The 55,396-nt window shown below is 71.5% G+C and carries 54 protein-coding genes and 1 riboswitch (1 of these 55 cut by a window edge); of the genes, 28 read left to right on the top strand and 26 right to left on the bottom strand.

Features of this window, described 5'->3' with window-relative positions; genetic code table 11:
* The 3 genes from ABZ646_RS00625 to ABZ646_RS00635 form a co-directional block, all read right to left on the bottom strand.
* Positions 1-495: hypothetical protein (locus tag ABZ646_RS00625; protein WP_360511468.1), on the bottom strand; the 495-nt coding region annotated here is incomplete at its 3' end.
* A gap of 158 nt (positions 496-653) precedes the next feature.
* A complete protein-coding gene (locus ABZ646_RS00630; RefSeq protein ID WP_360511470.1) occupies positions 654-1,304 on the bottom strand; it encodes a response regulator transcription factor in 651 nt (216 codons plus the stop codon).
* Positions 1,292-2,533, bottom strand: coding sequence for a sensor histidine kinase (locus ABZ646_RS00635; RefSeq protein WP_360511472.1), 1,242 nt, complete (start codon positions 2,531-2,533; stop codon positions 1,292-1,294). Before ABZ646_RS00635 ends, ABZ646_RS00630 begins: the two co-directional genes overlap by 13 nt.
* 134 nt (positions 2,534-2,667) lie before the next feature.
* On the opposite strand from ABZ646_RS00635, the gene ABZ646_RS00640 reads away from it, so the two are divergent.
* The 3 genes from ABZ646_RS00640 to ABZ646_RS00650 all read left to right on the top strand — a co-directional run bounded on the left by ABZ646_RS00640 (position 2,668) and on the right by ABZ646_RS00650 (position 5,773).
* Complete coding sequence (locus ABZ646_RS00640) at positions 2,668-3,156, top strand: hypothetical protein (protein ID WP_360511474.1); 489 nt, start codon at positions 2,668-2,670, stop codon at positions 3,154-3,156.
* 73 nt (positions 3,157-3,229) lie between these two features.
* On the top strand, positions 3,230-3,892 hold the full coding sequence (locus tag ABZ646_RS00645) for a methyltransferase domain-containing protein (protein WP_360511476.1): 663 nt from the start codon (positions 3,230-3,232) through the stop codon (positions 3,890-3,892).
* A gap of 240 nt (positions 3,893-4,132) precedes the next feature.
* Positions 4,133-5,773: a DNA repair helicase XPB gene (locus ABZ646_RS00650; RefSeq protein WP_360511478.1), complete on the top strand. Its 1,641-nt coding sequence runs from the start codon at positions 4,133-4,135 to the stop codon at positions 5,771-5,773.
* On the opposite strand, the gene ABZ646_RS00655 is transcribed toward ABZ646_RS00650, so the two are convergent.
* A complete protein-coding gene (locus ABZ646_RS00655; protein ID WP_360511480.1) occupies positions 5,731-6,873 on the bottom strand; it encodes a glycosyltransferase 87 family protein in 1,143 nt (380 codons plus the stop codon). The two genes, ABZ646_RS00650 and ABZ646_RS00655, sit on opposite strands and share 43 nt — an antisense overlap.
* Positions 6,874-7,026: 153 nt before the next feature.
* Positions 7,027-7,206: a hypothetical protein gene (locus ABZ646_RS00660; RefSeq protein ID WP_360511482.1), complete on the bottom strand. Its 180-nt coding sequence runs from the start codon at positions 7,204-7,206 to the stop codon at positions 7,027-7,029.
* A gap of 443 nt (positions 7,207-7,649) precedes the next feature.
* Here ABZ646_RS00660 and ABZ646_RS00665 point away from each other — a divergent pair, with 443 nt between their 5' ends.
* From ABZ646_RS00665 to uppS, 4 genes are all read left to right on the top strand, one after another.
* Positions 7,650-9,617 (top strand): UvrD-helicase domain-containing protein, encoded by a 1,968-nt coding sequence (locus ABZ646_RS00665; protein WP_360511560.1) that lies wholly within the window; start codon positions 7,650-7,652, stop codon positions 9,615-9,617.
* Positions 9,618-9,832: 215 nt separating this feature from the next.
* A complete protein-coding gene (locus ABZ646_RS00670) occupies positions 9,833-10,441 on the top strand; it encodes an ABC transporter ATP-binding protein (RefSeq protein WP_360511484.1) in 609 nt (202 codons plus the stop codon).
* Positions 10,438-11,307 (top strand): ABC transporter permease, encoded by an 870-nt coding sequence (locus ABZ646_RS00675; protein ID WP_360511486.1) that lies wholly within the window; start codon positions 10,438-10,440, stop codon positions 11,305-11,307. Before ABZ646_RS00670 ends, ABZ646_RS00675 begins: the two co-directional genes overlap by 4 nt.
* 37 nt (positions 11,308-11,344) lie before the next feature.
* Positions 11,345-13,171: a polyprenyl diphosphate synthase gene (gene uppS / locus ABZ646_RS00680; RefSeq protein ID WP_360511488.1), complete on the top strand. Its 1,827-nt coding sequence runs from the start codon at positions 11,345-11,347 to the stop codon at positions 13,169-13,171.
* A gap of 61 nt (positions 13,172-13,232) precedes the next feature.
* Here uppS and ABZ646_RS00685 read toward each other — a convergent pair whose 3' ends face one another.
* Together ABZ646_RS00685 and ABZ646_RS00690 are read right to left on the bottom strand one after the other, a co-directional pair.
* The gene (locus ABZ646_RS00685) at positions 13,233-13,979 is read right to left on the bottom strand and encodes a copper homeostasis protein CutC (RefSeq protein WP_360511490.1); all 747 of its coding nucleotides are present in this window, start codon (positions 13,977-13,979) and stop codon (positions 13,233-13,235) included.
* Between the two features lie 154 nt (positions 13,980-14,133).
* Positions 14,134-14,802 carry a maleylpyruvate isomerase family mycothiol-dependent enzyme gene (locus tag ABZ646_RS00690; RefSeq protein WP_360511492.1) on the bottom strand — a complete coding sequence of 223 codons (669 nt, stop codon included), beginning with the start codon at positions 14,800-14,802 and terminating at the stop codon, positions 14,134-14,136.
* Positions 14,803-14,848: 46 nt separating this feature from the next.
* On the opposite strand from ABZ646_RS00690, the gene ABZ646_RS00695 reads away from it, so the two are divergent.
* The 4 genes from ABZ646_RS00695 to ABZ646_RS00710 all read left to right on the top strand — a co-directional run bounded on the left by ABZ646_RS00695 (position 14,849) and on the right by ABZ646_RS00710 (position 21,920).
* Positions 14,849-15,511: a hypothetical protein gene (locus tag ABZ646_RS00695; RefSeq protein ID WP_360511494.1), complete on the top strand. Its 663-nt coding sequence runs from the start codon at positions 14,849-14,851 to the stop codon at positions 15,509-15,511.
* Between the two features lie 19 nt (positions 15,512-15,530).
* Positions 15,531-16,589 carry a GNAT family N-acetyltransferase gene (locus ABZ646_RS00700; RefSeq protein WP_360511562.1) on the top strand — a complete coding sequence of 353 codons (1,059 nt, stop codon included), beginning with the start codon at positions 15,531-15,533 and terminating at the stop codon, positions 16,587-16,589.
* A 218-nt stretch (positions 16,590-16,807) separates the two neighbouring features.
* The gene (locus ABZ646_RS00705; protein WP_360511496.1) at positions 16,808-17,113 is read left to right on the top strand and encodes a hypothetical protein; all 306 of its coding nucleotides are present in this window, start codon (positions 16,808-16,810) and stop codon (positions 17,111-17,113) included.
* A gap of 13 nt (positions 17,114-17,126) precedes the next feature.
* Entirely contained in the window at positions 17,127-21,920 is a 4,794-nt protein-coding gene (locus tag ABZ646_RS00710; protein WP_360511497.1) for a caspase family protein, read from the top strand.
* On the opposite strand, the gene ABZ646_RS00715 is transcribed toward ABZ646_RS00710, so the two are convergent.
* A complete protein-coding gene (locus tag ABZ646_RS00715) occupies positions 21,862-22,143 on the bottom strand; it encodes a DUF4031 domain-containing protein (protein ID WP_360511499.1) in 282 nt (93 codons plus the stop codon). The genes ABZ646_RS00710 and ABZ646_RS00715 overlap by 59 nt on opposite strands.
* On the bottom strand, positions 22,140-22,523 hold the full coding sequence (locus ABZ646_RS00720) for a hypothetical protein (protein ID WP_360511501.1): 384 nt from the start codon (positions 22,521-22,523) through the stop codon (positions 22,140-22,142). The genes ABZ646_RS00715 and ABZ646_RS00720 overlap by 4 nt, the downstream gene beginning before the upstream one ends.
* A 19-nt stretch (positions 22,524-22,542) precedes the next feature.
* Here ABZ646_RS00720 and ABZ646_RS00725 point away from each other — a divergent pair, with 19 nt between their 5' ends.
* The 3 genes from ABZ646_RS00725 to ABZ646_RS00735 all read left to right on the top strand — a co-directional run bounded on the left by ABZ646_RS00725 (position 22,543) and on the right by ABZ646_RS00735 (position 26,060).
* Positions 22,543-23,535, top strand: coding sequence for a MurR/RpiR family transcriptional regulator (locus ABZ646_RS00725; protein ID WP_360511503.1), 993 nt, complete (start codon positions 22,543-22,545; stop codon positions 23,533-23,535).
* A gap of 82 nt (positions 23,536-23,617) precedes the next feature.
* Positions 23,618-24,547, top strand: a complete 930-nt coding sequence (murQ, locus tag ABZ646_RS00730; protein ID WP_360511505.1) for an N-acetylmuramic acid 6-phosphate etherase — start codon at positions 23,618-23,620, stop codon at positions 24,545-24,547.
* 16 nt (positions 24,548-24,563) lie between these two features.
* A complete protein-coding gene (locus ABZ646_RS00735; RefSeq protein ID WP_360511507.1) occupies positions 24,564-26,060 on the top strand; it encodes a PTS transporter subunit EIIC in 1,497 nt (498 codons plus the stop codon).
* A gap of 4 nt (positions 26,061-26,064) precedes the next feature.
* Here the strand turns inward: ABZ646_RS00735 and ABZ646_RS00740 are convergent, their stop codons facing one another.
* On the bottom strand, positions 26,065-26,973 hold the full coding sequence (locus ABZ646_RS00740) for an aminoglycoside phosphotransferase family protein (RefSeq protein ID WP_360511509.1): 909 nt from the start codon (positions 26,971-26,973) through the stop codon (positions 26,065-26,067).
* Positions 26,974-27,184: 211 nt separating this feature from the next.
* Between ABZ646_RS00740 and ABZ646_RS00745 the strand changes: the two genes are divergently transcribed.
* Positions 27,185-27,517 (top strand): helix-turn-helix domain-containing protein, encoded by a 333-nt coding sequence (locus tag ABZ646_RS00745; protein WP_360511511.1) that lies wholly within the window; start codon positions 27,185-27,187, stop codon positions 27,515-27,517.
* A gap of 88 nt (positions 27,518-27,605) precedes the next feature.
* Here ABZ646_RS00745 and ABZ646_RS00750 read toward each other — a convergent pair whose 3' ends face one another.
* Positions 27,606-27,998: a hypothetical protein gene (locus ABZ646_RS00750; RefSeq protein WP_360511564.1), complete on the bottom strand. Its 393-nt coding sequence runs from the start codon at positions 27,996-27,998 to the stop codon at positions 27,606-27,608.
* 116 nt (positions 27,999-28,114) lie between these two features.
* Here ABZ646_RS00750 and ABZ646_RS00755 point away from each other — a divergent pair, with 116 nt between their 5' ends.
* The 4 genes from ABZ646_RS00755 (at position 28,115) to ABZ646_RS00770 (ending at position 30,919) form a co-directional block, all read left to right on the top strand.
* Positions 28,115-28,954: a helix-turn-helix transcriptional regulator gene (locus ABZ646_RS00755; RefSeq protein ID WP_360511513.1), complete on the top strand. Its 840-nt coding sequence runs from the start codon at positions 28,115-28,117 to the stop codon at positions 28,952-28,954.
* Entirely contained in the window at positions 28,938-29,153 is a 216-nt protein-coding gene (locus ABZ646_RS00760) for a DUF397 domain-containing protein (RefSeq protein WP_360511515.1), read from the top strand. The genes ABZ646_RS00755 and ABZ646_RS00760 overlap by 17 nt, the downstream gene beginning before the upstream one ends.
* A 264-nt stretch (positions 29,154-29,417) precedes the next feature.
* Complete coding sequence (locus ABZ646_RS00765) at positions 29,418-30,248, top strand: hypothetical protein (protein ID WP_360511517.1); 831 nt, start codon at positions 29,418-29,420, stop codon at positions 30,246-30,248.
* Positions 30,249-30,340: 92 nt separating this feature from the next.
* Positions 30,341-30,919: a hypothetical protein gene (locus tag ABZ646_RS00770; RefSeq protein WP_360511519.1), complete on the top strand. Its 579-nt coding sequence runs from the start codon at positions 30,341-30,343 to the stop codon at positions 30,917-30,919.
* Positions 30,920-30,935: 16 nt separating this feature from the next.
* Here the strand turns inward: ABZ646_RS00770 and ABZ646_RS00775 are convergent, their stop codons facing one another.
* The gene (locus ABZ646_RS00775; RefSeq protein WP_360511520.1) at positions 30,936-32,489 is read right to left on the bottom strand and encodes a carboxylesterase family protein; all 1,554 of its coding nucleotides are present in this window, start codon (positions 32,487-32,489) and stop codon (positions 30,936-30,938) included.
* A 177-nt stretch (positions 32,490-32,666) separates the two neighbouring features.
* On the opposite strand from ABZ646_RS00775, the gene ABZ646_RS00780 reads away from it, so the two are divergent.
* Positions 32,667-33,002, top strand: a complete 336-nt coding sequence (locus tag ABZ646_RS00780; protein ID WP_360511522.1) for a hypothetical protein — start codon at positions 32,667-32,669, stop codon at positions 33,000-33,002.
* 51 nt (positions 33,003-33,053) lie between these two features.
* Here the strand turns inward: ABZ646_RS00780 and ABZ646_RS00785 are convergent, their stop codons facing one another.
* Positions 33,054-34,181 (bottom strand): NADH:flavin oxidoreductase, encoded by a 1,128-nt coding sequence (locus ABZ646_RS00785; RefSeq protein ID WP_360511524.1) that lies wholly within the window; start codon positions 34,179-34,181, stop codon positions 33,054-33,056.
* A gap of 240 nt (positions 34,182-34,421) precedes the next feature.
* Here ABZ646_RS00785 and ABZ646_RS00790 point away from each other — a divergent pair, with 240 nt between their 5' ends.
* Complete coding sequence (locus ABZ646_RS00790; protein ID WP_360511526.1) at positions 34,422-35,207, top strand: alpha/beta hydrolase; 786 nt, start codon at positions 34,422-34,424, stop codon at positions 35,205-35,207.
* A gap of 201 nt (positions 35,208-35,408) precedes the next feature.
* On the opposite strand, the gene groL is transcribed toward ABZ646_RS00790, so the two are convergent.
* From groL to thrC, 4 genes are all read right to left on the bottom strand, one after another.
* The gene (gene groL, locus ABZ646_RS00795; RefSeq protein WP_046730948.1) at positions 35,409-37,031 is read right to left on the bottom strand and encodes a chaperonin GroEL; all 1,623 of its coding nucleotides are present in this window, start codon (positions 37,029-37,031) and stop codon (positions 35,409-35,411) included.
* Between the two features lie 334 nt (positions 37,032-37,365).
* Entirely contained in the window at positions 37,366-37,569 is a 204-nt protein-coding gene (locus tag ABZ646_RS00800) for a cold-shock protein (protein ID WP_004986573.1), read from the bottom strand.
* Positions 37,570-38,038: 469 nt separating this feature from the next.
* Entirely contained in the window at positions 38,039-38,314 is a 276-nt protein-coding gene (locus ABZ646_RS00805; RefSeq protein WP_132892004.1) for a MoaD/ThiS family protein, read from the bottom strand.
* A 48-nt stretch (positions 38,315-38,362) separates the two neighbouring features.
* Complete coding sequence (thrC, locus tag ABZ646_RS00810) at positions 38,363-39,646, bottom strand: threonine synthase (RefSeq protein WP_360511528.1); 1,284 nt, start codon at positions 39,644-39,646, stop codon at positions 38,363-38,365.
* A gap of 18 nt (positions 39,647-39,664) precedes the next feature.
* Positions 39,665-39,811, bottom strand: a riboswitch (SAM riboswitch).
* A gap of 157 nt (positions 39,812-39,968) precedes the next feature.
* On the opposite strand from thrC, the gene ABZ646_RS00815 reads away from it, so the two are divergent.
* Positions 39,969-40,913 carry a glucosyl-3-phosphoglycerate synthase gene (locus ABZ646_RS00815; protein WP_360511530.1) on the top strand — a complete coding sequence of 315 codons (945 nt, stop codon included), beginning with the start codon at positions 39,969-39,971 and terminating at the stop codon, positions 40,911-40,913.
* Positions 40,914-40,996: 83 nt separating this feature from the next.
* The gene (locus tag ABZ646_RS00820; RefSeq protein WP_360511532.1) at positions 40,997-42,430 is read left to right on the top strand and encodes a trehalose-6-phosphate synthase; all 1,434 of its coding nucleotides are present in this window, start codon (positions 40,997-40,999) and stop codon (positions 42,428-42,430) included.
* A gap of 77 nt (positions 42,431-42,507) precedes the next feature.
* Here ABZ646_RS00820 and otsB read toward each other — a convergent pair whose 3' ends face one another.
* From otsB to ABZ646_RS00835, 3 genes are read right to left on the bottom strand one after another with little or no spacing between them, the layout of a single operon-like run.
* Positions 42,508-43,374 carry a trehalose-phosphatase gene (otsB, locus tag ABZ646_RS00825; protein WP_360511534.1) on the bottom strand — a complete coding sequence of 289 codons (867 nt, stop codon included), beginning with the start codon at positions 43,372-43,374 and terminating at the stop codon, positions 42,508-42,510.
* Between the two features lie 58 nt (positions 43,375-43,432).
* Positions 43,433-43,666 carry a DUF3263 domain-containing protein gene (locus tag ABZ646_RS00830; RefSeq protein ID WP_046730954.1) on the bottom strand — a complete coding sequence of 78 codons (234 nt, stop codon included), beginning with the start codon at positions 43,664-43,666 and terminating at the stop codon, positions 43,433-43,435.
* An 18-nt stretch (positions 43,667-43,684) separates the two neighbouring features.
* Entirely contained in the window at positions 43,685-44,953 is a 1,269-nt protein-coding gene (locus ABZ646_RS00835; protein WP_360511536.1) for an extracellular solute-binding protein, read from the bottom strand.
* A gap of 129 nt (positions 44,954-45,082) precedes the next feature.
* Here ABZ646_RS00835 and ABZ646_RS00840 point away from each other — a divergent pair, with 129 nt between their 5' ends.
* Both ABZ646_RS00840 and nagA read left to right on the top strand, forming a co-directional pair.
* On the top strand, positions 45,083-46,021 hold the full coding sequence (locus ABZ646_RS00840; RefSeq protein WP_360511538.1) for an ROK family protein: 939 nt from the start codon (positions 45,083-45,085) through the stop codon (positions 46,019-46,021).
* Positions 46,021-47,274 (top strand): N-acetylglucosamine-6-phosphate deacetylase, encoded by a 1,254-nt coding sequence (gene nagA, locus ABZ646_RS00845; RefSeq protein ID WP_360511540.1) that lies wholly within the window; start codon positions 46,021-46,023, stop codon positions 47,272-47,274. Before ABZ646_RS00840 ends, nagA begins: the two co-directional genes overlap by 1 nt.
* Positions 47,275-47,290: 16 nt before the next feature.
* On the opposite strand, the gene ABZ646_RS00850 is transcribed toward nagA, so the two are convergent.
* From ABZ646_RS00850 to ABZ646_RS00860, 3 genes are all read right to left on the bottom strand, one after another.
* Complete coding sequence (locus ABZ646_RS00850) at positions 47,291-47,956, bottom strand: response regulator transcription factor (RefSeq protein ID WP_360511542.1); 666 nt, start codon at positions 47,954-47,956, stop codon at positions 47,291-47,293.
* Complete coding sequence (locus ABZ646_RS00855; RefSeq protein ID WP_360511566.1) at positions 47,953-49,059, bottom strand: histidine kinase; 1,107 nt, start codon at positions 49,057-49,059, stop codon at positions 47,953-47,955. The genes ABZ646_RS00850 and ABZ646_RS00855 overlap by 4 nt, the downstream gene beginning before the upstream one ends.
* Positions 49,060-49,160: 101 nt before the next feature.
* Positions 49,161-49,691 (bottom strand): hypothetical protein, encoded by a 531-nt coding sequence (locus ABZ646_RS00860; protein WP_360511544.1) that lies wholly within the window; start codon positions 49,689-49,691, stop codon positions 49,161-49,163.
* Between the two features lie 171 nt (positions 49,692-49,862).
* Here ABZ646_RS00860 and ABZ646_RS00865 point away from each other — a divergent pair, with 171 nt between their 5' ends.
* Entirely contained in the window at positions 49,863-50,792 is a 930-nt protein-coding gene (locus tag ABZ646_RS00865; RefSeq protein ID WP_360511546.1) for a 1-phosphofructokinase family hexose kinase, read from the top strand.
* Here the strand turns inward: ABZ646_RS00865 and ABZ646_RS00870 are convergent.
* Together ABZ646_RS00870 and cdgB are read right to left on the bottom strand one after the other, a co-directional pair.
* Positions 50,789-51,736 (bottom strand): carbohydrate-binding protein, encoded by a 948-nt coding sequence (locus ABZ646_RS00870; RefSeq protein WP_360511548.1) that lies wholly within the window; start codon positions 51,734-51,736, stop codon positions 50,789-50,791. The genes ABZ646_RS00865 and ABZ646_RS00870 overlap by 4 nt on opposite strands.
* Before the next feature lie 118 nt (positions 51,737-51,854).
* Positions 51,855-53,510 (bottom strand): diguanylate cyclase CdgB, encoded by a 1,656-nt coding sequence (gene cdgB, locus ABZ646_RS00875; RefSeq protein WP_360511550.1) that lies wholly within the window; start codon positions 53,508-53,510, stop codon positions 51,855-51,857.
* Between the two features lie 333 nt (positions 53,511-53,843).
* Here cdgB and ABZ646_RS00880 point away from each other — a divergent pair, with 333 nt between their 5' ends.
* Positions 53,844-54,362: a flavin reductase family protein gene (locus tag ABZ646_RS00880; protein ID WP_360511552.1), complete on the top strand. Its 519-nt coding sequence runs from the start codon at positions 53,844-53,846 to the stop codon at positions 54,360-54,362.
* A 191-nt stretch (positions 54,363-54,553) separates the two neighbouring features.
* Here ABZ646_RS00880 and arfB read toward each other — a convergent pair whose 3' ends face one another.
* On the bottom strand, positions 54,554-54,988 hold the full coding sequence (gene arfB, locus ABZ646_RS00885; protein WP_360511568.1) for an alternative ribosome rescue aminoacyl-tRNA hydrolase ArfB: 435 nt from the start codon (positions 54,986-54,988) through the stop codon (positions 54,554-54,556).
* Positions 54,989-55,159: 171 nt separating this feature from the next.
* Between arfB and ABZ646_RS00890 the strand changes: the two genes are divergently transcribed.
* Positions 55,160-55,396, top strand: the start of a protein-coding gene (locus tag ABZ646_RS00890) for a TerD family protein (RefSeq protein ID WP_242765349.1). 339 nt of this gene lie beyond the right edge of the window; only the first 237 of its 576 coding nucleotides appear in the window; it begins with the start codon at positions 55,160-55,162; its stop codon lies beyond the right edge, outside the window.

Below are 55,396 nucleotides of genomic sequence, written 5' to 3' on the forward strand. Positions count from 1 at the left end.
TTCGAGTTTTACTGCTCTGTGTCTGGTTTTCAGACGTGTGGTCTTACGATCCTCGGCGTAGGGGCTGAAGTGCTCCTCGTACCACGCGGCGTCCGCGTCCTCCGGGGCCTCCTCGGTGGAGACGACCCGGTAGCCGCCGTGCACCGTGTCCCGCTCCAGCCGCATCACCTGCGGTATCTCGGCGCCGCCGAACAGCACCAGAGCGCCCTCGCGCACGCCGTACTCCTCGCAGAGGCTGTCGATACCGGCCCGCACGCGGTCCCCGCTCGCCTCCAGGTCCAGGGCCTCCGCCCGGCAGAACCAGCGCGCCCTCGCAGCGGTCCCGCTCTCCCCGGTGCCGGTCCCGGCGGACTGGGCCACCAGCCGGGCCTCGATCGCGGGACGCACCTCGGTCCACAGACCGGTGTCCACGGCGCTCGACCCGCGCGCCCACACCCCGGCGGCGATCAGCACCACCAGCGCCCCGGCGCCGGTCCCCCAGATGCGTACGGACATCACCCCGCCCCTCCTCCCCGAGCCGCACGCGCCGCGCGGCTCCCCCCGGACATGACATCCGAAACGGGCTCAAGGTTGCACAGGACGATCGGACAGCCGCAGACACCGGGCACGGGCGGAGCACATTGCGTACGACGGCGAAGGTGGTCGCTCGCGCTTCAGGTCGGGGAGGCGCCGAGGAATCTCAGGACGGCGAGAACGCGCCGGTGGTCGGCGTCGGCTGCGGGCAGGTCGAGTTTGGCGAGGATGCTGTTGATGTGCTTGGCCACTGCGCTGTCGCTGACGACCAGGGCCTCGGCGATCCCGGTGTTGGAGCGTCCCTCGGCCATCAGGGCGAGTACCTCCCGTTCGCGTGGCGTCAGCCGGTCGAGCGGGTCACTGCGGCGGCGCACGAGCAGCTGGGCGACCACCTGTGGATCCAGTGCCGTGCCCCCGGCCGCAACCCGCCGAACGGAAGCCACGAACTCCTCCACGTCGGCGACGCGCTGCTTGAGCAGGTAGCCGACGCCGCTGGTGTTGGCCGTCAGCAGGTCGGCCGCATACCGCTCCTCGACGTACTGCGAGAGCAGTACCACCGCGGTCTGCGGCCATTGCTCACGGATCACCAGCGCGGCGCGCACGCCTTCGTCGGTGAAGCCGGGTGGCATGCGGACGTCGACCAGGGCCAGCTCGGGCCGGTGTTCCCCGACGGCCGCAAGCAGGGCCTCGGCGTCGCCGACTTCGGCGGCGATCTCGAAGCCGGCCATTTCCAGGACCTTGACGAGCCCGACGCGCAGCAGCAGTGAGTCCTCGGCGATCACGGCTCGCACGGCAGCTCCACGGCGATGCTGGTCGGGCCCCCGACCGGGCTGCTGATGTGAAAGGTGCCGTCGACCGAACCGACCCGTTTGGCCAGCCCGCTCAGTCCGCTGCCGGTGGAGGTGTCGGCGCCGCCGATCCCGTCGTCGGTGATGTTCACGCGCAGCATTCTCCCGACCTGTTCGACAGTGACGTCCACGCGGGTGGCGCGGGCGTGCTTGGTGACGTTGGTGAGCGCCTCGGAGACCACGAAGTAGGCGATCGACTCCACGGTGGGCGCCGCTCGCTCCTCGAGGTCGACGCGCAGCCGCACCGGGATCGGTACCCGGGCGGCCGGCCCGGACAGCGCCGCGTCCAGCCCGCGGTCTTCGAGGACGGCCGGGTGCAGGCCGCGCACCAGGTCGTTGAGTTCGGCGATGGCCTCCTTCGCCTCGCGGTGCGCCTCGTCGATCACGGCGCGGACCTCGTCCGGCAGGTTGGTGAGGGTGGCCTTGGCCAGGCCCAGGTTGACCGCGAGGGAGACCAGGCGCTGCTGGGTGCCGTCGTGCAGGTCGCGTTCGATGCGGCGGCGTTCGGTGTCGACGGCGTCGATCAGGTCGGTGCGGCTCTCGGACAGGTGCTCGACACGCTGCTGAAGCTGCTGGGAGCGGCTGGTCCCGAGCAGCGCGAGCGCGATCCGGGTCTCGGCGCGGGTCACCGGCCCGGTCAGCCAGGACGCGGCGCACAGCAGCAGCACGCCGGCCGCGGTGTAGTACACCCCTTGGGTCGCGTAGTCGACATGGTCCAGGCGAACCTGGACCGGCAACATCCAGGCCCACCCGTCGACGGTGACGCCGGCCAGGCCCGCGACCCACGCAGCGAGCACCCCCAGTTCCACCACGGCCAGGAGCGGACCGACCAGCAGGTGGTATCCGGCCTGCCGCCAGGTCTGGGCCACGGACAGCCACCGCAGAGCGCGCCTCGGCCACCCTTGCTCGCGCGCGGCCGGCAGCCGGAGGATCTCCACCCCCAGCAGCACCCGGTAACGGCGTCGCTGCACAGCGGTGAGCGCAAGCACCCCGAGCAGGATCAGCACAGACGGGAGCGGGAGCCACGGCCACGCCCCCGGCTTCGCGCCACTCGTCGCCATCCAGCTCCACAACGGCACCAGCGCAAGGTGCAGCGGAATCCCGGCCGCCAAGAAACCGGTGTCCCGCCGGACCCGAACGACTCTGCGCCGCAGCGCCCGGGGAAACGTCATGGCTCGACGGTAAAACGCCAGGTGAGGGCTATGCCATACACCGTGCGTCCGGATCGATGGTGAAGCTGGCACCACCCTGGGAACGGAACCCGGCATTACTGACTGTGATCGCTGTGCGGCGCAGGCTGAAGGGCGTGCAGGAAATCATCGAACTGTTCCCGGAGCCGGACGCCGAGCTCGGCATACGCAGGCCGCACGGCCCGCGCACGGGATCGCTTCCCAGCCCGCAGCGCCGTGGTCCGGACCGCCTTCCGGGCCGACGGCGGGGTCTTGTCCTGGCCGGCTGCGGGGTGGCGCTGCTGCCGTGGCTCGTCGTGCTGGCCACCAGCCTGCCGACCACGTTCCGTGCCTCCCACTGGTCCGCCGCCTGGGTGGGTCTGGACGCGCTGGAGGCGGTCGGCCTGATCACCACAGGTCTGCTGGCCACCCACGGCGATCGGCGACTGGCACCGGCCGCCGCCGCGACAGCCGCCCTGCTCACCGTCGACGCCTGGTTCGACACGATGACCGCGGCCGGCGGGAGCGAACTGCGCGCGGCGCTGGTCATGGCGTTGTTCGCGGAACTCCCGCTCGCAGCGGTATGCGTCCGCCTGGCGGTTCGAGCGCTGCCCCGCACCCCGTGAAACCCGCCACACCGACCCGGGCCGCACGGCGGCCGTAGCCGCAACCCCGGACACCCCAGAACTGGAGAACACCATGGGCTCTGCTGTGCTGACCGCACCGCGCCTGCGCTGGGCCTGCGCCCTCGGTGCCGCTGCCGCCGCAGGCGCCTGGTGGTTCGGCGACAAGGCGCCGTACCCCTACGCCCAACGCAGCCTGCTGGACCTGCCGTTGCCGTTCCTCACATCCGCCCGGCTCGACGCGGTGCTCACCCCGAGCCCGGGCGAGCGGATCCTCGAAGTGGGGCCCGGCACCGGACTGCAGTCGCTGCACATCGCACCGCAACTCGGGCCCCACGGGCAGCTCGACATCCTCGACATCCAACCCGAGATGCTCCGCCACGTGATGCACCGTGCGGGGCAGCGCGCAGTGCCCAACATCGTGCCCACCCAGGCGGATGCCCGCGAGCTGCCCTTCGACGACGACACCTTCGACGCCATGTATCTGGTGACCGCACTGGGCGAGATCCCGGAACCACAACGGGTGCTCGCTGAGGCAGCACGGGTGCTCACCCCCGCAGGGCGGCTGGTCGTGGGCGAGTTCTTCGACCGGCACTGGATCCCCTTCGGCCCTCTGCACCGTCTCGCCGACGCGTCCGGCCTGCATCTGAGCACCAGGAGCGGCTCGACCCTCGCCTACCTGGCACGGTTTCAGCCCTGCGCCCGATCGCAACGCTCCCTTCGAGGACCTGAGAGCTGAGGTGGCCGATGGTTGCAGTCCCGGCCGGTCGAGCCCGCGCGAGAAGCCCGGGACATCGATGTCACGCCGGCGTTCCGGCGAAGTCGTCTCGTCGGTTTCGCGTGATGGGCGAACATAGACAGCGGCGCGCATCCCCGGCGCGTCGGCCGGGACACCCTTCCGGCGTCGGGCACGGGGCATAGCCCGTGCTGTGACAGACGTTGTTTCTGTCATGAGACGACCTTATCCGCGGAGGTATGCGTGTCCTGCCTAATCGTCCAGTCCGACAAGACCCTGCTCCTCGAAGTGGACCACGAGCGGGCGGACGACTGCCGTCGGGCCATCGCGCCCTTCGCCGAGCTGGAGCGGGCACCGGAGCACATCCACACCTACCGCGTGACCCCGCTGGGCCTGTGGAACGCGCGGGCGGCCGGCCACGACGCCGAGCAGGTCGTGGACGCCCTGGTGGAGTTCAGCCGCTACCCGGTGCCGCACGCGCTGCTGGTCGACATCGCCGAGACCATGGACCGCTACGGCCGGCTGACGCTCAGCAAGCACCCGGCGCACGGGCTGGTGCTGACCACCACCGACCGCCCGGTGCTCGAGGAGATCCTGCGCTCCAAGCGGATCGCCCCGCTGGTCGGGGCCCGCATCGACCCCGACACCGTCGCCGTGCACCCCTCCGAGCGCGGGCAGATCAAGCAGACCCTGCTGAAGCTGGGCTGGCCCGCCGAGGACCTCGCCGGGTACGTGGACGGCGAGGCGCACCCGATCGAGCTCGCCGAGGACGGCTGGGCGCTGCGGCCGTACCAGAAGCAGGCCGTGGAGAACTTCTGGCACGGCGGGTCCGGTGTCGTCGTGCTGCCGTGCGGCGCGGGGAAGACGCTGGTCGGCGCAGGGTCCATGGCACAGGCCAAGTCGACGACCCTGATCCTCGTCACCAACACCGTCTCCGCGCGCCAGTGGAAGCACGAGCTGGTGAAGCGCACGAGCCTCACCGAGGACGAGATCGGCGAGTACAGCGGGACGCGCAAGGAGATCCGGCCCGTCACCATCGCCACGTACCAGGTGCTCACGACGAAGCGGAAGGGTGTCTACCCGCACCTCGAACTCTTCGACTCCCGCGACTGGGGTCTGATCGTCTACGACGAGGTCCATCTGCTGCCGGCTCCTGTCTTCAAGTTCACCGCCGACCTTCAGGCGCGTCGGCGGCTGGGGCTCACGGCCACCCTCGTGCGCGAGGACGGCCGGGAGTCGGACGTGTTCTCCCTGATCGGGCCCAAGCGCTTCGACGCCCCCTGGAAGGAGATCGAGGCGCAGGGCTACATCGCACCGGCCGACTGTGTCGAGGTGCGGGTCAACCTCACCGACTCGGAGCGGCTCGCCTACGCCACCGCCGAGACCGAGGAGAAGTACCGCTTCTGTGCGACCACCGCGACCAAGCGGAAGGTCACGGAGGCGATCGTGAAGCGTTTCGCGGGCCAGCAGATCCTCGTCATCGGCCAGTACATCGACCAGCTCGACGAACTCGGCGAGCATCTGAACGCCCCCGTCATCAAGGGCGAGACCTCCAACGCCCAGCGCGAGAAGCTCTTCGACTCCTTCCGCGAGGGCGAGATCAGCGTGCTGGTCGTCTCCAAGGTCGCCAACTTCTCCATCGACCTGCCGGAGGCGACGGTCGCCATCCAGGTCTCGGGCACCTTCGGCTCCCGCCAGGAGGAGGCCCAGCGGCTCGGCCGGGTGCTCCGCCCCAAGGCCGACGGCCACCAGGCGCACTTCTACTCCGTCGTCGCCCGCGACACGATCGATCAGGACTTCGCCGCCCACCGCCAGCGCTTCCTGGCGGAGCAGGGCTACGCCTACCGGATCATGGACGCGGACGAGCTGCTGACGGAGGGCTGAGCACGGCCCGGCAGATCCCGACCCCTCCGCCCCTGACCCGACCGCCGCGGGGCGCGCCGCAGGGCGAGGGCCGCGCCCGCCAGCAGCGCCAGCCCCAGGAGCGGGTACGGCGCCGCGAGAGGCTGCTGCCACCACGGGAGACGTAGGTCGAGGTCGCCCTCGTGGGGCAGCAGCCACATCGTGCGGGCGGTGAACACGGCCCCGGCGGCCAGGGCCAGGCGCGGGCGGCCCGCCGCGAGCAGCACGGCCAGGAGCGGGACGCACCACACCCAGTGGTGGGACCAGCTGATCGGGCTGATCAGCAGTGCCGTGCACGCGGTGAGGAGGATGCCCCAGCGGTCCCCCGCGTCACGGTTGCCCGCCATACGGTCGCCGCGGTGGACGCGGACCGCCAGCCACAGGCCGGCCGCCGCCACCGCGGCCGTCGGGATCGCCCAGGACAGGCCCGGTGTCCCGGTGTGCAGCGACCTGGCGATCAGGCCCTGCAGCGACTGGTTGTCGACGATCCAGGCACTGCCGACCCGGCCGGTCTCGAACAGGCGCCGCGTCCAGAAGTCCACGGTGGCCGAGGGGAGGAGCAGGGCACCGAGCAGTGCCGTGCCCGCGCAGGACGCCGTCGCGACGCCCGCCTCCTTTCTGCGTGCGGTCAGGAACAGGTAGGCGATGAAGACCGCCGGGGTGAGTTTGATGCCGGTCGCGACGCCCAGGGCCAGGCCCTTGGCACGGGCGCCGGACGGGCGGGGGAGGTCCCACAGGACCAGGCAGGTGATCGCCAGGTTGACCTGGCCGAAGAGAAGGGTCTGGAAGACCGGCTCCAGCCAGAGGGCGCCCGCCGTCGCCGCGCAGAGCAGTGGCAGGGGTGCGGTGCGGCCGGCCAGCCGGGCGGAGAGGGTGACGAGGAAGGCGAGCAGGAGCGCGTTGCCCGCGAGGAACGCCACCTTCAGGGCCGGGACGGGGATCCAGGTCGTCGGGACGAAGAGGACCGCCGCGAAGGGCGGGTACGTCGCCGGCAGCCGCCACTCGGTGACCGTGAAGCCGTACAGGTCGCCGCCGTGGACCACGGCCTCGCCCTCCGCCCGGTAGACCAGCAGATCGGCCATCGGGGCGTGGAGGAGAAGACAGAGGACGGCCAGGGAGGAAAGGGAGGCCGACAGGAGAGAGACGGACAGGAGGAGTCGGGACGGGAGGGAACGGGGCGGGGGAGGACAGGGCGACGGCACCGTGCGGTTCGGCACGATGGTGACCCTATGCCGTCACTTGCGGTGTATGCCCGCTTCCTCGCCGTACTCGCCGAGTATGGCGACGCTGAACGCCGCGGTGACGAAGACCTTGACGGCTCGCAGGGCGTCGCCCAGGCGGTGGTGGGGGACGCCGTCCACGGCCGTGGCGCCCGGCGGACGGCTGGGGGCTGGTGTGATGGCTGCTGCGCTCATGTCTCAATGGTCGTACTTCGGGCATGAGCGCGGCATCGGTCCACGGGTCCAATTTCCGGCATCCGCCCGTCCACCCCGGGACGGACCCCCACCCCTACCTCCGACCGGCCTTCAGGGTGATCTCTCCCCTAGGGGGAGGAGCATCCAGGAAATCCATTGGCCTCCCCCGCCCCCGCCTCACTAGAATCTCCGCTCTTGCCCGCCTCCCTCCCCGGAGTGCCGCCGGCCGGACGGAAACCGGTCGGCTGATCGCCACCCCGCGCGACAACCGCACGCGCCGTCCACCGCAGGCCTTCGGAGGCACCCCCTTGTCCACGCCCGCCCACGACCCGCTCACGGACCGACACACCGCAACCGTCACGACACCCGCCGCCGCACCGGCCACCGACCCCCTCTCCCGCGAGCGTGCGCACCTCGCCGAGTCCCGGTCCGCCCTGCGCGCCATGCGCGAGGACGTGGAGTCGCTGGACATCCGCGACGTCACCGCGAACTGGGTCAACGCCGAGGTACTGACCCGTCAGATCGACGAGCGGATCAAGGCGCTGGCCGACCTCAGCGACACCCCCCTCTTCTTCGGCCGCCTCGACTACCTGCACGCCCCCGGCGTCGACCGGGCCGAGGGCGCGGCCGGGGAGCGCTTCTACATCGGGCGCCGGCACGTGCACGACCACGACGGCGACCCGATGGTCATCGACTGGCGGGCGCCGGTCTCGCAGCCGTTCTACCGGGCGTCGAAGAAGGACCCGTTGGACATCGCGCTGCGCCGCCGGTTCGGGTACACGCGCGGCGAGATCACCGCGTACGAGGACGAGCACCTCTCCGACCCCGCCGAGGCGGCCCGTACCAGCAAGCTGCTCCAGCAGGAGATCGAGCGGCCGCGCGTCGGCCCCATGCGCGACATCGTCGCGACCATCCAGCCGGAGCAGGACGAGATCGTGCGCAGCGGGCTCGGCGGCACGGTGTGCGTGCAGGGCGGGCCGGGGACCGGGAAGACGGCCGTCGGCCTGCACCGGGTGGCCTACCTCCTGTACGCGCACCGGGAGCGGCTCGCCCGCACCGGCACCCTCGTCATCGGCCCGAACCGGTCCTTCCTGCACTACATCGAGCAGGTGCTGCCCGCGCTGGGCGAGCTGACGGTCCAGCAGGCGACCGTGGACGACCTGGTGGGCCGGCACGTCGAGCTCAGGGGCACCGACGACGCGGCCGCCGCGGTCATCAAGGGCGACGCCCGGATGGCGGAGGTCCTGCGCCGGGCCGTCTACGCGCACGTCACGATGCCCACCGAGCCGGTCGTGGTGGTCCGCGGCTCCCGGCGCTGGCGGGTCCCGGCGTACGAACTGGAGGACATCGTCCGCGAGTTGCTGGACCGGGGTATCCGGTACGGCGCCGCGCGCGAGGCCCTGCCGCAGCGCATCGCGCACGCCGTGCTGGTCCAGATGGAACGGTCGGGGGAGGCGCCCGACGACCGCGTGCAGGACTCGGTGGCGCGCAACGCGGCGGTGAAGGCGGCCGTGAAGCAGGTCTGGCCGCCGGTCGACCCGGCGAAACTGGTCCTGCGGCTGCTCACCGACACGGACTTCCTGGCGGAGCACGCCGCCGGGATCCTCACCGAGGACGAGCAGAAGACGATCGTGTGGACCAGGCCGGTGCGGTCGGTGAAGGCGGCCAGGTGGTCGCCCGCGGACGCCGTGCTGATCGACGAGACGACGGACCTGGTGGAGCGCACGCACTCGCTCGGCCATGTGGTCCTCGACGAGGCGCAGGACCTGTCGCCGATGCAGTACCGCGCGGTGGGCCGCCGTTGCACCACCGGCTCGGCGACCGTCCTCGGCGACCTGGCGCAGGGCACCACGCCCTGGGCGACCCGGAGCTGGGACGAGGCGCTGGCCCACCTCGGCAAGGCGGACGGCGTGGTCGAGGAGCTGACGGCGGGTTTCCGGGTCCCGACCGACGTGATCACCTACGCCTCCCGGCTGCTCCCGCACATCGCGCCCGGCCTCACCCCGGTCGCCTCGGTCCGTGAGAACCCCGGTTTCTTCGCCGTCCGTGCCGTCACCGAGGCCGCCGACGTCGTCTCGGCGTGCGCGGAGCTGCTGCGCAACGAGGGGTCGACGGGCCTGATCGCGGCGGACGCGCGCGTGCCCGCGCTCGCCCGGGCGCTGACGGAGGCCGGCATCGGCCACCTGGCCCCCGGCGAGGAGACCACGGCCGAGACCCGCCTCACCCTGGTTCCCGCCTCGCTCGCCAAGGGCCTGGAGTACGACTACGTGGTCCTCGACGAACCGCAGGCGGTGGTGGACGGCGAGCCGGACGAACGGACGGGGCTGCGGCGGTTGTACGTGGCGCTGACCCGAGCGGTGTCGGGGCTGATCGTGACACACGCGGCTCCACTGCCGCCGCAGCTGAGCTGAGCGGCCGCCCCCATTACCTTCTTCGTGGCCCCGCCACGGGGCTCCCGGCCTCTGGAGCTGGCATGACTTTCTCCCCCTGTCGCCGCCGGCGCGGACGCCACCGCGCCCCGGTGGCGGGGGTGGTCCGTGTCCTCGGCGCGCCGTGATCGTTGGGCCATTCGGGTCGCGGTCCGCGGTCGGTCCGCGGTCGGTCCAGGTCTGCAGGGGGGACAGGGGTGGAGGTCAGGGATGTGCATCATGCCTACCGTCGGCGCGTGGTCCTGCGCGGTGTCGACCTGCGGCTTCGGGTAGGCACGCTGTGCGGGATCGTCGGGGAGAACGGCGCCGGGAAGTCCACGCTGCTGAAGGTCCTGTCCGGCGGATTACGACCCACGCGCGGCACGGTCCGGCACAGTGGCCGGTTCGGCTACTGCCCGCAGCACGTGGTCCTCAACGACGCTCTGACGGTCCGACAGCACCTGACGTTCTTCCAGACGGCCTACCATCTGCCCGACGTGCGGTACGCCGAGGAGGTCATGGAGGTTCTGGGCTTCACCGGATACGCCGATGAGCGGGCCGGTGTGCTCAGCGGCGGCACGCGGCAGAAGCTGAACGTGACACTGGCGCTCATGCACGATCCGCAGGTGCTGTTGCTGGACGAGCCGTACCAGGGGTTCGACTGGGACACCTACCAGCGGTTCTGGGATCTGGCCGTGCGGCTGCGGGATGCGGGGCGTTCGGTACTGGTCGTCTCTCACCTGGCGTACGACACCGACCGCCTGGACGAGCTGTGGCGCCTGGACGGCGGGCTGCTGCACCCGGACGGGGCGGGGGCCGTCGCATGAGGTTCCACCTCACCCGCTTCGCCGTCGCCACCCGGTTCGCGCTCATCGAGCACGGCCGCAACCGGTTCGCCATGATCCTGGTGGGCCTCTTCGTCCCGGTGTGGACGACCCTGGCGTACCTGGCGATGCCGGACACCCCCGCCCGGATGCGTCTTCGCGCCACCGGAGAGGCGCTGACGCCGCACGGCAACGAACTGACCGAGATCAGCGGCGCGCTCAACGCCGTCACGCTGATCACCGGGTTCATGATGTTCGCGGCCACATTCGGCGGCAGCGGCTTCGACCGCAGGCTCGCCATGGCCGGCTACCCGCGCGCCCACCTCGTCCTGGCCAAGGTCACCGCCCTGGCCCTGGTCTCGGCGACAGTCGCTGCCTACGCCACCGCGGTCACCTGCCTGGCCTGGACACCCCGCCAGCCTCTCCTCCTCGCAGCCGCGCTGTTCTGCGCCGGGCTCACCTACGGTGCGCTCGGCGTCGGCTTCGGCTCCCTGCTGCGCCGGGAGGTCGAGGGCATGTTCGCCATCGTGATGACCAGCATCATCGACCTTGCGCTGCAGAACCCGATCACCAGTTCCGGGGCCGACAACCCGATCATGCGCTACCTGCCCTCCTACGGAGCCATGCAGGCCGGCACCGCAGCCGGTTTCTCCACCAGCCCGGTCCCGGACCATCTGGCCATTCAGCTCACCTGGTTCGCGGCAGCCGCACTGGTCGCGCTGGTGGGCTTCCGTCGCAGCACCCGCAGCTTCCTGCCGTTGACCTCCCAGACCTCGTTGCCGGCGCAAAGAAGTGACCAGGCCGGTCCTCTCGCGCCGCGTCAGGTCTCCACGCCCTCATCCGCGGTGTCCGACACGGAAGCATCCTGAGACTCCGGAATCCCCCATGCGCGCCACACCACAGTCCATGACACCTGACCTCGATGCGGTCCACCAAGCCCGGCGGCGGCGACTCACCGCCCGGTCGCTCATCGGTGGGGACCCGGCCCTGCGGGCGGCGTACCGGCTGTGCCGACGCACCACCCGACGGCACGATCCCGCGATCTACGTCCTCATCCAGTTGATGCCGACCGTGCTGCGCCCGGCCGGGTGGGCCCTGTGGGCGGCAGCGAGCGTCCTGGACGACCTGGCCGACCAGCAGGATGCGGAGCCGGCCGACCGTGCGGCCCGCGTCGAAGCGTGGGCGGAAGCCCTGCAGGGCGACCTGGCGGCCGGCACGAGCCGGGATCCGGTCCGGCACGCCCTGGTGGACACCGCCCTGCGATGGCGCCTGGACCTGTCCGGCCTGCGGGGCGCCATGAGCAGCACACGTGACGACACCCACGGCCGGCACTTCGCCGACTGGGCCGCGTGGCGGTCCTGGTGCAGCGAGGAAGTCCTGCCCTGGGCCGACCAGGTACGGCACCTGTTCGAACAGGCCGGAGCGCCGATGGCGCTGAGGCTGGACCGGCAGGAGGACTATGCGCGGTTCGTCGACGGGGCCCAGCTCACCGATGTCCTCACCGACCTGGGCTCCGACCTCGTCCAGGGCCGCCTGCTCCTGCCGCAGGAGGCCCTGGACGCCTACCCCGGCGCGGAGGACGACCTGCGGCTGAGGCGCTGGAGCCCGGCCGCAGCGGCACTGATCGGCGCGATGACCGATCTGGCTCGCCAATGGGTGACCAGGCCCGCGATGACGAGAGGCATGCATCCGGGCGCCGCCACCGTGCTTGACACATCGGCCTGCCTAATGCGCGCCCAACTGGGCGCCGTCGACGCGGCCGGCCCCGCCCTGCTCAAGCGCTCCCCGCGCCCCTCCCTCGTCACCCGTGCCCGCATCCTGGCCCCCGCCCGCATCCGCTCGCGTCTGGCCTGGAGCCTGACGTCCCTGACCGTGCCCGGACCCCGACGGTCGGCGGTGACCGCGAGCGCGCCGGACCCGGCGGCCGAAGACACCGCTCTGGGGCCCCCGCCACCGCACCCTGACGGCGCCCGGCCCCCGCGGATCGCCGCCGACCGCATGCCCTCCCACGTGGCTGTCGTCATGGACGGCAACGGCCGCTGGGCCCGGCAGCGCGGCCTGCCCCGCTCCGAAGGCCACCGCGTCGGCGCCGCCGCCGCGCACGAGATGGTCTACGGCGCCCTGGAGATCGGCCTGCGACACCTGACGCTCTACGCGTTCTCCACCGAGAACTGGAAACGCGACACCGGGGAGACCAGCACGATCCTGGAAGCGATCCGACGCGACCTCGACGAAGGCCCCATCCGCGATCTCGACGTACGTCAACGCTGGTCCGGCCGCCCCGACCACCTGCCCGAAGAACTCGTTCAAGCCCTCCAGCGCGAGGAGCGCCGCACCCGCGCCCGCACCGGTCTGACCCTCACCGTGTGCATCAACTACGGTGGCCGCGACGAGATCGCCAGGACCGCCGCGGCCCTCGCCGAGGCGGCCCGAGCGGGCGACGTGATCCCCCGTCTCATCGGTGAGGACGACTTCGCCAGGCACCTGCCCCACCCCGACATGCCGGACGTCGACCTGCTGTGGCGCACCGGCAACGAGCAGCGCACCTCGAACTTCCTGCCCTGGCACGCCACCTACGCCGAGCTGTACTTCACCCCCGGCTACTGGCCCGACGTCGACCGGCGCGACCTGTGGCAGGCCATCACCGAATACAGCCGACGCCAACGCCGCCACGGCGCCGCCACCCTCATCTCCCCCCGGCAGCCACCGCCCGCCCCGTCACGTCCGATCTGAGCCTGCCCGAGTGCCTCGGACAAGCGGTCGGGCACGGGCATGGGCAGGTGGCTACAGGCCTTCAGGGCACGGGCCCCTGCACCATGACCGGTGCCTCGCGCCGTCCCCCTGCGCCGCGGGGGAGTTCCAGTGCGCTGCGCCAGCTCCGTACCGCCTCCTCCGACACCGGTCCGTCCCAGCCCCCCGGCCTCGCCGCGCCGCCGATGTGGAAGGCGTCGATCCCCGCCGCCAGCAGGTGCGGGACGTGATCGAGCCGCAGTCCTCCGCCCACCAGGAGCGTCTGCTCGTAGCCCGGTTCGCCGCGTCGGCGTGCCTCCGCCAGCAGCGTGGGCAGGCCCTCGTCGACGCCCTCCGCCGCGCCCGCGGTGAGGTAGGTGTCCAGGCCGGGCAGGTCGGCGAGTTCCTTGCGCAGGGCGTCGCGGTCGGCGGCCCGGTCGATCGCGCGGTGGAAGGTCCAGCGGCAGCCCGCCAGCACCTCCGCCATCCGCTCCACCGCGCGCAGGTCCACCCCGCCGGCCGCGTCGAGGAACCCGAGCACGAACTGGTCGGCGCCCGCCGTCCGCAGTTCCCCGGCCACGTCCGCCAGACGGTCGACGTCCCCTGCCGCGAACCCGTCCGCCAGCCGCAGCATCACGCGCAGGTCGAGGTCGACGGCGGCCCTGATCGCGGCGAAGGTCCGGGGCGGCGGGGTCAGCCCGTCGGCCGCCATGTCGGTGACCAGTTCGAGGCGGTCCGCGCCTCCGGCCTGGGCGGCGACCGCGTCCTCGGCGTCGAGGGCGATCACCTCCAGGACTGCACGCGTGCTCATAGGGCCCCTTCCGTGGTGTTCCCCGTGTGACCGTGCGACCGACCACAGGAGGTCTAGTCCAATCCAGGGTACGCGGGGAACACCGACGGCCGCGAGACCGCCTCCCCGGCCAACCCGAGCCCCCTCGCACCGGGCCCGCCTCAACCGAGGAGGGTCAGCCGTACAGGTTCAGCTCCCCCGCTGTCGCCCCTGTCAGCTCGTACGACGCCCCGTCCGCGGACCGCCCGGTGTACAGCCGTACGAGCGTCGCCGCGTCCCCGATGAAACGGGCCGGGGTCCGGGTTCCGCTCGGCTCGCCCAGTTGCAGGGGCTCGTCGACGTCGTCCAGGTCCGCTTGCAGCCGCAGGTGTCCCCGCTGCCGGGTCACCCGGGCCAGCAGCGAGAGGGCGTGCGGCAGGCCCGCGCCCGCGTACGCCCCCGGCTCCCCGAGGGTGTCGCGGACATCACCGGCATGCACCCACTCCCCCAGGGCGATCCGGTCCAGCCCGCCGTCCGACCACCCCGCGATCACCTCCCCGGCCTCGGTCATGCCACGCTCCAGTTCGTCCAGTACGCGCGCGTGGGACCAGTCGGCGCGATCCGCGATGTCCCGGTCGTTCGACGCGGGCGAGAACACCCCCTCCTCGAAACGGCCGTCCACCACCCGGATCAGGGCGGACGAGCAGTGGGCGAGCACATCCCGCACCGTCCACCCCGGACACGCGGCGGTCGGGAGCGCGAAGTCCGCGTCCGGCCGGGTGCGCAGGAGCGGGATCAGGGTGTCGCGTTCGACGGTGAGGAGACGTCCGGGCAGTTGCGGGTCACGTTCGTCGGCAACAGTCATGCCTCCACGCTAGGGGGATGGCAGTGGTGCGCGGGAGAATGAACCCATGGCCGATCTCGACGACCTGCGTTCCCGCTGGCTGCGCGCCCTCCGCACGACGGGGGAGGACGCCCGCCGCCCCGACCCCTCCCGTTACGCCGACGCCCTGCTGGACCGCTGGCAGGAGCCGCAGCGCCGGTACCACACGCTGGCCCACCTCACCGCGGTCCTCGACCACGTCGACGTGCTGGCGGAGTACGCGGACGACCCGGACCTGGTCCGGCTCGCCGCCTGGTTCCACGACGCGGTGTACGCGCCGGACCGCTCGGAGAACGAGGAGCGCTCGGCCCGCCTCGCCGAGCGCGCCCTCCCCGAGGCCGGGGTGTCCGCGTCCGGGACCGCCGAGGTGGCCCGCCTGGTCCGGCTCACCGTCACCCACGACCCGGCCCCCGGCGACCGCAACGGCGAGGTGCTGTGCGACGCCGACCTGGCGATCCTCGCCGCCCCGCCCGCCGCGTACGCGGCCTACACCGCCGAAGTGCGCGAGGAGTACCACTTCGTGCCCAACGACGCCTTCCGGGCGGGCCGTTCCGCGGTCCTGCGCCAACTCCTGCACCTGCCCCGGCTGTTCAGAACCCCGTACGGACGCAGCAACTGGGAGCCGACCGCCCGCTACAACCTCGCCGCCGAGCTGGAAATGCTGTCGACCGCCGAGGACCCCGCGTCCTAAGGTGCGGCCCATGCGTGCAATGGGCGGGGATCAGGTGGCGGAGGCCGTCGCGGGCTGTGTGGCGACCCTGGGGACGGCGGTCGACCGGGACTGGGAAGGGGTGCCGGCGGGGCGGCTGGAGTGGAGCTGCCGCGAGACGGCCGTCCACGTAGCCGACGACCTCATCGGCTACGCCGCCAACCTGGCGGGGGACGCCCAGGACGACTACGTGCCCTTCGAGCTCAGCCTCGAAGAGGGCACCGACAACTCCGGTGTCCTGCACGTCGTCCGGGCCACCGGCGCCCTGCTCGCCGCCGCCGTCCGCACCGCGCCGCGCGAGGCCCGCGCCTTCCACCCGTACCCCTTCCGCAGCGCCGACCGCGTGGGGTTCGCCGCGATGGGCGTCGCCGAGGTGCTGCTGCACACGCACGACATCGCGCAGGGCCTGGAGATCCCCTACCGCCCCGCCGAGGAACTCGCCGAGTTCGTCCTCACCTTCCTCTTCCCGCACGTCCAGCCCGGCCCGACGCCCTGGGAGACCCTCCTGTGGGCCACCGGCCGCGGCGACCTCCCCGGCCGCGCCCCCGTCACCGAGTGGCGCTGGCGCAACAACCTCGTCCTGCCGGCCGACCGCCTCGACCTCGTCGGCATCCGCCCTGCCGAGGCCCGTGACCTGCGCCTCGGCGGAGACGGCGGCTTCGAGTGGATCGACGGCGGCCCGTTCGAGGGCACCAGGGACGCGGCGGGCTTCCTGCTGAAGGCCTACGAAGGGGGCGTGCACCGACCCGAGTTCGGGGTCTTCGCCCTGGTCCGCCGCGAGGACGGCCGCGCGATCGGCGGCCTCGGCTTCCACTCCGCGCCGGACGAGGAGGGCCGCGTCGAGATCGGCTACGACCTGGCCGAGGCCGCCCGCGGCAACGGTTACGCGACGGAGGCACTCCGCACCCTGGCCGGCTGGGCGCTGGCCCGCGACGACGTGAACTCCCTCTTCGCGACCACCGAACCCGCCAACACCGCCTCCCAGGCGGTGCTCGCCCGCGCCGGGTTCACCAGGGTGAGCGCGGCCGACGAGGGGCCGGCCTTCGAACTGCGGAAGTAACGCGCCCGAGACATGCCCAGTAGGTGCATCACCGGCCACAAAGTCCGCCGGTGGAACTAAAGTTGTCCCTCCGACAGAAAGAACGGAAAGACAACGGCAGCGACTGCGCGCCTGAGGGGGACGGGAACGGCATGAGCGAGCGGGCCTTGGATGGGGTCGAGGGAGCCGGGGACACCGCAGTACAGGCTTTGTCCGACGGGCGGACTCTGCCGTTCTGGGTGACGGCTACCGAGGAGGACATCGCGCTGGCTGCCGAGGACGGCGACTCCATGGGCTTGTTCAGCCGCGACGGTGACGCCGTTCTGCGTGCGGTACCCCTCGGCCCGCTCCGCAAGAACCTGGCCGACGCCGTCGACGCCCTGCAAGAGATCTTCCAGTCCGTCGCCGACCGCGGTGGGCCACTCCCGCTGGCCGAGGCTCAGCTCTCCTTCCAGGTCACCGCGAGCGGAGGCGTTCAATTCGTCGGCTCCGGACAGATGCAGAACGCCAGGAGCCTGACACTGACGTTCAAGCGGCCCGCCTGAGCGGGCGCCGCCCATGCCGAAGTACAAGGCGCTGCTCATCGGGGCGAGCGACTACTCCGACAGCCCCAGCTTCGCCGACCTGCCCTTCGTCCGGGACGACCTGCAGCGGCTGCGCGAGGCTCTGAGCGGCCGCGACTTCCAAGCCGACGTCTTCGAGCACCGGCGCGGCATCACAGCGGGCACGGTGAGCGGTGCCGTCGACAAGTTCCTCAGCACCGCTCGGCGCGGCGACACACTGCTCATCGTGCTGAGCGGACACGGGCTCCACATCGAGGGCAAGGACTACCTGGTTCCCGAGGACGCACCCGACACGGACTCGTTCGCCAGGAACTGCATCGAGATCGGCTGGCACCAGCAGGTGGACCGCTGCCCCGCCGAACGGGTCGTGTTCCTGCTCGACACGTGCCGCGAGGGCATGCTGCCGGACACCAAGTCGTTCTCCGGAATGCGGCGGTGGAAGCCCCCGGAGATCATGGACGCGCTGCGTCGCAAGGTCGCCTACGTCCACGCCTGCGCGGCCCCCCAGGTCGCTCGCTTCATCAGGCCGACGGACACCCTCCAGCCCGGCTACGACATGGGTACGCAGCAGGGCGATTCGTTCAGCATCTTCTCGCGCGCCGTCGCCGACGTGATCACCGCCGATCCGCACGCCCTGCGGCTGCGGGAGTTCTCCGCACAGGTGCAGCAGCGGGTCGACGACTACTACCGGGCGTACGGCAAGACCAGCCCCCCGCAACAGGTGAAGGTGACCTGCGAGACGGACGCCGACGGCAAGGACTTCCTCCTCCTGCCCGGTCTCGAACGACGCGTCGAAATCCACCCCTGGGTCCGCGGGGTCGACGAATACCCGTGGCACCGGACCACCGACGGCCCTGCCCTGGAGACTCTGCGGGACGTCTGCCGGACCGTGGCGGACCGGCTGGCCCAGACCTACGAGAAAGCCGTCCGCAGGCTGAGCTACGACCCCTGGCACGACGGCGATCTGGCCGCACGCAGCCACAAACGGCTCGGCTTCCTCGTCGGTCGGCTCCTGGACGGGGTGCTGCTGTCCCCGACCGAGAGTGCGCTCGCCTATCTGTTTCCGCTGGTGGCCCAGACCTTCTGGGCCCAGGAGGCGGCTCTGCGTGCCGAAGTCCTCGCCGCCGCGTCCAGCCCCGACCAGGCCCGCTTCGACAAGTTCGGGCAGGGGTTTCCCCGTCTCAAACGACGGCTGATGGCGCTGGAGCACCAGAAGGCCGCTACCAACTCCGCGGAACAGAAGGAAGCCGCCCGGGCCTCGATGGAGCGCATCCGGTGGTGGCTCTTCCACCGATGGCTGATCCAGCAGCCGGAGTTGTACTCCGCCGAGCGGTTGAAAGACCTCCTCGGCGACCTGACCTGCGGCGGCACCTACCCTCAGTGGGTCGTCGACGCCCTTTCCCCCGAACTCCTGATGCAGTTGCTGCGGGAGCACCGGGCCGCCCCGTTCACCACCCGCCGCTCAACCGGCGACGTGATGCCGCGCGAGCTCCGGCCGGCTCGGCAGGACCGGGTGGCCATCGCCGCCAGCACCCCGGTCGAGCAGGTGCTCCGCGCTCCCCTGGTCACTGCCCTCGTCAAGGCGGCACAGGCCATGGCCGTGGATCCGCTGGACCTTCCGGAGATCGTCGTCGAGCACCTCGGGGTCCCCGAGAGCGTCGACCTTGATCAGCTGTTGGCCACCGTGCGCCACTCCGACTGGCAGGTCTCGGGCCTGGGCCGCTCCCTCAACGCGGTGTGCACGCACCCGGCGGTCCAGGTGGCCCTGCGAGAACACGCGGCGCGGGTCGACATCCTGCTCCGCGACATCGACCGGGGCGACGACCCCGCGCTGGACCAGCTCCAGGGCCTCCCGCCCTACGCGGACGGCAGCCGGGTGCGTACCGAAGGCACCCCCGACGAGCTGTCCGACGGCATCCGCTTCCAGCTCGCCGAGGACCGGGTCCAGGAACTGCTCATGGGTGAAGAGCTGTACGGCGACAGCAACCTGGCTGTCCGCGAGCTCTACCAGAACGCGCTGGACGCCGTCCGCTACCGTGACCGCCGCACGGAGTACCTGGAACGCACCGGGGGCCCCGCGCTCGACTGGGAGGGTGAGATCACCTTCACCCAGGGCGTCCGTCCCGACGGCCGGCCGTACCTCGAGTGCCGTGACAACGGCATCGGCATGGGCATCACCGAGCTGAGCACCGTCTTCTCCCAGGGCGGCGCCCGTTTCGTCGATCTCCCCGAGTACATCGAGGAACAGGCGGACTGGGAGGAACTGCCGGAGCCGAAGCTGCGGCTCTACCCCAACTCACGCTTCGGCATCGGGGTCCTGAGCTACTTCATGCTGGCGGACGAGATCGTCGTACGGACCTGCCGGATGGGACGCAAGGACGGACGGCCGCGCCGGCTGTTGCAGGTGACGATCGCGGGCCCGGGGAACTTCTTCAGGGTGGAGGACAAGGGGGACGGGGGACCGGAGGACATCGGGACGGCCGTCACGTTGCTCCTGAGAAAGGAACACCGGTCGGTCTCCTGCTTGGAGGCGCTGGCGAAGGTCCTGTGGGTGGCGCCCTACCGGACGACGGCCACGCACGGGGCGCGGAACCTGGAGTGGCCGCCGGGGGAGCTCTCCCAGGCCGCCCTGGAGACGCACGTCTCCTATCGTTCGATCCGCAAGGGTCACGGCGGGTGCGCTCCCTCGCAGGATCCAGACATCTGGTGGGTCGAAGGCCCGGGCAGTGTACTGGCGGACGGCCTGTACACGGAAAGCGACGACACCAGGGTCTACGGTGCCGTCGTCAACCTTCACGGCGAGAAGTCACCGGAACTGGAACTGACCGTGGACCGCAAGAGACTGCGGTCCTTCAACCTGGAGCGGGTGACTGCACGCATGATCGCCGCGGTCCCCAGTCTCACGGAGTCCGACTGCGGGCTGCCCCACCGCTCGTGGCTGGAGTCGGCCGGGAACTGGTCGGTGCCCTTCGCCGACGCCGTCGCGGAGCACGTCCGGCACACGGATCTGGCCTGGAAGCTGTCGGACGACCTCTGCGCTCCTTTCAGCGAACTGGGGTTCTTTCCGCCGGACATCGACCTGCTGCCCGTGCTCACCGGCGACTTCAAAGAGGAGGACTCCTCGACGTCCGCCTCGTTCTTCGCCAACTTCCCGCTCCCGGTGCTGCGCTGGCGTCTGCACACCCTGTACCGGGCCGGCTTCGGCGGCCCGGTGTCCCTGCCGGAGCCGGACGCGGACCCGCTGTGTGCCCGTCCGTCGGACCTCGTCCTGCTCAGCGGACTCGGCAGCCTCCACAACCGGGGCAGGCTGCACAGTTATCCGCACTGGCGGTCGGGCCACAGAGAGTGGCTGAACGGGCCACGGGCAGGGACCTTCTTCGAAACCTCCGTGCCTTCGAAGGCGCTCGCCGACTCCGGCTGGGGCAGTCTCGGTCTGCTTTTCCCCTGGCGGGATCCGGCTGTTCCGTTGAGCAGCGCTGACCTCTTCGACATCAGCTCGGCCGTCGAACGGGCCCCGGCCGACGTCGCGGAGCGTCTGATCGCCCTCGGATACGTCGTCGAACCCCTGTCCGGCTGTTCCTCCGCGCAGTGGGAGGATCTGCCGCTGCTGCGTCCCGTCGGCAACCTGTCCGGTTGGCTGTCGCCCGGAGACAGGTTGAGCGCGGCCCAGATCGGCGTCAGCGCGGCCGTGGCCTCCTGTTCCACGGCACGGGCCGCACAGCGGCTCGGGGAACTGGGCTTCACCGTGCCCGCGGACCCCCCGGTCAAGGAGCAGTGGGCCAAGGAGGAGTGCAGCGTCGTCGAGCAGTTGTGGGCGTCGTACGACACACCGCCCTCCCCCGAGGAAGCGGTGCGGGTGACCGCGGTCCAGCTGCTGGAGGTGACACACCTGACGGACCTCCCGCTCCGTTTCGTCGCGGAACTGCTGTCGAACCTCGGTTTCCTGCTGCCACCGGGCGTCTCGGATTCCCCGGAACTGACCGACGACGACCGGGCCCTGATCGACAGCACCGAAGTCCTCCTGGACCGGGAAGTCCCCCTCCGTCACGTGGTCGCCACCGCCCGCCGGCTGAGCCGTCCGGCCCGCGAACTCGCCGCGAGGCTTCGTGAGCTCGGCTACCAGGTGGCCGAGGTGCCGGACGACGAACACCTGCCGTCCGCCGAGGAGATCGAGCTGCTCGGCACCGGGTTCACGTTCGCCGACCCCGCATGCCCGGTGACCCTGGAACAGGTGGTGGGTGTCGCGGTCCGTGCGGAGAGTTCCCTGGCGGAAGCCGCCGACCGGCTCACGTCGCTGGGTTACCGGTTCGGCTTCGATCACGCCGTCCTCGCACGTTTCAGAAAGCAGGATGTCCAGGCCATTTCGCTCGGGGCGGGCTTCCGCAGGGCCTGGCTGAGCCCGAAAGCCGTCGGCCGGGTCTCCCCGGCGGCCCTCCACGCCGTCGCCGGACACACCGGCCGGGCCCCGGAAGCCATCGCCGCCTCTCTCGGGGCCCTGGGTTTCGACGTCGTACCGCCGCCCGAAACCTGGCAGGCTGAACGGGTGTGGGAAAGGCGCCTGCTGCGGTCCTTCGACGAATCAGGCGTCGAGGCGAGCGTCCCGGACCACGCCGCCCCCTCGCTCTCCCTTGTCACCTTGACGACGGTGGCGCTGCGGGCCGGCAAGTCCCTCCGCGACGTCGCGCTGCGAGCCACCGACATGGGCATCCGGCACGAGGCCGAGACGTGGTTCACCCCTGAGCCGACGGAGCCGACCGTCCCTTCCGTCGTCGCAACCCCGCCCGGGTGAGCAGCCGCACCACCTCGCGGCTGCTGACCTCCACGGCGCCGGCGCGTACCGCGTCGGCGTAGCGGTGCGAGGGGATGTCGTAGTGGTCGCGTTCGAAGGCGCGGCGCGGGACGGACAGCTGCTCGGCGAAGACGTGCAGTTCGGCGTAGGAGACGTCGCTGACCAGGTGGGACCACATCCGGCCGTGGCCCGGCCAGTTCGGCGGGTCGATGTACACCGTCACGAGGACGCCGCACCGCCCGTGGCATGACCCAGGGAGCCGACGGAGGCGACCTTCACGCCCGCCTTGTGGCACACCCAGTGCGGGTCGGGCCCGAGTTCCGGTTCGACGTCCAGCGCGTGCGGGTCGCCCGAGCCGCACACCGGGCACAGCGGCCAGCGGCCGTACCGCTCCAGCAGCGCGTCCTGCACGTCCTGGGCGACCAGCCCGGCCACGTACCCCGCGCCCTCGGGCCACTGCTCGACCCACCAGCGCCGCTGTACGACGGAGTCCTCGACCAGCGAGACCACGTCCGCCTCGGCCACGTCGCCCGCGACGAGATCGGCGAGCACCAGGGCGCGGGCGGCGTGCAACGTCTGTTCCAGGGGGCTGACCGGATCCATGGTCCCATTGTGCGGGGTCTTGACCGGAAGCCCGAGTGGAAAATATCTTTCAAGAGTGAACGAGGATGTGAAGGAAACTTTCACTCGGGACCCTCTCACTCCGCACCGTGGCGGCGGCCCGGAAAGTGCGCGGCCACCGGCCCCGGCCGCGCTCACGGCCAAGGTGCGCACACTCGCCCCCTCCATGACCCGCTCCATGCAGCGTGTCGCCGAGGCCGTCGCCGGCGACCCCGCCGGCTGCGCCGCCCTCACGGTCACCGGCCTCGCGGAACTCACCGGCACGAGCGAGGCGACCGTCGTACGCACCGCCCGGCTGCTCGGCTATCCCGGCTACCGCGACCTGCGGCTCGCCCTCGCCGGCCTCGCCGCGCAGCAGCAGTCGGGGCGCGCGCCCGCGATCACCACCGACATCGCCGTCGACGACCCGATCGCCGACGTCGTCGCGAAGCTCGCCCACGAGGAACAGCAGACCCTCGCGGACACGGCCGCCGGTCTCGACACCGTGCAGCTGGGGGCGGCCGTCAGCGCGCTCGCCGGTGCCCGGCGCACCGATGTGTACGGCATCGGGGCGTCGGGGCTCGTCGCCCAGGACCTCACGCAGAAGCTGCTGCGGATAGGGCTGATCGCGCACGCCCCCGGTGACCCGCACCTCGCCGTCACCAACGCCGTGCAGCTGAAGGCGGGTGACGTGGCCGTCGCGATCACGCACTCCGGGTCCACCGGGGACGTCATCGAACCGTTGCGGGCCGCCTTCGAACGGGGGGCCACGACGGTCGCCGTCACCGGGCGGCCGGACTCACCGGTGACGCAGTACGCCGACCATGTGCTCACCACCTCGACCTCGCGGGAGAGTGAACTTCGGCCCGCGGCCATGTCCTCGCGGACGAGTCAGCTGCTGGTGGTGGATTGTCTGTTCGTGGGAGTGGCGCAGCGGACGTACGAGGCGGCGGCACCGGCGTTGGCGGCGTCGTACGAGGCGCTCGCTCATCGGCACCGGAGCCTGCCCCGATAGACCGTGGGGCCCGATAGGCCGTGGGGGCTGCTCGCGCCCCTGAGTTGCTGCACTCGTCCGCGTCGGAAAGAGCCGTCTGCCCATGACCACCGAACACCGAGCGCTCCGCACCGAACTGGAGACGCTCACCACCGAAGCGTTCCGGCCCGAGCTCGCCGGGATCGACACCCTCCCCACCCTCGAGATCGCACGGCTCATGAACGGCGAGGACGCCCAGGTCGCAGCTGCCGTCGGCCGGCGCCTTCCGGAGATCTCGGCCGCCGTGGACGCCATCGCCGCCCGTATGGCGGACGGCGGCCGGCTGGTGTACGCCGGGGCCGGTACCGCCGGGCGGCTGGGCATCCTCGACGCGTCCGAGTGTCCGCCCACCTTCAACACCCGGCCCGGTCAGGTCGTAGGGGTGATCGCGGGCGGGCCCGCGGCCATGGTCACCTCCGTCGAGGGGGCCGAGGACTCGGCGGAGCTGGCCCGGCAGGACCTGGACGCGCTCGGGATCGGCGCCGCGGACACGGTCGTCGGGATCTCCGCCTCCGGCCGCACCCCCTACGCCGTCGCCGCCGTCGCCCACGCCCGCGCCCTCGGCGCCCTCACCGTCGGCCTCTCCTGCAACGAGGGCAGTCCGCTCGCGGCCGCCGCCGAGCACGGTGTCGAGGTGGTCGTCGGCCCCGAGCTGCTCACCGGCTCCACCCGGCTGAAGGCGGGCACCGCCCAGAAGCTCGTCCTCAACATGCTGTCGACGATCACGATGATCCGGCTCGGCAAGACCTACGGGAACCTGATGGTCGACGTCCGCGCCTCCAACGACAAGCTGCGCGCCCGTTCCCGGCGGATCGTCGCCCTCGCCACGGGCGCCTCGGACGCCGAGATCGAGGACGCGCTGACCGCGACCGGCGGCGAGGTGAAGAACGCCGTCCTGGTGATCCTGGCCGGGGTGGACGGGCCGACCGCCGCCCGCCTTCTGGAGGAGTCCGGCGGCCATCTGCGCGCGGCGCTCACCACGGCGGCGGACTGACCCGCACGCTCGGGGGGTGCAGAGATCGCCGTACGACACCGCCAGCGCGCTGCTCCCCCTCGTGGGCGGCCCCGCGAACGTCACCTCCGTCGCCCACTGCATGACCCGGCTGCGGATGGGTCTCGCGGACCGCTCACGGGCCGACGCGGAGGCGGTGCGGGCGGTGCCCGGGGTGCTGGGGGTGGTGGCCGACGGGGACACCCTCCAGGTGGTGATCGGGCCCGGCGCGGTGGTGACGGTGACCGCGGCGTTCGAAGCGCTGCTCGGCGCGGCCGAGGCGACCGACGGGACGCCGGGTACCGCCGCCCCACCGCCCGGCAGCCCCGTACCCGACGGCGCCCCGGCAGGCGCTGGCTCGTCCGGTGGTCTTCGGGGGCTCGACGCTTCGGCGCTCGCCGCCCGTGGGGCCGAGCTGCGGGCGGATCGGGCCCGGCGCAACGCGACCCCCTTCAAGACCGCCCTCCGCCGGGTCGCCGACGTCTTCGTCCCGCTCATCCCGGCGCTGATCGGGTGCGGGATGCTCGCCGGGCTGGGCGGGCTCCTCGTCAACGCCGGTTGGCTGCCCGGCCTGACCCCGGCCCTCGCCGCCGTCGCCTCCGGCTTCATGGCGCTGATCAGCGTCTTCGTCGGCTACAACACGGCGAAGGTGTTCGGCGGGACACCGGTGCTCGGCGGCGCGGTCGCGGCCGTCGTCGTCTATCCGGGCGTCGCCAAGGTGACCGCCTTCGGGGTCGCCCTCTCCCCCGGCCAGGGCGGGGTCCTCGGCGCCCTGGCCGCCGCCCTGCTCGCGACGTACGTCGAGAAGTGGTGCCGTGGGCGCGTCCCGGCCACCCTCGACGTCCTCCTCACCCCCACCGTCACCGTCCTCACCGCCGGCCTGGCCACGCTCTACGGCCTCATGTACGCCGCCGGTGTCGTCTCCTCCGCCATCGGCACCGCCGCGAACTGGCTCCTCACCACCACCGGCCCCCTCGCCGGGCTGATCCTCGGCGGCCTCTTCCTCCCCCTGGTCATGCTGGGCCTGCACCAGGCCCTGATCCCCATCCACACCACCCTCATCCAGCAGCAGGGCTACACCGTGCTGCTCCCCCTGCTGGCCATGGCCGGCGCGGGTCAGGTGGGCGCGGCCCTCGCCGTCTACGCCCGCCTCCGCCACGACACCTCACTGCGTACGACCATCAGGTCGGCCCTTCCCGCGGGCCTGCTGGGCGTGGGCGAGCCCCTGATCTACGGAGTCTCGCTCCCCCTCGGCCGCCCCTTCCTGACCGCCTGCGCGGGCGGCGCGGCGGGCGGGGCGTTCGTCGGGTTCTTCGCGTTGCTCGGCGACCGGGTGGGCGCCACCGCCATCGGCCCCTCGGGCTGGGCCCTGTTCCCGCTCGTCACGGGCAACAGGGGCCCGGCCCTGGCAGCGGCGGTGTACGCGGGCGGCCTGCTGACCGGGTACGCGGTCGGCTTCCTGGCCACGTACGTCACGTTCAAGGGCGCCCCGCCACCCCGGCGGACCGGCGGCTGACGCTTCACCGCGTGGCGGCGTCGGCGAGGATCGCCCGGAGCCGGGCCAGGCATTCGGCGACGAAGGCGGGAAAGGTCTCCCAGTAGTAGGCGACCCCGGCGACACCGACGGCGATCGCCCAGGCGCGGGCCCGGATCCAGGTCGCACCGTCGAGGCCCATGGCGTCCCAGTAGGCCTGCCGGGCCTCCTGCGGCAGGTCCCAGAGCACGGCGTGCTCCGCGTCCGGGTGGCCGACCGAGAGGGCGCCGAAGTCGATGACCGCGTGCAGCCTTCCCTGCCGTACCAGGAGGTTGGTGGGCTTGAGATCGCCGTGCAGCCACACGTACGCCCGCTGGGGATCAGGCAGCGCGAGCGCCGCCCGCCACAGCCGCTCCAGAGTGTCGACGTCGAGTTCCGCGCCCTGGATCCGGCGGCAGTCCGCGAGATACTCCCCGACCCAGTCCTCGCACTCCCGGAGACTGCCCCCGCGGTACCAGCTCAGATCGTCCGCGCGCACCGCCCCCATGAGGCCGACGCCGTGCAGTTCCCGCACGACCGCCGCCAGGTCGGTGCCGAAGGCGGCCCAGTCCCGGACACTGTCCGGACCGGCCTCGGCACCGTCGATCCACCGGTAGACCGACCAGCGGGCCGGGTAGGCGCCGGCGGGCGTCCCGGCGTGGACGGGCTCCGGGACGGGGTACGAGAGGGAGGGCGCCAGGCGCGGCAGCCACTCGTGCTCCTTGCGCAGGGCCGCGCCCTTCTCGACGGTCCGGGGCAACCGCACCAGCAGCTCGTCCCCCAGCCGGTACATGGTGTTCTCCGACCCCGCCCCCACCCACGACAGAGGCAGCCCGGCCCACTCCGGTCGCTGAGCCGCCAGCAGCGCCCGCACCACCGCCTCGTCGACCGCAATCTCACCCTCGTGAAGAGCCACGCCGGCAGTGTCCCCACCGACCACTTCGCAGGGCCAACGAATTAAGACGGTCCGTCGCATGGATGACCTGTTCGCGATCGAGCCGGAGCCCGAGGTGCGCAGTTGGCACATCGCCCTCGTCGCCCCCTTCTGTGGCCGCCCGTAAGGTGTGCGCCGACGAGCACGGCCCGGCCCACGTGACGTACAGCCGCGCCGAGGAAGGAGACGCGCGATGAACCACTCCCGCTGGAGGTTGGCGCGCGTGAAGAAGCTGGCCATGGGGCCCGCCGAGTCCCCCGAGGTTGCCGCCGAGCGCGCCGAGATCCGACTGGCCATGGCCTTCGCTCAGGCCGTGTACGAACGCCGCAAGGAGTTGGGGTTGTCCCAGGCGGCCCTCGCCGAACGCGGGCTCACCCAGGCGAAGATCTCCCGCCTGGAAGGCGCCGACACCGTACCGACACTCCCCTTGTTGCGGCGCCTGGCCCTGGCCCTGGACGCCTCACTCAGCATCGCCTTGGACGACGACCGCGAGGAAGTCACCTTTGTCGCTCATCCGGCTGCTTGACGGCGCCCCACCCGATCCCCTCCGCCATCCAGCACGTCGAGGATGTGCGGCCACGCCGCCTCACCAAGGAGCAAGTCCGACGACGACACTACAGACCGAGCCTTCCGGCCCGGTTGACGCCCCGCACCTGGGCCCGCAGTACCTCCTCCGGCGGCGCCGGTTCCAGGGACCCGGCCAGGCAGTCCCACTCCCGGCCGCCGGCCACGGGCCGCACCTGCACCCTCCCGCCGACGTGCCCCCTGACCTCGCCGATCCGCCCGTCCCGTACGTCCGTCACATACGTCCCGACGGGCGGCCGCTCCCCCCGCACCACCGAGGCAAGCCGCTCGGCCACCCCCACATTGCACCGCCCCAGCTCGACCAGGGCGAACGGCTCGTCGCTCGCGCCGGTCACCGGGTCGACGCAGAGCGACGGCAGCACCACACCGACGCCTTTGAGCGCCACCCGCAGCGACTCCACGACCTCTTCGGTGGTCCGCAGCACCATTCCTACCTCCACGCTGAGTTGGTGATTCACCACACAGCGTGTCCGGTGCGCCTCTAACCTGGCCAGATACGGCATCCCAACAACCTCGTCTGCTGGACAGGGGCGTGCACATGGCAGGGCCGAAAGATCTGGATCCGTCGTCGTCACCGCGCGCCCTGCTGGGAGCGGAGTTGCGGCACGCGCGCGAGCGCAAGGGGCTCAGTCAGGCGGAGTTGGGGCAACTCCTGTTCGTGAGCGGCTCGTTCATCGGTCAGTTGGAGGCGGGGACGCGGCGGATGCAGCCGGAGTACGCCCGGCTGCTGGACGAGGCTCTGGGGACGGACGACTTCTTCCGGCGGAACCGCGAGGCGGCGGCGAAGTCCAAGTACCCCGACCACTTCGCGGAGGCGGCGGAGGCGGAGGCGCGAGCCACGGCGATCAGTCAGTACGCGGCGCTGCTGATTCCGGGACTGCTCCAGACCAGGGCCTACGCGGAGGCGGTGTTCCGTGCCTACAAGCCGACGGCCCCGGAGAAGACGATCGAGGAGTTGGTATCGGCCCGGATGGAACGGACCCACCTCCTCGATGACCCAACAGAGCCGTTGTTGTGGACGGTGATTGACGAGGCAGCGCTACGCAGGTCGACGGGCGGACCCTCCGTGATGGCCGAAGCCCTCACCCACCTCGCCGGGCTGATCCGCCGAAGGCGGGTGATCGTGCAGGTGCTGCCGTTCCACGCGGGAGCGCACGCCGCGATGGAAGGCTCCCTGAAACTGATGGAGTTCACCGACGCACCCCCGCTCTCCTTTGTCGAGGGGCCCGACATGGGAAAGTTGCTGGACGACCCGCCCGCCGTCGCCCGCCATGCCCAGGTCTTCAAACTCCTCCTCGCGAACGCCCTGTCTCCATCGGAATCCCTGGCCTTGATCGAGTCGGCGGCGCAGGATTACGGGCATGAGGAACTTGCCTGAGTACGACTCGAACCCCGCCGCCTGGCGCAAGTCCAGCTACAGCGGCGGCAGCGGCGGCGACTGCCTCGAAGTCTCCGACGCCCACCCCGCCCTCGTCCCCGTCCGCGACTCCAAAACCGCCCCCCTGGGCCCGAGGCTCGTGTTCCGGCCGGAGGCGTGGTCAGCCTTCGTCGGAAACCTCAAGAACCTCGGCTCCTGACCTCGCCTGAGCTTCGGGCGCCCAGCTCCGAGCCCCTTTTTCAAGGAATGGTCGAGGGCCTCAACCCACCCTCCCGCCCGGCGCGTTGACTTGACGCGTTCGGCTTGCCACGCACAGTCACGATCGTCTAGCGTGCCCGCATAACGAACGAAGCAGCCCCCGTCAGGCGCTACCAACACCTGCGGGGGCTTGACCAACAAGATCGGAACCATCGATCCCATGGCTGACAGCTAGTTTAGTGCTGCCCCCCTGTCCGCGCACCCCATGGCCAACCCCGGCTATGGAAAGCGGTCCGTGCCGGACCAACACCGTCGCACCGCGCATGACTTCGCCCACCTCCCACCCCGCGAAGCCGCCATCGCCGGGTACGTCGACCGGCTCCCCGACGGCTCCGACATCTCCGTGAAGACGCTGGCCAAGCAGCTTCCCTACGGCCAGTGCGCCCTCCGTACCGCCCTCAACAACCTTCAGCGGACGGGGCACTTGCGGCGGGGGCGCGAACATCTCGCCGAGTCGGGGAGCCGTCGCTGGATCACCCGATCGTGGTGGTCCCGTACCGCGCGCGACGATGACTGGTGGGCGGCGTTCACGCGAGGTGACGTACCGGAGCCGGAGCAGACTCCCGACCGGGCCCGCCCCACCCGCTCCCGCGCGCACATCCTCCTGGCCGCCCTCGGCCGCACCGCCCCGGCCCTCTCCCTCTCCCAGGCCGACTGCGCCGCCCTCGCCCCCCTGCTCACGGAGTGGTTCGCCCGTGGTGCCACCGACGAGTACGTACGCCAGGCCCTGACCAGCGGTCTCCCCTCCCCCGTCCACCACCCGGCCGCCCTCCTCCGCAAACGCCTCACCGACAAGCTCCCGCCCGAACCGGCCCCGGCCGCCCCCGCCCGGCCGCCGCTGCGCATTCTGGAGTGCGCCAAGTGCGGCGTCCCGGGCCGCCCGGAGGCCCTGGCCGGCGGCACGTGCGGCGCATGCCGAGGCGAACGCGCCCCCAGCAGCCCCCACACACCCGTCCCGCCTTCGGAGGTCCGCTCTCGCGTCGCTGAGATCCGTGGCGCGATGAACGGGCGCCGATCGGCAACGGCACAGAGATGAGCACAGAGACCGCCGAGAGGATCGGCCGTCGGCCGCCGGACCTGACCCGGCTTCCCCGCGGCGCTGTCGGCCCCCTGTGCAACCCTGGTTCCATGAACCACGCCCAGCTCACCGCCCTCGGCCGGGCCCTTCGCGTGCTCGGGGAGCACGGGGACGCGCTGACCGGCGACACGCCCGATGCCAAGCTGCACGAGGTCAAGGACGATCTGCGGCGCGCTCTCGACCTGCTGGAGGAGAGCGTCAGCGCCGCCGCCCCCACCACCCGGTGTGCCGAGCACCCGCAGGGCCCCGTGGACAAGAGCGCTCCTGACCTGTGCCTGCTGTGCGAGACGCGGCGGCGGGCCGCGCGGCGGTCGGAGTTCGCCGGTGCGCCCCGGCCCGCCGTGGCGGGAGAGGGCGCCGGGGCGTCCATGTCCCGGTACGGGGTGCGCGCCGACCGGCCGCAGCCCCAGCAGCGCTGGCTGCCGGAGGCGTGGAACGGGCGGGAGTGGGAGCTGTGCGGCACCCCCCGGCGCGACCGGCGGGAGGCCGAGTTGTACATCGCCGCCCAGCGCCGCGGGTCCCGGCCCGCGATGGCCTACCGGCTGGTGCACGAGTTCACCGACTACGAGGTGCTGAGGGTCTGGGGCAACCCCGTCCACGTCGACGTCGAGCCCCTCGGCAACCTCTGACCCGCGCCGGTCCGGGTCAGCCGAGCAGGGGCGACGGGGTGAAGTCGTACCCCTCCCAGAGCTGCCTCGTGCGCTCCTCCGGGTACGGGGTGACCGTCGGGGTCGCGTCCAGGACCTGGGTGGCGCGGGTCCGGGTGTCGTACGCCGGCCAGCCCGGGTCCCCGGTCCTCGCGAACGCCGTCCACGCGGTGCGGAAACGGGTGGAGAGGGTCTCGGCCTCGGCGGTGACGTCGGCGCCCGCCCAGAGGAGTTCGGCGAGGTCCGCCTCGAAGGTGCCGAAGAGGAGCGGGATGTCCAGTCCGTGGCAGGCGCCCAGGACCCCGCCGCTGCCGGGCGCGCCCCAGGTCAGTTCGTAGAGGTGGGCCCGGCCGCCGCCCGCGGTCTGGGCCTCCGCGAGGCGCAGCGACGGCATCGCGAACAGCCAGTCGGTCTGCACCTGTTCGTACAGCGCGGTCGGTGACGCGTCGGGGTGGGCCGCCCGGTAGGCCCGCTCGCCCGCCTCGCCGCCCGGCCCGAACAGGCGCAGCGCGCCGGTCGCCTGCTCCTCCGTGATCCTGCCGTACTGGCCGGCCATGACGAGGAAGAGGCGGAACTCGTCGCGGTTGTGGCCGACGAGCAGGTCCACGTCGCGGGCGGCGCCGGAGGCGAGTGCCTCCCAGGGGGTGCTGGGCAGCACGTCCCCGTCGACCACCGGGGAGAACGGGGTGACCGTCGGTGCGATCCGGCCCCAGCGGTCCACGTACTGGGCCATCTTGGCGCCCAGCGCCTGTCCGGCCTCCGGCAGCCGGCGCGGGTCGGTCGTCGCCAGGTCGGCCACCGTGGGGCGCAGGCCGGCCTCGGCCGCGAGGGCCCTGCCGATGTCCTCGGCCAGTTCGGCGGAGAAGAAGGGGCCCGGGACGCTCTGCGCGATCGCCCGCCGGAACAGGCCGCGCGCCCTGGGCATCGCGAGGAGGGAGGCCACCGACCCGGCGCCCGCGGACTCGCCGAAGACCGTGACCTGGCCGGGGTCGCCGCCGAACGCCGTGACGTTCTCCCGTACCCACTCCAGGGCCGCCACCTGGTCCAGCAGGCCGCGGTTCGCGGGCGCTCCCTCGATGTGCGCGAAACCCTCCATGCCGACGCGGTAGTTGAGGGTGACCACGACCACGTCGCCCTCGCGGGCGATGCGCTGCGCGTCGTAGCCGGGGCTGCCGGAGTGGCCCAGCTTGTACGCGCCGCCGTAGATCCACACCATCACGGGGCGGCGGGCGGCCGGGTCCGGGGCGGGCGTCCACACGTTCACCGTCAGCCAGTCGTCGCCCCCGGGGGCCTCCGGTACGCCCGTGCGCCCCTGGATGCCCAGGTCCTGCGGGGGCGGCGGGCCGAAGGCGTACGCCTCGCGGGTGCCGTCCCACGGGCGGACCGGCCGGGGCGCCGCGAACCTCCCCTCCCCCACCGGGGGTTCGGCGAACGGGATGCCCCGGAAGACCGCCAGTCCGTCCTCCTGGAGTCCGCGCACGGCACCGGCGGCCGTCCGCACGACGGGGCCCTCGGCCGTGGAGGCCGGCGTCCGGGGTTCGCTGGCGGTCATGATCGCTCGCTTTCACCTGGCGGTTGCTGGTCACCGGTGGAACGCACGGGACTGCGCACAAGTGCCGGTGTCCGTGGCCGGTGCGTAGGATCCGCCACACCCGGGACGGCGATCTTCGGCCGGTTCGCGGGCTGCGATGTCTCGTTCCCCCGTCAGCCGTCGACCGGAGCACCACCGATGACCGGCCTCGCCCAGCAGCCATCCGCACCCTGGTCCACCGTCCTGCACACGGTCGTCTACGGCGCGATGCGCGTCGGGCGGCCCGAGACGCGCGGGGCACGCGGCGTCCGGGCCGGGCTGGTGCTGCTGTCGGCGCTCGACGTGGTGCCGTTGGCCGTGGCGGGTCACGTCGTACTGGCCCTCATCCCCGTGTCGGCCGCCGTCGGCGGCCGGGGCCGGGCGCGGCAGCGGCGCCTGGGGGCGGAGACGGCGCGGATCCGGGCCCTGCTCTTCGGCGTCCTCTCCCTGCCGGTGCAGGGAGTGGTCGCGCTGGTCATGACCGCGTTCCGGTGATCACACACGTCTCCGCCCGCCGGCCCGCTCAGCGGTCCGGCTCGGCTCGGCTCAGCTCAGCGACTTCAGGGCCGCCGCGTCGTACGGCTTCAGCTCGTCCGTCTTGCCGGCGAGGACCTTCGACGCCCACTCGGGGTCCTGGAGGAGGGCGCGGCCGACGGCGACCATGTCGTACTCCTCGCGCTCCAGGCTGTCGAGGAGGTCCTCGATGCCCTTGACCGGGGAGCCCTCGCCCATGAAGCCCTTGATGAAGTCGCCGTCGAGGCCGACCGAGCCGACGGTGATGGTGGGCCTGCCGGTGAGCTTCTTGGTCCAGCCGGCCAGGTTGAGGTCGGAGCCCTCGAACTCGGGGAGCCAGTAGCGGCGGGTGGAGGCGTGGAAGACGTCGACGCCGGCGGCGGCCAGCGGCGTGAGGATCGCCTCCAGCTCCTCGGGGGTCTCGGCGAGGCGGGCGTCGTAGTTGTCGGACTTCCACTGCGAGAAGCGGAAGATGACCGGGAAGGTGGCGGAGACCGACGCGCGGACCGCGGCGACGATCTCGGCGGCGAACTTCGTACGGGCCACCGGGTCGCCGCCGTACGCGTCGGCACGGCGGTTGGTGCCCGCCCACAGGAACTGGTCGAGCAGGTAGCCGTGGGCGCCGTGCAGCTCGACCCCGTCGAAGCCGATGCGTTCGGCGGCAGCCGCGGCCTCGGCGAACGCGGCGATCACGTCGTCCAGGTCCTGCCGGGTCATCTCCTTGCCCTCGCCCTCGGTGCCGTCCAGGCGGATGCCGGAGGGGCCGACGGCGGGAGCGTCCGCGAAGGGCGGCTCGCCCTGCTTGCGGACCATGCCGATGTGCCACAGCTGCGGGACGATCGTGCCGCCGGCCGCGTGCACGCCCTCGGCGACCTTCGCCCAGCCCGCCAGCTGCTCCTCGCCGTGGAACCGCGGGACACGGCTGCTCTGCCCGGCCGAGTCGTGGCCGACGTACGTCCCCTCGGTGACGATCAGTCCGACACCGGCGGCGGCCCGGCGGGAGTAGTACCCGACCACGTCCTCGCCGGGGACGCCGCCGGGGCTGAACATGCGGGTCATGGGCGCCATCACGATCCGGTTGGGGACCGTGAGCCCGTTCAGGACGATGGGGCGGGAGAGGATCTCCGCCGCGCGGGAGGCGGGGGGCGTGGTGACGGTCACGTGGGGGGCTCCTCGTGAGTGGGACGGGTACCCGGGGCCGGGTGCCCGAGGTCGTATACGTCGGCTTCTTTGACCGAGCGGTATGTGCACACGCATCGAGTGCGCGTCAGTGCACAACGATCCGTCCGGACGCGCGCATTCCCGCTCCCGGAGGCAGAGCCGTGTGACCCCCGCCACGGACCCGGGCGGCCGCCCCTTATCGGGTGGCGGCCCGCACCGGCGCGCTGCGAGCATCTGCGGATGCAGACACTCGCCGACGAACTCGGCCACCTCTCCTACTGCGTCACCGGTGACGGACCGCCCGTCGTACTCGTGCACGCCGGTGTGGCGGACCACCGTATGTGGGACGCGGTCGCGCCCGCCCTCGCCGAACGGCACACGGTCGTCCGGTACGACCTGCGCGGCTTCGGCGAGTCCGCGCCGCCGGACGGCCCGTTCGGCGAGCGCGACGACCTGCGCCGCCTCCTGGACCACCTCGGCCTCGACCGGGTCCGGCTGGTCGGCGCGTCCTGGGGCGGCCGGGTGGCCGTGGACTTCACGCTCACCCACCCCGACCGGGTGCACTCGCTGGCGCTGCTCGCCCCACCGTGGCCGGGGTACGACTGGTCCGCGGAGATGATCGCGTACGACGAGGCCGAGACGGCGGCGCTGGCCGCGGGCGACCTGGACACGGCCGTCCGCGTGAACCTGGACATGTGGCTGCGCGGACCGGCCCGCGGCTGGGACGACGTCGCCGACGGACTGGCCGACCGGCTCCGCGGCCCGCTGCGCACGTCGCTGGTGAACCAGGACGTGGTGGGCGAGTACTCCCAGGGGCCCACGGCCGGCGACCTCACCGGCGTCTGCGTGCCCACCCTGGTGGGGATCGGCAAGCTCGACGTCACCGACTTCCAGGACATCGCCCGCCGTTACGCCGCCGGGATACCCGGCGCCACCCTGGTCGAGTTCCCCACCGCCGCACACCTGATCGCACTGGACGCGCCCGCCGAACTCATCGCGACGCTGGGCGCGTTCCTCGCCCGTTAGGGGCTGTCGGGACCCGCCTGCGGCATTGCCGCCGGTCACCGACATCGCGCAGCCTCCGGCCGGGAGGCGCCCCCACCGTGTCGCCCGCCGCGGCAGCGGCTGCCCGGCCGCGTGGGACCCGGGTACGGCGAAGGGCGGCACCCCCTGCCGAACAGGGGGTGCCGCCCTCGGTGCTGCGCGGGAACCGCCGAGCCGTCAGGCTCAGAAGTCCATGTCACCGCCCGGCATGCCGCCCGGGGCGGCCGCGGCGGCCTTCTCCGGCTTGTCGGCGATGACGGCCTCGGTGGTGAGGAACAGCGCGGCGATGGAGGCGGCGTTCTGCAGGGCGGAACGCGTCACCTTCGCCGGGTCGATGATGCCCTCGGCGACCAGGTCGACGTACTCACCGGTCGCGGCGTTCAGGCCGTGACCCGGGGTGAGGTTGCGGACCTTCTCCACCACGACGCCGCCCTCGAGGCCGGCGTTGACGGCGATCTGCTTGAGCGGGGCCTCCAGGGCGAGCTTCACGGCCTGCGCGCCGGTCGCCTCGTCACCCTCCAGCTCCAGCTTCTCGAAGACCTGGGAGGCCTGCAGCAGGGCCACGCCACCACCGGCGACGATGCCCTCCTCGACGGCCGCCTTCGCGTTGCGCACGGCGTCCTCGATGCGGTGCTTGCGCTCCTTGAGCTCGACCTCGGTCGCGGCACCGGCCTTGATGACGGCGACGCCACCGGCGAGCTTCGCGAGGCGCTCCTGGAGCTTCTCGCGGTCGTAGTCCGAGTCGGACTGCTCGATCTCGGCGCGGATCTGGTTGACCCGGCCCTGGACCTGCTCGGTGGAGCCGGCGCCGTCGACGATGGTGGTCTCGTCCTTGGTGATGACGACCTTGCGGGCGCGGCCCAGCAGGTCGAGGGTCGTGTTCTCGAGCTTGAGACCGACCTCCTCGGAGATGACCTCGCCGCCGGTGAGGATGGCGATGTCGTTCAGCATCGCCTTGCGGCGGTCGCCGAAGCCCGGGGCCTTGACGGCGACGGACTTGAAGGTGCCGCGGATCTTGTTGACGACCAGGGTCGACAGGGCCTCGCCCTCGACGTCCTCGGCGATGATCAGCAGCGGCTTGCCCGACTGCATGACCTTCTCCAGGAGCGGGAGCAGGTCCTTGACGGAGCCGATCTTGGAGTTGGCGATCAGGATGTACGGGTCGTCGAGGGACGCCTCCATACGCTCCATGTCGGTGGCGAAGTACGCCGAGATGTAGCCCTTGTCGAAGCGCATACCCTCGGTGAGCTCCAGCTCCAGACCGAAGGTCTGGGACTCCTCGACGGTGATGACGCCTTCCTTGCCGACCTTGTCCATGGCCTCGGCGATGAGCTCGCCGATCTGGGTGTCGGCGGCGGAGATGGAGGCCGTGGAGGCGATCTGCTCCTTGGTCTCGACATCCTTGGCCTGCTCGAGCAGGGCACCGGAGACGGCCTCGACGGCCTTCTCGATACCGCGCTTGAGGGCCATCGGGTTGGCGCCGGCGGCTACGTTGCGCAGACCCTCCTTGACCAGGGCCTGGGCGAGAACGGTCGCGGTGGTCGTACCGTCACCGGCGACGTCGTCCGTCTTCTTGGCGACTTCCTTGACCAGCTCGGCGCCGATCTTCTCGTACGGGTCCTCGAGCTCGATCTCCTTGGCGATGGAGACACCATCGTTGGTGATCGTGGGGGCGCCCCACTTCTTCTCGAGGACGACGTTGCGGCCCTTGGGGCCGAGCGTCACCTTGACGGCGTCCGCGAGCTGGTTCATGCCGCGCTCGAGGCCGCGCCGCGCCTCCTCGTCGAACGCGATGATCTTGGCCATGTGAAGTGGTCCCTCCAGGACTGGGGGTGAGTCTTCAGGACCGCGCCCGCGCCCGCGACGGACGGCTCGCCGACCCGTGGGTTCCTTTGCCCCACCCGGCCTGCGGGCCTCACCGACCCGGTCCTTCTTTGTCACTCTCACCTTCAGAGTGCTAACGCAATGATTAGCACTCGGCCTAGGCGAGTGCAAGCGCCTCTCGGGTATCGGGCGGCGCGCTCAGCCGCCCGCGAACACCCGCGCGGCAACCCCCGGGGACACGGAGCGGGACCCTCCGGGGGACACGGCGAAGGGCCCGCCCCCTGACGGGAGCGGGCCCTTCCTCGTGTGTGCCGTTTCAGGCGGTGACGCGAACCATGTCGGCCTGCGGGCCCTTCTGACCCTGCGAGATCTCGAACTCGACCCGCTGGCCCTCTTCCAGGGTGCGGTAGCCGTCCATCTGGATCGCGCTGTAGTGGACGAACACGTCCGCACCACCGTCGACCGCGATGAAGCCGTACCCCTTCTCCGCGTTGAACCATTTGACGGTGCCCTGAGCCATGCCTAACTCCCCTATTACTGGCCCTTGCACAGATCCACACTTCGCGGATCCGGGTCAGACCTCACCCCCCATTGGTTGGGGGCGTGCGCCGGAACGCGTCGACCGCGGCTGAATGTATCTGTCCAACTGCCGTCTGCAACAGGTCAATCGGACGAGAATTCTGGGCGGGAAGGGTCCGGAATGTAGCGAGAATTCGGCTGAATTCAGGGCAAGTCGGGCCCCATAAAAGCCACGAAAGCCGCATATGACCCACACACTTTGGCTACTTCTTGGCAGGCCCGCGGTATCCAATAACAGGGCCCGCGCCCCGGTGATCGGGACCGTGTTCCCCAACTGTACCGCGCTCAACCACACAGAATTGCCCCCTCCGCTTCTCTTGCGGAGGGGGCAATCCCATTCACGATCGGTGATGTCTGTTACCGAAGGTAATGTTCGGTCATTCGGCCATCACGTCAGGCAGGTCAGCGGCTCAGCCGCCGGCGACGGCCGGGATGATGGAGACGCCGGCACCGTCCGGCGTGACCGTCTCCAGACCCTGCTCGAATCGCACGTCGTCGTCATTGACGTACACATTGACGAACCGGCGCAGCTTGCCCTGGTCGTCGAGAACGCGGGCGGCGATCCCGGTGTGGTTCTTTTCCAGGTCCGCGATGACCTCGCCGAGATTGGCGCCTTCCGCGGCGACCTCGGCCCGGCCGCCGGTGTAGGTACGCAGGATGGTGGGGATGCGAACGGTGACGCTCACTGTTTAAACCTCCGGTCCGGGCAACGCCCTGCTTTTTCTGCCATCGACTCAGGCGAGCCCGGCCTCGTGGAAAGACTCGAGATTCGGGCGGATGGTCGCGGTGAGTCCCGTACCCGCGACCGCGTCCAGCGTCTTCAGTCCGTCACCCGTGTTGAGTACGACGACCGACTTCGTCGGATCGATGAGCCCGTTCTCGATGAGCTTCCTGGTGACTCCGACCGTCACTCCGCCCGCGGTCTCCGCGAAGATGCCCTCGGTCCGCGCGAGCAGCTTGATGGCGTCGACGACCTGCTCGTCCGTCACGTCCTCCACCGCGCCGCCGGTGCGCCGGGCGATGTCGAGGACGTACGGGCCGTCCGCCGGGTTGCCGATGGCGAGGGACTTGGCGATGGTGTTCGGCTTCTGCGGCCGGACCACGTCGTGACCCGCCTTGTACGCGGTGGACACCGGCGAGCAGCCCTCCGCCTGCGCACCGAAGATCTTGTACGGCCTGTCCTCGACGAGCCCGAGCCTGATCAGCTCCTGCAGCCCCTTGTCGATCTTCGTGAGCTGGGAGCCGGACGCGATCGGGACGACCAGCTGGTCCGGGAGCCGCCAGCCGAGCTGCTCGCAGATCTCGTACGCGAGGGTCTTGGAGCCCTCGGCGTAGTACGGCCGCAGGTTGACGTTGACGAAGCCCCAGCCCTCGCCGGCCGGGTCGCCGATCAGCTCGGAGCAGAAACGGTTCACGTCGTCGTAGTTGCCCTCGATGCCGACGAGCTCGCCGCCGTAGATCGCGGCCATGACGACCTTGCCCTGCTCCAGGTCGTGCGGGATGAACACGCAGGAGCGGAAGCCGGCCCGGGCCGCGGCCGCGCCGACGGCGCCGGCCAGGTTGCCGGTGGAGGAGCAGGAGAGCGTGGTGTAGCCGAAGGCGCGGGCGGCCTCGACGGCCTGGGCGACGACCCGGTCCTTGAAGGAGTGCGTCGGGTTGCCCGAGTCGTCCTTCACGTACAGCCCGCCGGTGACGCCGAGCTCCTTGGCCAGGTTGTCGGCCTGGACGAGCTTGGTCCAGCCCGGGTTGATGTTCGGCTTGGTCGCCACGTCCGCGGGGACGGGCAGCAGCGGCGCGTAGCGCCAGATGTTCGCGGGTCCCGCCTCGATCCGCTTGCGGAGCTCCTCGGTGTCGTAGGCCGAGAAGTCGTACGCGATCTCCAGCGGGCCGAAACACTCCTCGCAGGCGAACACCGGGCCGAGCGGCACGCGGTGACCGCACTCCCGGCAGGACAGCGCCGTGGCGGGGCCGAGGTCTACCGTCTTCGGGGAATCGGTTGCAACAGTCTGCGCAGCCATGTGAGGGGAGGCCCTTTCTCCTCATCTTCCTCACGACGCATCTCGCCGTGAGACGGATTTGGCACCTTCCCTAGCCGGGAGCCTCACCACGACGACGTGGAAAGACCGGCTGGAGGGTTGCCGGGGCTTCATCGGGCCGTATCCCTCTGCCCCTCTGGATGAGCGGTATTCGGTTGTCAACGCAGGGTGACACCAGGACATGCGATGGTCACCCGCGTTGTTCAAGACTGTAACCGAAGGCCAGGACAGTTGAGATAGTCGTCCGTACCGCGAGATGGATCACACCCCGCAGTGTGACCGTGACAGTGAGGAGCCGCTGACTGTGCTGGAAGAAGTCGAGCGCTGGCTGGCCACCCGCTCCTGGTCCGTGACCGACCGTCCGCTGCACCGGATACTCGCCGCCAAGCAGCGCACCGGTCAGTCCGTCTCCGTCGTGCTGCCCGCGCTCAACGAGGAGGAGACGGTCGGCGACATCGTCGCGGTCATCCGTCACGACCTGATGCGGCAGACGCCGCTCGTCGACGAGATCGTGGTCGTCGACTCCGGCTCCACCGACCGTACGGCGGAGGTGGCCGCGGCGGCGGGCGCCCGGGTCGTCCACCGGGACACGATCCTCCCCCGCATCCCCGCCGTCCCCGGCAAGGGCGAGGTCCTGTGGCGCTCGCTGCTCGTCACCACCGGGGACGTCATCTGCTTCGTCGACGCCGACCTGAAGGACTTCTCCTCCGACTTCGTCACCGGCATCGTCGGCCCGCTGCTCACCGAACCGGACGTGCACCTGGTCAAGGCGATGTACGACCGCCCGCTCGCCGGCGCGACGGGCCAGGGCGGCCGGGTCACCGAGCTGATGGCCCGCCCCCTGCTGAACATGCACTGGCCGCAGCTGGCCGGGTTCGTGCAGCCGCTCGGCGGCGAGTACGCGGCCCGCCGCACCCTGCTGGAACAGCTCCCCTTCCCGGTCGGCTACGGCGTGGAGCTGGGCATGCTGGTGGACGCCCTGCACCTGGTCGGCCTGGACGCGCTCGCCCAGGTGGACGTCGGGGTGCGCAAGCACCGCCACCAGGACGGCCAGGCCCTCGGCCGGATGTCCGCCGCGATCTACCGCACGGCCCAGCTGCGGCTGGCCCGCGGCCACCTGATCCGCCCGTCCCTGACCCAGTTCGAACGGGGCGAGGACGGCTTCGAACCCCGCACCTACTCCGTGGACACGGAGGAACGCCCGCCCATGGTGGAGATCGCGGAGTACGCCGAGCGCCGGGTGGCGTGACCTGGTACACGTTCGCGCGTCGGGCGTGGCCGTACGTTTGAGCGTTTACGAGCCGGGCTAGGTTGAGGCGTATGGCTTCCCCCATGGCTTCCACCGGCAGTGCAGAGGTGCTGGTCGCGTCGAACCGCGGCCCGGTTTCGTACGAGGTTCGCCCTGACGACAAGGACGGCGCGCTCCGTGCCAAACGGGGCGGCGGCGGGCTGGTCTCGGGGCTCTCGGCCATCGGGCCGGACGCGAACGCGGTGTGGGTGTGCGCGGCGCTGAGCGACGGTGACCGCGAGGCGGTCCGGCGGGCCGGGGGCGGCCTGCTGCCGGCGGCGGACACCGGGGGCCAGCGGGTCCGGATGCTCGACATCGACCCGGACGTGTTCTCCGACGCGTACAACGGCATCGCGAACTCGGTGCTGTGGTTCGTCCACCACATGCTCTACCAGACCCCGCTGGAACCGGTCTTCGACGCGGAGTTCCGGCGGCAGTGGGAGTCGTACCGGGCCTACAACCACGCGTTCGCCGAGGCGCTGGCCGAGGAGGCGGGCGACGGCGCGGTGGTGGTCATCCAGGACTACCACCTGGCGCTCGCGCCCCGGATGCTGCGGCAGCTGCGCCCCGACCTGCGGATCGGCCACTTCTCGCACACCCCGTGGGCACCGCCGGACTACTTCCGGCTCCTCCCCGACGACATCGCGGCGGAGCTGCTGAGCGGCATCCTCGGCGCCGACCACGCGGCGTTCCTGACCCGGCGCTGGGCGGACGCGTTCGTGGCCTGCTGTCACACGGTGCTGGGCCCGGGGATCCCCTCCTCGTCGGACACCCGGATCGGGGTGCACGGGCTGGGCGCCGACGCGGACTTCCTGCGCAAGCGCGCGCACGAGCGGGACGTGGACGAGCGGATGGCGGCCCTCCGGGAGGAGATCGGGGAGGGCCGCAGGACGATCGTCCGGGTCGACCGGACCGAGCTGTCGAAGAACATCGTGCGCGGGCTGCTCGCCTACCGGCAGCTGCTCGACGACCGTCCCGAGTGGCGGGAGCGGGTGGTGCACGTCGCGTTCGCCTACCCCTCGCGGCAGGACCTCGCCGTCTACCGGGACTACACGGCCGAGGTGCAGCGGGTCGCGGACGAGATCAACTCCGCGTACGGGACGGCGGGCTGGACGCCGGTGGTGCTGCACGTCAAGGACGACTTCGCGCGGTCGCTGGCGGCGTACCGGCTGGCCGACGTGGCCCTGGTGAACCCCATCCGGGACGGCATGAACCTGGTCGCGAAGGAGATCCCGGTGGTGTCGGACGAGGGGTGCGCGCTGGTGCTCTCGCGGGAGGCGGGGGCGTACGAGGAGCTGGGCGAGGACGCGGTGGGGGTGAATCCCTACGACATCGGGGGGACGGCGGACGCGTTGGCGCGGGCGCTGGCCATGCCGGTGGGGGAGCGGGCGGAGCGGTGCAAGCGGTTGGCTGCCGCGGCGACCGCGTTGCCTCCTGCGGCTTGGTTCCTCGAGCAGTTGGGGGCGTTGGGCGGGTAGTTCGTCGAGTGCGGGCTGTGGGGGCTTGTCGCGCAGTTCCTCCCCCAGCCTTCGGCCGGGGGTGCCCCCAGCGCCCCTTATGGGGCGCTCACCTGAGCCAAGTTGTTCAGTAGCCGTACTACTCCCTCCGGGCCGTTCACCACCAGGTCGGCTCGGTCGGCCAGGTCGGTGACCTCCTCGCTGCCGCTGCACACCAGGAGGCCCGGGACGCCCTCCTCGCGGAGTTTCTGCACCGCGGCGAAGGCCGGGATGTCGCCCAGGTCGTCGCCCGCGTAGAGGACCGCGCCCGCGCCGATCTCCTTCGCGAACTCGCGGAGCGCCACCCCCTTGTCCATGCCCGGGGGGCGGAGTTCCAGGACCAGGCGGCCCGGTTCGACGATCAGGGCGTGCCGGGTGGCCAGGTCGGTGAGGGGGGCGCGGAGGGCTTCGAAGGTGGCCTGGGGGTCGTCGGCCCGGCGGGTGTGGACGGCCACCGCGAACCCCTTCTCCTCGACCCAGGTGCCGTGCGCGGCGCCGACGCGGTCGAGGAGGGCGGGGAGTTCGGCGCGGACGGCCGCGATGCCGGGGTGCGGGGGCGGGGCGGTGAGCTCGCCGGTGGCCGCGTCCCAGCGTTCGGCGCCATAGTGGCCGAGGACGACCAGGTGTTCCAGGCCGGGGACCGCGGCGAAGCCGCCGTGGCGGACGGCGACCTCGGCCGGGCGGCCGGTGATGACGGCGACGGCGGCCACCTTCGGCGCGAGGGCCGAGAGGGCCGCCGCGGCGTCCGGGTGGGCCCGCGCCTGCTCCGGGTCGGCGACGATCGGCGCGAGCGTCCCGTCGAAGTCGAGCCCGACGAGGGCGGTGCGGGGCTGCGCGAGCAGTGCTTCGAGTCCTTCGCGACCGGCGGGCGTGCGCGGCGTCGGGAGGGGTTCCGTGGCGTGGGGGTCCGTGCTGTGGTTGCCCATACGGCTGACAGTATCCGAGCACCCTCGTTTCAAGCGTCCCGAAGATCCGCTACGACGGTCAGCGCTCCCCCCGTCGCGCCTCCCGCACTCTGCGCAGCCGGTTGACCGTCACCGGGTCGTGGGCCAGTGCCCGCTCGTCGTCGAGGAGGGCGTTGAGGAGCTGGTAGTAGCGCACCGGCGCCAGGTCCAGCTCCTCCCGTATCGCCCGTTCCTTCGCGCCGGGGCTCGGGAAGCCCCGGCGTTCCAGGGCGAGGATCGTCAGCTCGCGTGCGCCCAGTTCTTGCCGGTCCATGCCGAGAACCGTACGCGCTCAGCCGGTCGCGGCCGCCGTACGGCTGTCCGCGAGGGCCGCCTCGGCCTGGATCTGCGTGAGCACGCTGGTCGGGTTGCCGGACGGGCTGACCGCCGCACCGATCTGCTTCTTGATGTCGGCGCTGACGGCCGCCCAGGACGTCTTGCCCGCCGGGTACAGCTCGGAGGTCGGCAGCTGTTCGAGGAAGGGGCGCAGCTGCTTGTCCTGGGCCTGGCCGGAGTCGGTCATCGTCTGGGACGCGGACGTGGTCACGGGCAGCAGACCGTACTCGCGGGAGAAGTCGAGGACGTTCTTCTCGCTGTAGACGTAGTTCAGGAAGTCGCCGACCTGCTTGGCGTGGCCGTTCTGCCTGAACGCCGCCATCCAGTCGGTGACGCCCATGGAGGCGGTGGGGGTGGTCTGGCCGGAGCGGGCCGGCATGGCGACCATGCCGAACTTCACGCCCTTCTTCTCGGCCTGCTTGATCAGGGTGGGGTGCCCGTTGACCATGCCGACCTGGCCGTTCGCGAACGCGGCGAACGCGGTCGCGCGGTTCAGCCTGCCGGGGGCGGTCGGGCCGGTCAGCCCCTTGCCGACCAGTTCGTCCTTGAGCCAGGTGAGGGTGTCGATGTTCTGCGAGGAGTCGATCGTGTACGTGCCGGTGTCGTCGGTGTAGCCGCTGCCCCCGCTGAGCAGCCACTGCATCGTCTCCGCCTGCGCCTCCTCGGGGCCGAGCGGCAGCGCGTACGGGTACTTCACGCCGCGTGCCTTGAGCGCCTCGGCGTCGGCCGCCAGTTGCGTCCAGGTGGTGGGCGGGGTGAGGCCGGCGTCGGAGAAGAGCGTCTTGTTGTAGAAGAGGACGCGCGTGGACGCGGCGAAGGGGATGCCGTACTGCGCGTGGTTCCACTGGCCCGCCTCGGCGAGCTGGGACGGGAAGTCGGCCTGCACCGGGATGGAGAGCAGGTCGCCGGCCTCGTAGAGCTTCCCTGCGGCCGCGTAGTCGGCGTACGCGCCGATCTGGGCCAGGTCGGGGGCCTTGTCGGCGGCGACCATGTCCTTGACCTTGCGGTCGACGTCGTTCCACGAGTAGACGGTGACGTCGATCTTCACGCCGGAGTGCTCGGCCTCGTACGCGGCGGCCAGCTTGTCCCAGTACTTCTGGGAGCTGTTGGCGGCGGAGTCCCCGTAGTCCGCGGCGACGAGTCTGAGGGTGACGTCCGAGGATCCGGTCGTCCCACAGCCACCGAGGACCGCCGTCATGCCCAGAGCGGACACCACCGCGGTCATTCCTGCCTTACGCCGCCGCACCTGTACTACCTCGATCTAACTGTCTCGCCGTTCAATATGTGGACCCATAAGGTCTACACCACGTAAGTGGACTAGACCTCTTGCGGGTCGACGGGCCACACTGTCCTCGTGAGACATGTCATCGCCCTGGACGTGGGCGGCACCGGAATGAAGGCCGCGCTGGTCGGCCCGGACGGCGAGCTGCTCCACCAGGACCGCCGGGCGACCGGCCGCGACCGCGGCCCCGACGCCGTGGTCGCCGCCATCCTCGACTTCGCCGCCGACCTGCGGGCCCACGGCGCACAGCAGCTGGGCGAGCCGGCCTCGGCGGCCGGCCTCGCGGTGCCGGGAATCGTCGACGAGCGGGCGGGCGTCGCGGTCTACGCGGCCAACCTCGGCTGGCGCGACGTCCCGCTGCGTGCCCTCCTCTCCGACCGCCTCGGCGTCCCGGTCGCCCTCGGCCACGACGTCCGCACCGGCGGGCTCGCCGAGGGCAGGCTCGGCGCGGGCCGGGGAGCCGACCGCTTCTTCTTCGTGGCGCTCGGCACCGGCATCGCGGGCGGCTTCGGCCTGGACGGCCGGGTGGAGTCGGGCGCGCACGGCTTCGCCGGCGAGATCGGCCACGTGGTCGTACGGCCGCAGGGCACCCCTTGTCCGTGCGGACAGCGCGGCTGTCTGGAGCGGTACGCGTCGGCGGCGGCGGTGAGCGAGGCGTGGGCGAAGGCCTGCGGCGACCCGGAGGCGGACGCCGCGGACTGCGCGAAGGCCGTCGCGTCCGGCGACCCGAACGCCGTACGGGTGTGGGGGGAGGCGGTGGGCGCCCTGGCCGACGGCCTGGTCACCGCCCTGACCCTGCTGGACCCCCGCGTCCTGATCGTCGGCGGCGGCCTGGCGGAGGCGGGAGACGTGCTCTTCGACCCGCTGCGGGAGGCGGTACAGGCCAGGGTGACCTTCCAGAAACTGCCTCCCATCGTCCCGGCCGAACTGGGAGACACGGCCGGTTGTTTGGGCGCGGGGCTGTTGGCCCAGGACCTGTTGACCACGACGACTGCGGAGGTAACCCCCTGATGGCTGCAAACGAGCGTGAGGAAAGCGCCCCCTCAGGGGCGCGGGGCGTGGTTGAATCTGCGGCTACCGCCGCGGGGGCGCGACCAGCCCCCACGCACCCGCAGCCGGGGTCGAACGGCCTGGTCCTCTCCGGTGCCCGCACAGTCCTCCCCACCGGAGTGGTCGACAAGGGCCAAGTGAACGTCGACGGCACGAAAATCACCGCCGACCCCTCACCGAACGCCCAGCGCATCGACCTCACCGGCCACTACCTGCTCCCCGGCTTCGTGGACCTCCACAACCACGGCGGCGGCGGAGCCTCCTTCAGCTCGGGCACCGCCGAACAGGTCCTCACCGGCGTCCACACCCACCGCCTGCACGGCACCACCACCCTGGTCGTCTCCACCGTCACCGACGACATGGACGTCCTCGCCCGCCAGGCCGCCCTCCTCTCCGAGCTCGCCGAGCAGGGCGACATCGCCGGCATCCACTTCGAGGGCCCGTTCATCTCCCCGTGCCGCAAGGGCGCCCACTCCGAGGGGCTGCTGCGCGACCCGGACCCGGCGGAGGTCCGCAAGCTGGTCGACGCGGCGCGCGGGCAGGCGAGGATGGTCACGCTGGCCACCGAACTCCCCGGTGGCATCGAGTCGGTACGGCTCCTCACCGAGCTCGGCGTGCTCGCGGCCGTCGGCCACACGGACGCGACGTACGAGCAGACGGTGGAGGCGATCGACGCGGGCGCCACCGTCGCCACCCACCTCTTCAACGCGATGCCGCAGCTGGGCCATCGCACCCCGGGCCCGATCGCCGCGCTCCTGGAGGACGAGCGGGTGACGGTCGAGCTGATCAACGACGGTACTCATCTGCACCCCGCCTCGCTCCAGTTGGCGTTCCACCACGCGGGGCCGGACCGGGTCGCGTTCATCACGGACGCCATGGACGCGGCGGGCGGCGGCGACGGCCGCTATCTGCTGGGCCCGTTGGAGGTCGAGGTCACGGACGGGGTGGCCCGGCTGGTGGAGGGCGGTTCGATCGCGGGCTCGACCCTGACGCTGGACCGCGCGCTGCGGCGGGCGGTGACCGTCGACGGGCTGCCCATCGAGCATGCCGTCGCCGCGCTGTCCGCCAACCCGGCCCGCCTGCTCGGCCTCTACGACCGCGTCGGCTCCCTGGAACCCGGCAAGGACGCCGATCTCCTCGTCCTGGACGGCGAGTTCACGCTGAAGGGCGTGATGAGGAAGGGCGAGTGGGTGGTCGTACCCGACCTTCCCTGATCGCGGGGCCGAGAGGTCAGGCCAGGCCGGCCGCGATGGCGCGACGCACGGCGTCGGCCCGGTCCCGGATGCCGGCCTTGGCGAAGAGGTTGTTGATGTGCGTCTTGACGGTCGCCTCGCTCACGAAGAGCTTCTCGGCGATCGCGCGGTTGGGCAGGCCCTGGCCGATCAGGGTGAGTACCTCGCGTTCGCGGGGCGTGAGGTCCGCGGGCAGCTGCGGTCCGGACGCCGTCGGTCTGGCGCGGACGGTGGCCAGCAGCCGATCCTGGACCTCGCGGTCCAGGACGGACTGCCCCGCGGCGGCGGCGCGGATCGCGCGGACGATGTCCTGGCGTCCGGCGTTCTTCGTCAGATAGCCGCGGGCGCCCGCGCTGAGGGCCGCCAGGATCGAGTCGTCGTCGGCGAACGTGGTGAGCACGACGACGGCCACCTCGGGGTGTTCGTCGCTCAGCCTGCGGGTGGTCTCGATTCCGTCGAGCACGGGCATGCGCAGGTCCATCAGCACGACGTCCACCGGACCGGCGGCGGCCGCGTCCAGTACGCCGTTGCCGTCCGCGGCCGCCGCGACGACGTCGATGTCCTCGGCCAGGCCCAGCACCGCGGCGAGCGGTTCGCGGACGGCCGCCTGGTCGTCGGCGACGACCACGCGCAACGGGCGGGAGCTCTCTGTGGGTTCACTCATCGCGGGATCACTGCCTCCACTTGCCAGCCGCCCTGGTCCGGTCCCTCGGTGACCGGGCCGGCGGTGAGGGTGCCGCCCAGCAGGGCGACGCGTTCGCGCATTCCGATCAGTCCCATTCCGCTGCCCGCTCCCGCGTTCACCGCACGGGTGGCCTGCCGGTTGCGGATCGTCAGCGCCGTCGAGGAGGCCGCGAAGACCAGCTCCACCCGCACCGCACCGCCCGGGGCGTGCCGCGCGGCGTTGGTCAGGGATTCCTGGGCGATCCGCAGCAGATTCTGGGTCACCCGGGCCGGTACCTCGACGGGGGTGCCGCAGACGGTCAGGGCGTCGCGGTGGCCGGACGACTCGAGCATCGCGGTGAGGGTCTCCACCAGCGGCAGCGCGTCCTCGCGGAGCGCGTGGACGGTCCACTGCGCCTGCTTCAGGCTCTCCTTGACGAGGCTGTGGGCCTTGTCATTGACCGCCCTGACCTTCTCCAGATCGCCGGTGTCGAGCAGCGCGTCGGCCAGTTCCAGCTGCATGTTGATCCCGGCCAGCGAGTGCGCCAGGACGTCGTGCACGTCCCGGGCGATCCGGCCGCGTTCGGCGAGCACGGCTGCCTGCGCCTCGGCCCGGGCGGCGCGCTCCGCACTCTCGGCCGCCGACAGCGCGGCGGCCACGGCCTGGTGCTGGACGCGGTTGAGTATCCCGATCAGGACCGGTGCGGCGGTGGTGAGGCCGACGGCCCAGGGCAGCAGGTGGTGACCGGGTCCGACATGGAAGTACAGGACGCCACCGCAGAGCAGGCCACAGGCCAGCGCCAGGACGAGGGCCGGTCTGGTCGGCAGCCGGTATCCGATGTGACCGGAGAAGAAGAAGGCGAAGAGGTAACCCGTTCCGCTGCGGCTGACGCCGATCAGCGCGGCCGCCGCGAGGACGCCCAGCGACAGCCAGACGACGGCGACACGCGGTGGGACCTTGCCCAGGGGCAGGCCCCGGGCCAGCAGCGCCGCACTGTTCAGTACGAACAGGACCGCGACCACCAGCCCCCGCCCGCTGCCGCCCATCGGCTGGATCGTCAGGGCCCCGCTGACGATGACCGCCACGGTCAGGGCCCACTGCACCCGGGGGTCCCGGCCCGGGATCGGCCGGGGCGCGGCCGACGGGGGCTGGACCTGTCCGGGGGAGGAGGCGCTCTCGGCGGTGGGCACGGCCAGACCATAACTCACGGTCGGACCGCGACACGGTCCGAGGCGGGGGCGGGCTGCCCGGCGGTCAGCATCCGGCTACGGACGAAGATCGTGGCCAGCCGGGTGATGACCTCGGTGAGCGCCATCAGGACGAAGGCCGCCACCCATGCCTGGTCGCTGGTGATGTGGTGGGCGAGGCTGAACCGGGCGACGTCGTCGGCGCCGCCGTGCTCGGTCCACAGCTGGAAACCCATCCGGGCACCCATGCCGAGCACCCACAGGATCGCGGAGACCGCGCCCGCCTTGATGAGTATGTGCTCGCCCGCGGTCCTGACCCTGGTGTAGACGCCACCGGCGACGCCGAGTACGGCGCCCGCGCCCATGAGAGCTCCGACCAGCACCAGGTCGTTGCCCTCGGTGGGAACGGAGTCCAGGTACGTGTGGGCCACGTAGGCCACGATCCCCAGGGGGATCAGGAAGGACTTGAGGTCCAGCCGGCCTTCCCGCAGCTGCCGGAAGACGACGAGGATGAGAGCGATGTCGGTGATCCACTCGGTCGTTGTCATGCCCCCAAGCCTGCTGTCACAGGGCCCGCGACGCCTGGACCCATGGGTGGAAACCAGGGTGGAGAAGCAGGCGGGGCGCCGCGACGGCACCTGGGCCCGGTCACCGTCCCTTTGGCATGATCGAGCCTCTCGATCGAACGCCACGGCCGCGCCTGCGGGGGAGGTCTCCCGGTGATCCTCACCGTCACGCTCAACACCGCTCTCGACATCACCTACCGGGTCGGCGCACTGCGCCCGCACACCTCGCACCGCGTCTCCGACGTGGCCGAACGGCCGGGTGGCAAAGGGGTGAACGTGGCCCGGGTGCTGGCCGCGCTCGGGCACGAGACGACGGTGACCGGGTTCGCGGGCGGGGCCACCGGGGCGGCGGTACGGGAGCGGCTCGCGGGGACGGCGGGCGTACGGGAGGCGTTGCTGCCGGTGGCCGGGGCGACCCGCCGGACGATCGCCGTCGTGGACGAACTGACGGGTGACACGACCCAGTTGAACGAGCCGGGTCCGCAGATAGCGCCCGCCGAGTGGGGCGCCTTCCTCGACCACTACGAGGAACTGCTGCCCGGTGCCTCGGCGGTGGCGCTGTGCGGGAGTCTGCCGCCGGGGGTGCCGGTGGGGGCGTACGCCATGCTGATAAGAACCGCCCGGTCCGCCGGTGTCCCCGTCCTCCTCGACGCCAGCGGCGAACCCCTGCGTCGCGGGGTGGCCGCCCGGCCCGACCTGGTCAAGCCGAACGCCGAGGAACTGGCCGAACTCACCGGCTCCCACGACCCGTCCCGCGCCGCCCAGGACGCCCGCCGCCGCGGCGCCCGCACGGTGGTCGCCTCCCTGGGCCCCCAGGGCCTCCTCGCCCTCACCCCGGAGGGCTGCTGGCACGCGCTCCCGCCCACCCGGGAACACGGCAACCCGACGGGCGCGGGCGACGCGACGGTCGCCGCCCTGCTGTCGGCCCAGGTGGAACAACTCCCCTGGCCGGCCCGCCTGACCCGAGCGGTGGCCCTGTCCGCGGCGACGGTCCGGGCCCCGACAGCAGGCGAGTTCGACCGCACGGCCTACGAGAAACTGCTGGGCCAGGTCACGGTGACCGACGGGGCGACGACCCCTTAACCCTTGTTCGTGTGCTTGCCCTGCTTCACCCACAGCTGGTCCAGCAGGACGTTGCAGCTGTCCCCGCTCTCGCAGGACAGCGAGATCGTGTTGGTGCCCTTGGTGAGGGTGGGATAGGTGTAGCTGGTCGTCCAGGCCTTGGCCGGGTCGCTCTGGTGCGTGTAGTTGTCCAGGGGGAACTTGCTGCCGAATTCCTTGCCGTTGATCTTCAGCGTCATCGTGCTGTCCGTGACCGCGCTGTAGTGTGCGAACACGGTGTACAGGCCGTCCGCCGGAATGCCGTTGACCGTCCAGGTGACGCCGGCGCCCGTCTGGTTGAGGTTCGTGACGTAGATGCCGCCGTCGGCCCTCGCGCCCTTGACGTCCGAGGCCAGGCTGGCGCCGCCGTCCAGCCGGAAGGCCTTGGCGTCGACCGGGTCGATGTCACCCGACGCCGACACCGAGCTGGAGCTCGACGGGGACGGGGACGCGCTCTCGCTCTGGGTCGGGGAGGTGGAGGCGCCGCTGTTCGCCTTGTTGTCGTTGCCGTTGCCGTTCATCATCGCGACGCTGATGCCTATGACCACCGCGGCCACGACCGCGATCGCGCCGATGAGGAGGCCCTTGGTGTTCGGGCCCCGGCCGCGGCCCGGGGCGGGCGGGGCCTGGCGGGTGGTCGGGGCGCCGCCCGGGAAGGTCTCCGGGGCCTGGTAGGCGGCGGTGGGCTGCTGGCCGTACCCCGCCCCCGGCTGCTGCGGAATGGTCTGGCCGCCGTACTGCGGCGCCTGCTGCTGCCCGCCGTACGTGCGCTCGCCGACCGAACGCACTCTGCTGACGGCGTTCGGGTAGCCGTAACCACCGGAGCCGGACGGCGGCTGGGCCCCTCGGGCCTGGCCGTCGGCGTAGAGGTAGCCGAACGGGTCGTCGTCCTCGGGCGTGCTCGCGCCGTTGTCGCCGGGCGTCATCCCTTGGTACTCCTCAACAGGTGCGGGCGGATGCGGTACAGGTATTGAATGTCGAGCCTACCCGGTCTGACTGAGCCAAACGGGTGACTCGGACCGCATCAGCGAGCTGACCTGCGCATCATCCGGCACGCCGGTGCGCTTTGGGACGAGATCGTTTCTCTACGTACATCCGCTCGTCCGCGGATTTCAGGACTTCGTCCGCCGTCATGCCGCAGTGCGCCCACCCGATGCCGAAGCTGGCGCCCACCCGGACCGCCCGGCCCTCGGCGCGGATCGGCTGGATGATCTCGTTGCGCAGGCGTACGGCGAGGTCCTGGGCGTCGGCCTGCCCCAGCCCGTCGGCGAGGATCACGAACTCGTCGCCGCCGAGCCGGGCCACGGTGTCGCCGTCGCGGACGCCCCTGCTGAGGCGCCGGGCGACCTCGATGAGGACCGCGTCACCCGCGTTGTGCCCGAACCGGTCGTTGATCGACTTGAAGCCGTCGAGGTCGCAGAAGAGCACCGCGAGCCCCTTGGCACCGTCGTCGCGGCTCTCGTCGGGGGCGACGGTGTGCACGTGGTGGTCGAAACCGTCGTACGACGACGAGCCGCCCGACGCCGAGCCGGCGAAGTCGAAGCCGTGGCCGTTGACGTCATAGGCGGGGTGGCCGTAGGCCGCGTCCAGGGACTCCGGATCACCGGCCCGGCGGCAGAGCCGGGAGGTGAGGCGGGAGCGCAGCTCGGCGGAGTTCGGCAGGCCGGTGAGGGCGTCGTGGGAGGCGCGGTGGGCGAGCTGGAGCTCGCGGCGCTTGCGTTCCTCTATGTCCTCGACGTGGGTGAGCAGGAAGCGGGGGCCGTCGGCCGCGTCGGCGACCACGCTGTTGCGCAGGGACACCCACACGTACGTGCCGTCGCGGCGGCCCAGGCGGAGTTCCGCGCGGCCGCCCTCCGCCGAGGTGCGCAGCAGGGTGCCGATGTCCTCGGGGTGGACCAGGTCGGAGAAGGAGTAGCGGCGCATCGCGGAGGCCGGGCGGCCCAGGAGGCGGCACAGGGCGTCGTTGGAGCGCAGTATCCGGCCGTGCTGGTCGCCGCCCATCTCGGCTATCGCCATGCCGGAGGGGGCGTACTCGAAGGCCTGCCGGAAGGACTCCTCGCTGGCGCGCAGGGCCTGCTGCTCACGCTCCAGCCTGACCAGGGCCCGCTGCATGTTGGCGCGCAGACGCGCGTTGCTGATCGCTATCGCGGCCTGGAAGGCGTACATCTGGAGGGCCTCGCGGCCCCAGGCGCCGGGGTGACGGCCGTTGCGCGGGCGGTCCACGGAGATCACGCCGAGCAGTTCGCCGCAGGAGCTGCCCGATATGCCGGGCGTGTACATCGGGGCGAAGAGCCGGTCCGACGGGTGCCACTCGTCCTCGAAGCGGGGGGCGGGGCCGTCGGTGTACCACTGCGGGACGTCGTCGTCGTCGAGGACCCAGCCCTCGGTGTGCGGTATGAAGACGAGGTCGCCCCACTTCTCGCCCATCCCGAGCCGCCGGTCCCAGGAGTCGCGGGAGCCGACCCGGCCGGTGATCAGGGCCTCGGCGGCGGAGTTGCCGGAGAAGGCGGCGACCACGAGGTCGCCGTCGGGGCGTACGAGGTTGACGCACGCCATCTCGTAACCGAGAGCGGTGATGACGCCGTCGGCGACGGTCTGCAGTGTGTCCGCCAGGCTGCGGGCCGTGTTCATGTCGGCCATGACCTGGTGCAGCTGTCGCAGGGACGCAAGACGGACGTAAGGTTCCGACTCGGTCTCCATGCTCGCCCTCCCCCCGAGACCTCGCAGCGAATCAAGGGTCTGCTTCGGCGCTACTTTTCCCCGCCACTGAATCACAGCGCGCTGCCCACTCGGTACACAGGGTCAACAATTAATGGCCCTTGTGACTCAAGTCACAGGAGAACGTGAGCAATTGCGTGGAGTTTCTGCGTTTTCCCTGTGTGTTTACCGAACACAGCCTTTGTCGGCCCTTGGTCCTAGGACCCGGCTCGGGCCGATGGCCGATGCGGTGGCGCGGGGACCGACATTAGCGTTTCCGGCGTGCTGAAGACTCCCTCTCCCGCCGCCGCAGAAGCCACCGGGCATGCTGTGGGGGTGAGCAACGAAGCGTTCAAGGCCGCGATGTCCCGGCTGGCCGCCGGTGTGGTCCTGGTGACCGCGCAGGAGCCGCCGCTGGACCCGGACGACCCGATGGCACCGGTCGGCGAGGACGTCGGCATGACGGCGACCGCGTTCCTCTCGGTGTCGCTGGATCCACCGTTGGTGCTGGTCAGCCTGCGGACCGGGGCCCGTATGGACGACGTCCTCGACGAGCAGCCGCTGTGGGCGGTCTCGGTGCTCACCGAGAGCCAGCGGCACATCGCCGGCCGCTTCGCGATGAAGGGCCGCATCAGCGACCGGCTGCTCTTCGAGGACCTCCCGTACGTCCGCGGCGAGGTCACCGGCGCCCCGCTGGTCGGCGGCGCGCTGGCGACCCTGGAGTGCCGCACCGAACAACGGGTCGTCGCCGGCGACCACACCCTCGTCATCGGCCGCGTCCTCAGCGCCGAACTCCCGGGCGCGGAAGGCGGGCCACTGATGTATTTCCGGGGCCGGTACCGCCAGTTGGGATGAAACCACGCGGTCTGTTTTCCGGAATTTCCCCCCGGCCGACCGCAGAACGCGTCTTCCATGGGTTTCCATGGGTTTCCATGGGTGACTTCCGTGAATTGACCACCGGAACACGGGCACCCCGGCGGAACCGGAACGACCCCCTGTGATCGTCGACACAGACCACGCGGTCGGGTTTTCCGCGCTTACCGGGCTTACCAGTCGCGGCCCGTCCGCCCTCGTTTGGTCTCCGAACGCTGCTTCTTTTCGCGCAGCCGGCGTTCGTTGATGCCGCGCGGGATGCGGGTCGGCCTGCGGGGCTTGGGCGGGGGTGCGGTGGCCTCGGCGAGGAGCGCGGCCAGGCGGACGGCGGCGGTCTCGCGGTTGCGCCACTGGGAGCGGTGCTCGGAGGCGCGCACGGTCACGACGCCGTCCACGAGCCGACCCGCCAGCTTCGCCAGCGCCCGCTCCTTCCACACCGGCGGCAGCGCCTCGGTGTTGGCGAGGTCGAAGCGGAGCTCCACCTGCGAGTCACTGGTGTTGACGTGCTGGCCGCCCGGCCCGGACGACCGCGAGAACCGCCAGTTGAGCTCGGCCTCGGGGAGCGAGACGGAGCCGCGGATGACGTAAGGACCGGACATACCCCCTATGGTCGCGCGGCTGACCGGCACACGTCACGCGAATAAGTTCATCACCCGTTGGCAAAGAAGGTAAAGGAAGCTGGAACCTTCGGTACCCCTCGTGGCGTTCATACCGGTAGCTGTAGCTTCAAGCCCGTACGCCGCACGGCCGTACGCATACGAGGGAAAGGACCCCCGACCATGGCTGTAAGCCTCTCCAAGGGTGGCAACGTCTCGCTCACCAAGGAGGCTCCGGGCCTGACCGCCGTCACCGTGGGCCTCGGCTGGGACGTCCGCACCACCACCGGCACGGACTTCGACCTCGACGCCTCGGCCATCGCGGTCAACGGCCAGGGCAAGGTCTACTCCGACGCCCACTTCGTGTTCTTCAACAACAAGAACACCCCGGACAACTCGATCGTCCACACCGGCGACAAC

Origin of the sequence: Streptomyces sp. NPDC007162 (assembly GCF_040634175.1) — a bacterium.
Taxonomy (GTDB): Bacteria; Actinomycetota; Actinomycetes; order Streptomycetales; family Streptomycetaceae; genus Streptomyces.

Coding starts and splice junctions, on each gene's coding strand:
- ABZ646_RS00635 (WP_360511472.1), bottom strand. CDS start 2,533: ATGACGTTTCCCCGGGCGCTGCGGCGCAGAGTCGTTCGGGTCCGGCGG.
- ABZ646_RS00645 (WP_360511476.1), top strand. CDS start 3,230: ATGGGCTCTGCTGTGCTGACCGCACCGCGCCTGCGCTGGGCCTGCGCC.
- ABZ646_RS00655 (WP_360511480.1), bottom strand. CDS start 6,873: ATGGCCGATCTGCTGGTCTACCGGGCGGAGGGCGAGGCCGTGGTCCAC.
- ABZ646_RS00660 (WP_360511482.1), bottom strand. CDS start 7,206: ATGAGCGCAGCAGCCATCACACCAGCCCCCAGCCGTCCGCCGGGCGCC.
- ABZ646_RS00665 (WP_360511560.1), top strand. CDS start 7,650: ATGCGCGAGGACGTGGAGTCGCTGGACATCCGCGACGTCACCGCGAAC.
- ABZ646_RS00675 (WP_360511486.1), top strand. CDS start 10,438: ATGAGGTTCCACCTCACCCGCTTCGCCGTCGCCACCCGGTTCGCGCTC.
- uppS (WP_360511488.1), top strand. CDS start 11,345: ATGACACCTGACCTCGATGCGGTCCACCAAGCCCGGCGGCGGCGACTC.
- ABZ646_RS00685 (WP_360511490.1), bottom strand. CDS start 13,979: ATGAGCACGCGTGCAGTCCTGGAGGTGATCGCCCTCGACGCCGAGGAC.
- ABZ646_RS00690 (WP_360511492.1), bottom strand. CDS start 14,802: ATGACTGTTGCCGACGAACGTGACCCGCAACTGCCCGGACGTCTCCTC.
- ABZ646_RS00695 (WP_360511494.1), top strand. CDS start 14,849: ATGGCCGATCTCGACGACCTGCGTTCCCGCTGGCTGCGCGCCCTCCGC.
- ABZ646_RS00700 (WP_360511562.1), top strand. CDS start 15,531: ATGGGCGGGGATCAGGTGGCGGAGGCCGTCGCGGGCTGTGTGGCGACC.
- ABZ646_RS00710 (WP_360511497.1), top strand. CDS start 17,127: ATGCCGAAGTACAAGGCGCTGCTCATCGGGGCGAGCGACTACTCCGAC.
- ABZ646_RS00720 (WP_360511501.1), bottom strand. CDS start 22,523: ATGGATCCGGTCAGCCCCCTGGAACAGACGTTGCACGCCGCCCGCGCC.
- murQ (WP_360511505.1), top strand. CDS start 23,618: ATGACCACCGAACACCGAGCGCTCCGCACCGAACTGGAGACGCTCACC.
- ABZ646_RS00745 (WP_360511511.1), top strand. CDS start 27,185: ATGAACCACTCCCGCTGGAGGTTGGCGCGCGTGAAGAAGCTGGCCATG.
- ABZ646_RS00755 (WP_360511513.1), top strand. CDS start 28,115: ATGGCAGGGCCGAAAGATCTGGATCCGTCGTCGTCACCGCGCGCCCTG.
- ABZ646_RS00760 (WP_360511515.1), top strand. CDS start 28,938: ATGAGGAACTTGCCTGAGTACGACTCGAACCCCGCCGCCTGGCGCAAG.
- ABZ646_RS00765 (WP_360511517.1), top strand. CDS start 29,418: ATGGCCAACCCCGGCTATGGAAAGCGGTCCGTGCCGGACCAACACCGT.
- ABZ646_RS00770 (WP_360511519.1), top strand. CDS start 30,341: ATGAACCACGCCCAGCTCACCGCCCTCGGCCGGGCCCTTCGCGTGCTC.
- ABZ646_RS00775 (WP_360511520.1), bottom strand. CDS start 32,489: ATGACCGCCAGCGAACCCCGGACGCCGGCCTCCACGGCCGAGGGCCCC.
- ABZ646_RS00780 (WP_360511522.1), top strand. CDS start 32,667: ATGACCGGCCTCGCCCAGCAGCCATCCGCACCCTGGTCCACCGTCCTG.
- ABZ646_RS00790 (WP_360511526.1), top strand. CDS start 34,422: ATGCAGACACTCGCCGACGAACTCGGCCACCTCTCCTACTGCGTCACC.
- groL (WP_046730948.1), bottom strand. CDS start 37,031: ATGGCCAAGATCATCGCGTTCGACGAGGAGGCGCGGCGCGGCCTCGAG.
- ABZ646_RS00800 (WP_004986573.1), bottom strand. CDS start 37,569: ATGGCTCAGGGCACCGTCAAATGGTTCAACGCGGAGAAGGGGTACGGC.
- thrC (WP_360511528.1), bottom strand. CDS start 39,646: ATGGCTGCGCAGACTGTTGCAACCGATTCCCCGAAGACGGTAGACCTC.
- ABZ646_RS00820 (WP_360511532.1), top strand. CDS start 40,997: ATGGCTTCCACCGGCAGTGCAGAGGTGCTGGTCGCGTCGAACCGCGGC.
- otsB (WP_360511534.1), bottom strand. CDS start 43,374: ATGGGCAACCACAGCACGGACCCCCACGCCACGGAACCCCTCCCGACG.
- ABZ646_RS00830 (WP_046730954.1), bottom strand. CDS start 43,666: ATGGACCGGCAAGAACTGGGCGCACGCGAGCTGACGATCCTCGCCCTG.
- ABZ646_RS00835 (WP_360511536.1), bottom strand. CDS start 44,953: ATGACCGCGGTGGTGTCCGCTCTGGGCATGACGGCGGTCCTCGGTGGC.
- nagA (WP_360511540.1), top strand. CDS start 46,021: ATGGCTGCAAACGAGCGTGAGGAAAGCGCCCCCTCAGGGGCGCGGGGC.
- ABZ646_RS00850 (WP_360511542.1), bottom strand. CDS start 47,956: ATGAGTGAACCCACAGAGAGCTCCCGCCCGTTGCGCGTGGTCGTCGCC.
- ABZ646_RS00860 (WP_360511544.1), bottom strand. CDS start 49,691: ATGACAACGACCGAGTGGATCACCGACATCGCTCTCATCCTCGTCGTC.
- ABZ646_RS00870 (WP_360511548.1), bottom strand. CDS start 51,736: ATGACGCCCGGCGACAACGGCGCGAGCACGCCCGAGGACGACGACCCG.
- cdgB (WP_360511550.1), bottom strand. CDS start 53,510: ATGGAGACCGAGTCGGAACCTTACGTCCGTCTTGCGTCCCTGCGACAG.